General features: G+C 48.5%; 29 protein-coding genes and 6 pseudogenes. 25 read left to right on the forward strand and 10 right to left on the reverse strand.

Features of this window, described 5'->3' with window-relative positions; translation table 11 throughout:
* The first annotated feature begins 216 nt into the window (after positions 1–216).
* From K3T83_RS37590 to K3T83_RS37615, 6 genes are read left to right on the forward strand one after another with little or no spacing between them, the layout of a single operon-like run.
* The gene (locus K3T83_RS37590; RefSeq protein WP_220208029.1) at positions 217–5,523 is read left to right on the forward strand and encodes a non-ribosomal peptide synthetase; all 5,307 of its coding nucleotides are present in this window, start codon (positions 217–219) and stop codon (positions 5,521–5,523) included.
* Positions 5,524–5,541: 18 nt separating this feature from the next.
* Positions 5,542–13,416 (forward strand): non-ribosomal peptide synthetase/type I polyketide synthase, encoded by a 7,875-nt coding sequence (locus K3T83_RS37595; protein ID WP_220208030.1) that lies wholly within the window; start codon positions 5,542–5,544, stop codon positions 13,414–13,416.
* Entirely contained in the window at positions 13,416–16,838 is a 3,423-nt protein-coding gene (locus K3T83_RS37600) for a non-ribosomal peptide synthetase (protein ID WP_220208031.1), read from the forward strand. The genes K3T83_RS37595 and K3T83_RS37600 overlap by 1 nt, the downstream gene beginning before the upstream one ends.
* A complete protein-coding gene (locus K3T83_RS37605; protein WP_220208032.1) occupies positions 16,828–24,129 on the forward strand; it encodes a non-ribosomal peptide synthetase in 7,302 nt (2,433 codons plus the stop codon). The genes K3T83_RS37600 and K3T83_RS37605 overlap by 11 nt, the downstream gene beginning before the upstream one ends.
* A 21-nt stretch (positions 24,130–24,150) precedes the next feature.
* The gene (locus K3T83_RS37610) at positions 24,151–26,562 is read left to right on the forward strand and encodes a penicillin acylase family protein (RefSeq protein WP_220208033.1); all 2,412 of its coding nucleotides are present in this window, start codon (positions 24,151–24,153) and stop codon (positions 26,560–26,562) included.
* 18 nt (positions 26,563–26,580) lie between these two features.
* Positions 26,581–27,648 carry a phosphotransferase enzyme family protein gene (locus K3T83_RS37615; protein ID WP_220208034.1) on the forward strand — a complete coding sequence of 356 codons (1,068 nt, stop codon included), beginning with the start codon at positions 26,581–26,583 and terminating at the stop codon, positions 27,646–27,648.
* Positions 27,649–27,928: 280 nt separating this feature from the next.
* Here the strand turns inward: K3T83_RS37615 and nusG are convergent, their stop codons facing one another.
* The gene (nusG, locus tag K3T83_RS37620; RefSeq protein WP_220208035.1) at positions 27,929–28,516 is read right to left on the reverse strand and encodes a transcription termination/antitermination protein NusG; all 588 of its coding nucleotides are present in this window, start codon (positions 28,514–28,516) and stop codon (positions 27,929–27,931) included.
* Between the two features lie 192 nt (positions 28,517–28,708).
* Positions 28,709–29,561: pseudogene (locus K3T83_RS37625) on the reverse strand (IS982 family transposase).
* A 588-nt stretch (positions 29,562–30,149) separates the two neighbouring features.
* Here K3T83_RS37625 and K3T83_RS37630 point away from each other — a divergent pair.
* From K3T83_RS37630 to K3T83_RS37660, 7 genes and pseudogenes are all read left to right on the forward strand, one after another.
* Complete coding sequence (locus K3T83_RS37630; protein WP_220208037.1) at positions 30,150–31,133, forward strand: ABC transporter ATP-binding protein; 984 nt, start codon at positions 30,150–30,152, stop codon at positions 31,131–31,133.
* 61 nt (positions 31,134–31,194) lie between these two features.
* Positions 31,195–31,947: an ABC transporter permease gene (locus K3T83_RS37635; protein WP_220208038.1), complete on the forward strand. Its 753-nt coding sequence runs from the start codon at positions 31,195–31,197 to the stop codon at positions 31,945–31,947.
* Between the two features lie 4 nt (positions 31,948–31,951).
* The gene (locus K3T83_RS37640) at positions 31,952–32,752 is read left to right on the forward strand and encodes an ABC transporter permease (RefSeq protein WP_220208039.1); all 801 of its coding nucleotides are present in this window, start codon (positions 31,952–31,954) and stop codon (positions 32,750–32,752) included.
* A 174-nt stretch (positions 32,753–32,926) separates the two neighbouring features.
* Positions 32,927–33,022, forward strand: a pseudogene (locus K3T83_RS37645) (IS6 family transposase); the annotation flags it as partial.
* 70 nt (positions 33,023–33,092) lie between these two features.
* Positions 33,093–34,216, forward strand: a protein-coding gene (locus tag K3T83_RS37650) for an IS630 family transposase (protein WP_220208040.1) whose coding sequence is annotated in 2 segments (ribosomal slippage) — positions 33,093–33,501 and positions 33,501–34,216 — 1,125 coding nt in all. Because the reading frame shifts where the segments join, the coding sequence is not laid out codon by codon here.
* 64 nt (positions 34,217–34,280) lie between these two features.
* Positions 34,281–34,962 (forward strand): annotated as a pseudogene (locus K3T83_RS37655) (IS6 family transposase).
* A 201-nt stretch (positions 34,963–35,163) separates the two neighbouring features.
* The gene (locus tag K3T83_RS37660; RefSeq protein ID WP_220208041.1) at positions 35,164–36,078 is read left to right on the forward strand and encodes an AraC family transcriptional regulator; all 915 of its coding nucleotides are present in this window, start codon (positions 35,164–35,166) and stop codon (positions 36,076–36,078) included.
* A gap of 167 nt (positions 36,079–36,245) precedes the next feature.
* On the opposite strand, the pseudogene K3T83_RS37665 reads toward K3T83_RS37660, so the two are convergent.
* The 6 genes and pseudogenes from K3T83_RS37665 to K3T83_RS37695 form a co-directional block, all read right to left on the reverse strand.
* Positions 36,246–37,408, reverse strand: a pseudogene (locus K3T83_RS37665) (IS3 family transposase).
* Positions 37,409–37,702: 294 nt separating this feature from the next.
* Positions 37,703–38,614: an LLM class F420-dependent oxidoreductase gene (locus K3T83_RS37675; RefSeq protein WP_220208042.1), complete on the reverse strand. Its 912-nt coding sequence runs from the start codon at positions 38,612–38,614 to the stop codon at positions 37,703–37,705.
* Between the two features lie 182 nt (positions 38,615–38,796).
* Positions 38,797–39,968, reverse strand: a pseudogene (locus K3T83_RS37680) (IS3 family transposase).
* A 52-nt stretch (positions 39,969–40,020) separates the two neighbouring features.
* Positions 40,021–40,305 (reverse strand): hypothetical protein, encoded by a 285-nt coding sequence (locus tag K3T83_RS37685; RefSeq protein ID WP_220208043.1) that lies wholly within the window; start codon positions 40,303–40,305, stop codon positions 40,021–40,023.
* A gap of 314 nt (positions 40,306–40,619) precedes the next feature.
* Complete coding sequence (locus tag K3T83_RS37690) at positions 40,620–41,273, reverse strand: response regulator (RefSeq protein WP_220208044.1); 654 nt, start codon at positions 41,271–41,273, stop codon at positions 40,620–40,622.
* Complete coding sequence (locus tag K3T83_RS37695; protein ID WP_220208045.1) at positions 41,257–42,477, reverse strand: sensor histidine kinase; 1,221 nt, start codon at positions 42,475–42,477, stop codon at positions 41,257–41,259. The genes K3T83_RS37690 and K3T83_RS37695 overlap by 17 nt, the downstream gene beginning before the upstream one ends.
* A 493-nt stretch (positions 42,478–42,970) precedes the next feature.
* On the opposite strand from K3T83_RS37695, the gene K3T83_RS37700 reads away from it, so the two are divergent.
* From K3T83_RS37700 to K3T83_RS37720, 5 genes are all read left to right on the forward strand, one after another.
* The gene (locus tag K3T83_RS37700) at positions 42,971–43,480 is read left to right on the forward strand and encodes an anthrone oxygenase family protein (protein ID WP_220208046.1); all 510 of its coding nucleotides are present in this window, start codon (positions 42,971–42,973) and stop codon (positions 43,478–43,480) included.
* 90 nt (positions 43,481–43,570) lie between these two features.
* Complete coding sequence (locus K3T83_RS37705; RefSeq protein WP_220208047.1) at positions 43,571–44,428, forward strand: CPBP family glutamic-type intramembrane protease; 858 nt, start codon at positions 43,571–43,573, stop codon at positions 44,426–44,428.
* A 162-nt stretch (positions 44,429–44,590) separates the two neighbouring features.
* Complete coding sequence (locus tag K3T83_RS58140; protein ID WP_220208048.1) at positions 44,591–44,944, forward strand: helix-turn-helix domain-containing protein; 354 nt, start codon at positions 44,591–44,593, stop codon at positions 44,942–44,944.
* Between the two features lie 207 nt (positions 44,945–45,151).
* Entirely contained in the window at positions 45,152–45,832 is a 681-nt protein-coding gene (locus K3T83_RS37715; RefSeq protein ID WP_220208049.1) for a transposase, read from the forward strand.
* Positions 45,833–46,022: 190 nt separating this feature from the next.
* On the forward strand, positions 46,023–48,575 hold the full coding sequence (locus K3T83_RS37720) for a pentapeptide repeat-containing protein (protein ID WP_220208050.1): 2,553 nt from the start codon (positions 46,023–46,025) through the stop codon (positions 48,573–48,575).
* 461 nt (positions 48,576–49,036) lie between these two features.
* Here K3T83_RS37720 and K3T83_RS37725 read toward each other — a convergent pair.
* A pseudogene (locus K3T83_RS37725) lies at positions 49,037–49,856 on the reverse strand (IS6 family transposase).
* A gap of 196 nt (positions 49,857–50,052) precedes the next feature.
* Here K3T83_RS37725 and K3T83_RS37730 point away from each other — a divergent pair.
* The 7 genes from K3T83_RS37730 (at position 50,053) to K3T83_RS37760 (ending at position 55,836) form a co-directional block, all read left to right on the forward strand.
* Complete coding sequence (locus K3T83_RS37730; RefSeq protein WP_220208051.1) at positions 50,053–50,505, forward strand: transposase; 453 nt, start codon at positions 50,053–50,055, stop codon at positions 50,503–50,505.
* 587 nt (positions 50,506–51,092) lie between these two features.
* Positions 51,093–51,671, forward strand: a complete 579-nt coding sequence (locus K3T83_RS37735) for a TetR/AcrR family transcriptional regulator (protein ID WP_220208052.1) — start codon at positions 51,093–51,095, stop codon at positions 51,669–51,671.
* 232 nt (positions 51,672–51,903) lie between these two features.
* Entirely contained in the window at positions 51,904–52,617 is a 714-nt protein-coding gene (locus K3T83_RS37740; RefSeq protein WP_220208053.1) for a VC0807 family protein, read from the forward strand.
* Positions 52,618–52,705: 88 nt separating this feature from the next.
* Complete coding sequence (locus K3T83_RS37745; RefSeq protein ID WP_220208054.1) at positions 52,706–52,843, forward strand: hypothetical protein; 138 nt, start codon at positions 52,706–52,708, stop codon at positions 52,841–52,843.
* A gap of 13 nt (positions 52,844–52,856) precedes the next feature.
* Positions 52,857–53,906, forward strand: a complete 1,050-nt coding sequence (locus K3T83_RS37750; protein ID WP_220208055.1) for an NAD-dependent epimerase/dehydratase family protein — start codon at positions 52,857–52,859, stop codon at positions 53,904–53,906.
* A 157-nt stretch (positions 53,907–54,063) separates the two neighbouring features.
* A complete protein-coding gene (locus K3T83_RS37755) occupies positions 54,064–55,221 on the forward strand; it encodes a cytochrome P450 (RefSeq protein ID WP_220208056.1) in 1,158 nt (385 codons plus the stop codon).
* 336 nt (positions 55,222–55,557) lie between these two features.
* Positions 55,558–55,836 (forward strand): ArsR/SmtB family transcription factor, encoded by a 279-nt coding sequence (locus K3T83_RS37760; RefSeq protein ID WP_220208057.1) that lies wholly within the window; start codon positions 55,558–55,560, stop codon positions 55,834–55,836.
* Between the two features lie 720 nt (positions 55,837–56,556).
* Here K3T83_RS37760 and K3T83_RS37765 read toward each other — a convergent pair.
* Complete coding sequence (locus tag K3T83_RS37765; protein WP_220208058.1) at positions 56,557–57,669, reverse strand: epoxide hydrolase family protein; 1,113 nt, start codon at positions 57,667–57,669, stop codon at positions 56,557–56,559.
* Positions 57,670–57,671: the final 2 nt, after the last annotated feature.

A 57,671-nucleotide genomic window follows, 5' to 3' on the forward strand; every position in this document is an offset into this window, starting at 1 on the left:
TTATTTACGCACTACGATTAATAGGCCAGGAACGTTTAGCACCAGTCCTATCTCTTGATCTGGTCGATTATGCATCATCTTTGATGAAGATACCCCAACAAAGCTACTCCGCACGCCGCAAACGTACATATTCAAACTTGTTTTCATCCCTCGCTATCAACTGGAAAGGATGCCACTGTTGAAGCATAGTGCTTTCAGGGGCTCAGGTACAACTCTATGAACGATTTTAAGCCTCCCTTTCAGAACAATACTACGCTGATAGATATCTTCTATCAGCGCGCAGCAAGTCAGCCAGAGAAAGTTGCGTACATATTTTTACAGGATGGTGAAGCTGTAGAGCTTCGTCTAACCTATGCCGAATTAAATCGAAGGGTACGTGTATTAGCATCCCATCTGCAAAAACTTGTGAAATCTGGCAGTAGAGCCTTATTGCTCTATCCTCCTGGTCTCGACTTTATTATCGCCTTTTATGCATGTTTATCAGCAGGAATTATTGCGGTACCTACATATCCAGTATCCACTACGAAATCAACTCATATGGTAGCTCGTTTGAAGGCAATTTTACAAGATGCAACACCCTCGTTAGTTTTAACGACTTCAGTGATGCAATCACAAGTCCAGGATATCCTGGACTTTCTTGAATACACTGAAAAGGCGCATGTTATACCTACTGATACCATCAAGCAGGGTGTCTCAGGCTGGTATGCGCCTCGCCCGGAAAGGGATACGCTCGCCTTTTTGCAATATACATCTGGTTCGACTGGCACTCCACGAGGAGTTATGGTTAGCCATGTCAATCTATTGCACAATCTAGCAGAAATTCAAAGGGGATTTGTAACACATGCGGATAGCCTAGGAGTAATCTGGTTGCCCCCCTATCATGATATGGGCCTTATCGGTGGCATATTACAGCCATTATATAGCGGGTTCCCTGTTGTCCTATTTGCTCCGGCAGCTTTCCTGCAACGTCCGGTGCGATGGTTGCGAGCTATTTCACGCTATCGCGCCACGGTGAGTGGTGGCCCCAACTTCGCCTATGAGCTATGCTCACAGAAGATATCTCAAGAACAAAAAGACGGGCTGAATCTTTCTAGCTGGAGTTTAGCATTTAATGGGGCTGAGCCGGTACGAGCAAGTACATTAGAACTCTTTTCCTCACGATATGCCGCATATGGCTTTCGTCGGCAAGCTTTTTACCCTTGCTATGGATTGGCTGAAGCAACCCTTCTTGTTACAGGGAGAAAGGAAACTGATCCACCACAGCCTCGTATCTTTGATAATGCATTGCTTTCTCTTGGTTCCGTTCGTGAAGTTGCTTTTGCCACAAAGGGTTCCCGTACACTGGTTGGGTGTGGACAACCAATAGATAAACAACAAATTCTTATCGTTCATCCTGAAACAAAGACTCCTTGTACCGCTAATGAAATAGGAGAAATCTGGATTACAGGTCCAAGTGTAGCTCAGGGATACTGGCAGCGTAACGAGGAATCTCAGCAGGTCTTCGGTCAACATCAGGAAAACATACCAGAAAAAGACTTTTTATGCACAGGAGATCTAGGGTTTATCTATGCTGGTGAGCTTTTTATCACAGGAAGGATAAAGGACCTGATTATTATACGTGGTCGTAATCACTCAGCCTCCGATATCGAGGAGACTGTAGAAAAGTGCAACCCGGAATTGCAGATCGGTGCGAGTGCAGCGTTTGCTCTGGAGAGAGAGGATACAGAGCACCTGGTTCTGGCCTGTGAAATCAAGCGACAATACCGTACTACAGACATGAAAAAACTGGTTAAGTGCATTCGAGAGGGAATTGCAGAAGAGCATGGTATACATGCCTATGCCGTTCTGATACTCAAACCAGGTCGCATACCTAAAACCTCAAGTGGGAAGGTGCAACGTTATCTGTGCCATCAAGGTTTCCTTGATGGAAGCCTCCCGCTACTCTATTCCAGTATTTTGCAAGATGAGACTATTACTGAAGAGGTATTCACTTTAAACCGTGAAATGGTCTTATCCTATGACGAACAGAGCACAAGACAAACTCTCTTGGAGAGGTATCTTCAAACTCAGATTGCCAACATTGCAAGTATTGCATCACATACGATAGAGAAAGAGAAGCCTCTTACAAGCCTGGGTCTGGATTCTCTGATGGTTTTTGAACTTCTGCATCGCATCGAACACGATTTTCAAATCGAAATTCCTGTCACGAAGTTCCTTGAAGGAACCTGCATTGTCCAGCTTGCTCAGCACCTTGTAGATAGCCTTCAGCAAAAAAAAGTGGCCCTTCCTTTACAAAGATATGGAGCTATAGAGGCTCCCTTGTCCTTTGCACAAGAACGTTTTTGGTTTCTTGAACAACTTAGCTCGGAAAAAGCAGTACACTCAATACCAGTAGCGATTAAGATGCAAGGAAAGCTACAAGTGGCAGCTTTACAGCAAAGCTTGAACGAAATCATCCGTCGCCATGAAACTCTGCGATCTGTTTTTCGCATGGTAGAAGGACAATTACGTTCCTGCATTTTACCCTCACTCGAATGCACTATACAGGTACGGGACGTGCATGAGCTTGCCGCACAAGAAGAGAGCATTGCGAGGCTGCTTCAGAAAGAAGCTCGTACACCTTTTGATCTCCAGCAAGGCCCACTTTTGAGGGCAACACTCTTCGCAGTTTGGGAAGAAGAGCATATTTTGCTCTTAGTTCTGCACCATATTATTACTGATGGCTGGTCTATGGGAATCCTGTTGCAAGAGTTGAAGATTCTCTATACATGTTCTGTAACAGATACCACCCCTAAGCTGCCAGAGCTGGTTATTCAATACTCGGATTATATACGCTGGCAGCGAGAATATCTGCAAGAAACGCACTTTAAAAGCCATGCTGCATTCTGGCAAAAATATCTTTCCGATGCTCCCGGTGTACTGGAATTCCCTACTGATCGCCCTCGTTTACCGGTGCAGCGTTTTCGGGGAGCACTATATCCCTTTCTGCTTGACGCTCGCCTGTTACAACGGTGTAAAGAACTTAGCCAGAAAGAAAACTGCACACTGTTCGTAACCCTTTTATCAATATTTGCCATACTTATTTGCAACTATACTGCTCAGAATGATTTTATTATTGGTACACCAACAGTAAATCGTGCAAGAAAAGACATTGGCAACTTAATAGGGTGCTTTGTCAACACGTTGGCATTGCGTTTGAATCTGGCAGGGAAGCCACCATTGCGCGTGCTGATGCAGCGAGTGAGAGAGATTCTATTAAGAGCTTATGCGCATCAGGATCTGCCTTTTGAGCAAGTCGTAGATTTGATACGTCCTATACGCGCCCTGAGCCGAAACCCTCTTGTGCAGATTTTATTTATTTTACAAAAATCATACGAAACTGATTTTTCCCTCCCGGCGTTGAGCTTGACTCCTCTCACTGTCGACAGTGGAACGGCAAAATTTGATATTACCTTTTCGCTAGAAGAGTGTGAGCGAGGATTGAAAGGAACCGTGGAATATAATACGGATCTTTTTACACAAACGACGATTCAGCGCCTCATTACACACTTTCAGCTACTTCTTGAAAGTGCTGTTGCTGATCCAACACAGAGGCTTACTGAGTTACCATTGCTTACGCCACAAGAGCAACAACAGATTATAGGATGGAATGCAACTGCTCGCTCCTATCCTTCCACTATCTGTTTGCATCAAGCTTTTGAAGCTCAGGTTGCTCGAACGCCAGATGTTATCGCCGTTGCTTTTGAGGAGCAGCAACTAACCTATGCTGAATTGAATAGACGAGCAAACCAGTTAGCGCACTACTTGCACATGTTCGAGGCGCATGCAGAAATGCGTGTTGGGATATGTATGGAGCGTTCTCTCGCAATGGTCATTGGATTATTGGGTATTCTCAAGGCCGGTGGTGTCTATATTCCTCTTGACCCTACACTACCTGTGACACGGCTCTTCTCTATGTTGCAAGATGTTGAAATGGAACTTCTTCTGCTTCAGGAGCGTTTCATTCCTCTGTTTGAAGAGATTAAGCTTCCGCTTATTTGCCTTGATAAGAACCGGGATGCTATTGCGCAATACACGGAAGAAAATCCATCTTACAAGGTAGTAAGCGATAACCTGGCATATGTTATTTATACCTCTGGTTCAACAGGAGCGCCAAAGGGTGTAATGAATACACATAGCGGTGTATACAACCGTTTGATGTGGATGCAAGATACTTATGAACTGAAAGAAACCGACCGCGTTCTTCAAAAGACGCCCTTTGGGTTTGATGTTTCCGTCTGGGAATTCTTCTGGCCTCTACTCACTGGAGCCCAGCTGATCCTGGCTCGTCCAGAAGGTCATCGTGACAGTAGATATTTATTATCATTGATTGTGCAGCAATCTATTACAACACTTCATTTTGTTCCCTCAATGCTCTATGCCTTTTTAAAAGAGCAGGATATTAAACAATGTAGGAGTATACAGCGAATATTTTGCAGCGGGGAAATTTTACCAGTTGAGCTTCAACGGGCATGCTTAAAACTATTGAAAGCGCAGTTATACAACCTTTATGGTCCAACAGAAGCCGCCATTGATGTTACCGCCTGGCCTTGTATGGAAGAAGAGCAACAAACGATACCGATTGGGTATCCAATCTCGAACACATCAATTTATCTTTTGAACGAGCAGTTACAACAGGTACCAATTAGAGCAGTCGGAGATTTATATATTGGTGGTGCTGGGGTTGCACGAGGATATTATGGAGAAAGCACTCTAACCGCCGAGAAGTTTATCCCTGATCTTTTCAGCTCTGTTCCCGGTTCGCGTATGTATAAGACTGGCGATAAGGCTCGTTACCGAGAAGATGGCTGCATTGAGTTTATAGGACGGAGTGATTTTCAAGTAAAAATTCGTGGTTGTCGAGTCGAGCTAGGAGAAGTTGAAGCCGCATTACAAAAGCACACTATGGTTAGACAGGCAGTTGTGTTAGCAAAGGAATATGGACCAGCAGACAAACGCCTTGTTGCTTATATAATTCCGAGAAGTGAGCTGCAAGTTTCACAGCATGAGCTACGTACATTTTTACTCAGCAAGCTTCCTGACTATGCAATACCAACCTCAGTTGTTGCTCTTCAGAGCTTCCCCCAGACTCCAAACGGCAAAGTAGACAGAAAGGCGCTTTCCCGTTTGGAAATTTCTAAGGCTTCGTTGTCTTCGGCGCAGATACCACCCCACAGTGCTTTAGAACACACAATAGTAGAGATCTGGCGGGAAGTGCTGCATTGCGATACCGTCAGCATCAATGAGAACTTCTTTGATATAGGAGGTCACTCATTGCTTTTGATAGAGGTAAGGCAAAAGCTTATGGAAACTCTCGGACAAGAGATCACACTCGCCGACTTGTTTCGCTATCCAAGCATACAAGCGCTAGCAACATATTTTACAGAACGAGACAGCGCGCGCCTGTCTGAAGGGATTACCAGAGCAAAGGCCCGCAAAAGATCTCTTGCACTTTTGAAAAAAGATTCGCCTGAGCTGAAATAAAGGGAAGAGATGAGAAAAATGCTAACGTTCAATTCCTCTGATATCGCAATTGTCGGTATGGCTTGTCGTTTTCCCGGAGCACCCAATGTCACTGCATTCTGGGAAAACTTGCGCAATGGGGTTGAGTCTATCACCTTTTTCTCCAGGGACCAATTAGAGAAGGCTGGTGTACCTTCCAGTATAGTACACCAGCCAGATTATGTGGGAGCAGAAGGTCTCTTAGAGAATGCAGACTGTTTTGATGCATCATTTTTTGGCTACACGCCACGAGAAGCAGAAGTGATGGACCCTCAGCAACGTCTATTTCTGGAATGCGCGTGGGAAGCACTGGAAATGGCTGGCTATGATCCAGAACGCTACAAAGGTTCAATAGGGGTATATGCTGGAACTAATATAAATACCTACCTTTTATTTAACTTGCTTACAAATAAGAAAATAATACAATCTATAGGAGATTATCAGGCACGAATTGCCAGTGATAAAGATTTTCTTTCCTCTCGCGTCTCCTATAAACTTAACCTCAGAGGTCCTAGCCTGACGATCCAGACAGCATGTTCCACTTCCCTGGTTGCGGTGCATATGGCTTGCCAGAGTTTGTTGCGCTATGAATGTGATATGGCGTTAGCTGGGGGTGTGTCACTTTCTGTTCCCCAAAAAAGAGGATATCTTTATCAAGAAGGCATGATATTCTCTCCTGATGGTCATTGTCGCGCTTTTGATGCTAACGCTCAGGGAACGGTGCCAGGAAACGGCGCTGGTATTGTCGTCTTAAAGCGGCTTGCCGATGCCCTCAATGATAAGGATTCTATTTATGCAGTTATCAAGGGATCTGCTGTTAATAACGATGGATCTGCAAAGGTCGGATATACAGCGCCAGGTGTTCAAGGTCAGGAGGATGTTATTACAGAAGCTCTCACTTTTGCTGATATTGACCCACGAACAATTAGCTATGTGGAAGCACATGGAACAGCAACGCTTTTAGGCGATGTTGTAGAGATAACAGCTCTTACACAGGCGTTTCAAGCAGTCTCATCATCTAGAGAGAATGCTTATTGTGCTCTTGGCTCGGTCAAGACAAATATAGGTCATCTCGATGCTGCTGCCGGGATTGCCGGCCTGATTAAAACAGTATTAGCGCTGCAACATAAGCAGATCCCGCCTACTCTGCACTACAATACTCCAAATCCTACATTTGATATCGTCAATAGTCCTTTCTATGTCAATACGAAACTTGTAGACTGGTCAGCAAATGGCAGCCTTCGGCGGGCCGGAGTAAGCTCTTTTGGTATTGGAGGAACAAATGCGCATGTTATCCTTGAAGAAGCACCATCCACAATTCAACAGGAAGAGACGCCCCAATGGAGCATCTTGCCGTTTTCAGCAAAGACAGCATCGGCTCTCGCAGCAACACAATCGCAACTAAAAGATTACTTGAGTCAGCATTTAGATATTCCGCTGTCAGATATTGCATACACACTTCAAACTGGACGAAGGAGTTTTGAGCAAAGAGGCTTCGTTGTCGGCAAAAACCACGAGCATACTATTCTCGCACTAGAACAGATGGAGTCCGAACGCGATTGGCAATACGCCTCATCTCTATATGAGCGCCCTGTTGCCTTTTTATTTCCTGGTCAAAGCGTTCTTACCGCAAACATGACAGAGGAGCTTTATACTACCTGGAAAGTATTTAGTGAACACGTAGATCGCTGTTCTGAGATCCTTCAGCCATACCTGGGCATCGACTTACGCAATCTTCTCTATGCATCGCAAGAGAAGAGCCACGAACAATTGCAACGTGCTTCAATTTTACAACCAGCCCTGTTTAGTGTTGAGTATGCTCTGGCCCAACTCTGGATGCATTGGGGGGTGCGCCCGGCAGCAATGGTTGGTCACAGTTTGGGTGAATATGTAGCTGCTTGTCTCTCTGGCGTCCTTTCGCTAGAAGATGCCCTTGCTATAGTAGCAGAACGTGGGCGTTTAGTAGAGATGCTTCCACAGGGAAAGATGCTAGCTGTTTTGCTTTCAGAAGAACATATATTGCAATATACAAGCGAACACATTTCTTTGGCAGCCGTCAATAGCCCGGAAATGTGTGTAGTTTCTGGACCCTGCTTGGCTATTGAAGACTTACATGATCGTCTCCGCGTAGCAGGCATACCGTGTCAAGAACTCGCAAGTTCACATGCCTTTCATTCAGCCATGCTTGATCCGATTCTTGAAACTTTCGCGCAAGAGATAAGGAAGCGATACCAGGGGCGGCCTCAGATACCATATGTATCTGGCCTGAGCGGAACCTGGATTACAGAACATGGGACACTTGATCCAGAATACTGGGTTGGTCATTTACGGCAACCAGTGCGCTTTTATGAAGGGATGTGTCAGCTCTTATTAAAGGACCCCGAATTTATTCTGTTGGAGGTCGGACTTGGGCGCACATTAAGCCAGTTGGTGCGCCGCTATAAAGAGGTACAACCATCACATAAGATTGTACCATCACTTACATCTCTAAAGAATAACCGTTCTGGGAATGCTGCCCTGTTGGAAGCAGTAGGGCAATTGTGGCAGGCTGGCAGGCCGATATCCTGGACAAACTTCTATGAAGAGGGGCAATATCAACGTGTGCCATTGCCAACGTATCCCTTTGAGAAGCTGCGTCATTGGATCGAGCCTTCTTTACAATCAGATGTATCCACTATGCTGCCTCAGATTGCAGGCAGAAAACTATCTGATGTTACTCGCTGGTTCTATTTTTCGGCCTGGAACCAATCAATCATTCCTGTTATTGACAAAAGTGATACTGCAAGTAATAGCAAACAGTGCTGGTTACTTTTCTTAGATAATGTAGAAATAGGCTCTCAATTGACGGATTACCTTCAGCATACAGGACATACTATAGTCACGGTGTCCGCAGGTAAGGAATATAGTCGTTTAGATGAGCATGCCTATTATATCGCACCTGATGCCCTCGCGGATTACCAACTCCTATTACAAGAGCTTGAGCTTTTGCATATGGTCCCTGATGTAGTTGTACATTGTTGGAGTCTTTCGCCTGCATCTGATCGTGTAACTTCCTGTGACACCTTCCCGACAGCGCAACAACATGCATTCTATGGCCTCTTATTTCTTGTCCAGGCTATAACACAAAAAATTACAAATCCATTAAAGATGATCATTGTATCAAATGGCATCTGTAAAGTAACTGGGGATGAAATATTGCTCCCCGAAAAAGCGACGATTTTAGGACCATGTAAGGTTGTGCCACAGGAATATAGCAATATACGCTGCCACTACATTGATATTGAGCTACCAGAGCAAAACCCGCGCAAGAGAACGAGGGTTGTGCAGCAACTCATTGGAGAACTGTCGCGCAGCTCTGCTGATGAGACAATAGTAGCTTATCGTGGGGAACACAGGTGGGTACAAAATTTCATCCAAATGAAACAAGAAGATGTTCTTCAGCGAGGAAATCTATGGATACGTAGTGGTGGTGTCTACATTATAACAGGGGGGACTGGTAGAATCGGTCTAAAACTGGCAACACATGTAGCTACCCTCGCGCATATGAATATAAAACTTGTCCTCATAGGACGTTCTCCTTTCCCTCCTGAAAATGAGTGGAAAGATTTGCTCATTGAACACGAAGAAGAGGATATGCAGACGCGCAAATTGCGTGTCCTGCTAGCACTGAAACAAGCCGGAGCCGAAGTAAGTGTTTATACAACAAATGTAGCTGATGCTGCTCAAATGAAGGCGACAATTTCCTCGATACTTGAGCGCTATGGAGAAATCCACGGTGTCATTCATGCGGCTGGTCCCAACAAAGGAGATGCATTTCGCCTCATCGCTGAAACCGATCAAGTACAATTTGAAGCACTTCTGGCAACAAAAGTAGAAGCGCTCTCTGTCCTTGAATCTGTGCTGCATGGTCTTCATCTGGATTTCTGCGTGATTCTTTCCTCATTAGCCTCTGTACTTGGAGGATTGGGGCTGGCATCTTACACTGCGGTCAGTAACTTTGTGGACGTTTTTGTGCAGAGGCACAATATGTACCACGAGACACCGTGGATAACGCTCAATATGGACTACTGGCGCAGTCAGACTCGCACTCTGCCACCTGAGATTGAGGCGAGAACAGAGCAGCAAGCTATGACAACACAGGAAGGAATTGCTGTTTTTGATTACCTCTTCCATTGGCCCCAATTTCAGCACATTATCATCTCCACGGGCAATTTACAAGATCGCATTGAACAATGGTTGCTGATGAAAGTCCAGAAACAGATGCAAGAGAGCATCGTGGAGATGCACCTTCTCAGAGTGGAACAGGCAGGACAGAATGCTCTTTTTTCGGACGCTCCTCAAAGTGAACTGGAAGAGAAGATAGCAACGATCTGGCAGGAGCTTTTAGGGCTGAAGGGGATTGGCATCCATGAAAACTTTTTTGAACTAGGAGGTCATTCTCTCCTGGCGAGCCAGATAGTATTCAGGGTTCGTACTGTAACTGGCGTAAAAATTCCTTTACACGCAATATTTGAAAAACCAACAATTGCAGGGATGGCAGAGGTTATTCAGAATCAGAACCAGCAGACACTCGATGAGTCGTTGCTTTCGCTCACTATTGAACCAGAACCAGAACACCGACACGAACCGTTTCCACTTACCGAGATGCAACAAGCCTATTGGATTGGACGCAGTGGGGCACTCGCAATAAGTAATGTGTCGATCCATTTATACATAGAGCTTGAAAGTGAAGCACTGGATATAGAACGGTTTAACCAGGTCTGGCACCGGTTGATCAACTATCATGATATGCTTCGTGCTGTCCTGTTACCTGATGGCAGGCAGAAGATACTGCCAGTGACACCATATTACAAAATTAATATGGTTGATTTACGCAAAAGAGATAATGATCTTGTTCGTATGGAATTGCAGGCCATTCGTCAACGTATGTCTCATCAAAGACTCTCTATTGATATATGGCCTCCGTTTGATATATGTGCGGTGCTGCTTGACGAGAAGCGCGTTCGGCTCTGCTTCAGTATAGATGGCCTTTTTGCTGACGGGCGCAGCTACTACATTCTGTTTCATCAGCTTGTTCGCCTGTATAAAGAACCTGGCTATACACTGCAACCACTGACATTCTCGTTTCGTGATTACGTTCAGGCGTTGAGTAAACTTGAGGAACTAGAGGTATATAAACAAACGCTGGCTTACTGGCTTGCCCGTATCCCTACATTACCACCTGCGCCACAACTTCCATTGAAGGCTGTTCCTACGACCTTAAAACAGTATCAATTTATTCGTAAAAGCGCCAGACTTACAGGCGGTACATGGACCCATTTGAAGACCCAAACAACTCGTCGTGGTCTTACGCCTACCAGTTTACTACTCACTGCTTATGCAGAAATTCTCTCGCGGTGGAGCAAATCCCCACATTTTACCATTAATGTGCCTATATTCAATCGCTTACCTCTCCATCCTGAAATGGAAAGAATTGTTGGCGAATTTGCTTCCTTTACGCTATTAGAGGTCGATCATTGTGAGTTAGCCACGTTTGAAGTTCGGGTACAACGTATTCAAAAGCAATTATGGAAGGACCTGGAACATGAATATGTAAGCGGTGTACGCGTACTACGAGAAATGATGAGACAGCAGGGAAGAAGTGAGGCAATGCCAATTGTCTTTACAAGCTTTCTGAATCTGGGAGCTGCTGTAGAAGGGGGTTCTCCGTTAGAGGAACTAGGCAGTGTTGTTTATTCGATAGCGCAAACTCCACAGGTTTGGCTTGATTGTGTTGTGGAAGAAATAGGGGATACTCTCCTCGTACGTTGGGATGCTGTGGAAGCTTTATTCCCGGCAGGGATGATTGATGATATGTTCGATAGTTATATGCGCTTGCTCCATTTCTTAGCATCTGAAGAACAGAGTTGGAGTACCCTGAATAGACAGTTCGTGCCTGCCCGACATCACGCCCTATACTCCGCTATCAATGCAACAGAGAAAGACTATAGAGCGAAGGAGAGCTTACACGCCTTATTCGAGGAGCAGGTGGAAAGGACTCCTGAAGCAGTGGCGGTGGTCTATGAAGACGCGGCTCTCAGTTATGGGGAGTTGAACCGACAAGCCAATCAGCTCGCCCGCTATTTGCAGCAACAAGGTGTTGGCCCGGAAGTGCGCGTGGGCCTCTTTCTTGAACGCTCACTAGAGCTGGTGATTGCGTTGTTGGCAATCCTCAAAGCGGGAGGAGCCTATGTGCCCCTGGATCCAACCTATCCCGCTGCACGCTTGCGCTTCATGATACAAGATGCCGCAGTTCCGTTCATACTCAGCACAGAAGGGTTACGTCAGAGATTGCCCGAAGAGCAAGCAGGCATCGTGTGTGTGGAAAAGGTCAGAAGCCTGTGGAAGCATAGTGGGGAGAATCTGCATGTGGTGACAACAGGGGAGAACCTGGCCTACGTGATTTATACTTCTGGCTCGACCGGACAGCCCAAAGGCGTCATGAATACCCATGCTGGCATCTGTAACCGCTTGCTCTGGATGCAAGATGTGTATCAGCTGGAGCAGGATGATCGCGTCTTGCAGAAGACACCTTATAGTTTCGATGTTTCCGTCTGGGAATTCTTCTGGCCGCTCTTGTCAGGAGCAAGACTTGTAGTAATTCCTCCGGAAGAGCATCGTAATCCTGCTGCATTAGTAATGCACGTGATCAGGCATGGAATCACAGTTCTGCATTTCGTACCAACGATGTTGAAAGTATGGTTGGAGGAACCGGGGCTTGAACAATGCCAGGGCATACGCCGACTGATCTGTAGTGGGGAAGCTCTTTCCCCACAGGTGGCTCAGACCTTCTTTGAACGTTTGCCAGGCCAACTGCATAACTTATACGGACCGACTGAGGTGGCAGTGGATGTCACCCATTGGGAATGTTCACGCGAAGCAGCAGAGGACTCCATCCCTATAGGCCAACCCATAGCCAACACTGACATCCTGATCCTGGATCAAGAGATGGCCCTTGTACCACTGTGGGCAACGGGCGAAATCTATATCAGGGGAAAAGGGCTGGCAAGAGGCTATCATGGACGCAGTGATCTCACAGCCGCCAGCTTTGTGCCCGATCCCTTTCGTGAGGGAGAGGGAGGACGGCTCTACAAAACAGGAGATCTTGGCAGATATCGGGAAGACGGCAGCATAGAGTATCTGGGAAGAGTGGATCAGCAGGTGAAGATACGTGGCTTTCGGATCGAGCTAGGGGAAATCGAATATACCCTGTGCCAACATCCTGCCGTGCAAGATGCCGTCGTTCTCCAACGAAAAAATAACTCTGATATTGTGAGCCTCATCGCTTATATTGTATTGGATAGTTCCCTTCCTGCGCCCACTTCGTCGGAAGAACTGCATCTGTTCCTCTCTCAACGATTACCAGAATATATGCTTCCTTCAGCTTTTCTGTTCCTTGAAGCCTTACCACATACTACCAGTGGGAAAGTAGACCGCAACCAGTTACCCATGCTAGAGGGCAAAAGAAACGATTTACAATCCAACTATGTAGCACCTGAAACGCCTGTGGAAGTCGTTATCGCGGACCTATGGGCAGGTGTGTTACAACTGGACCAGGTCGGCTTACAGGATAATTTCTTTGCCATTGGGGGTCACTCGTTACATCTCATACAGATCCTGTCACATACACATAAGCTCTTCCAGGTAGATGTGCCGATGCAAAGCATCATGCAAGCTGCGACCGTTCAGAATATGGCACAATTACTGATTGAACATGAAAAGTACAAGGGGCAAGTAGAACGCATATCTCTTGTTTTATTAAAAATAATAGATATGTCAGAAAAAGATAGAGAGAATATATTGAAGTTAAAAAAGAGCAATAGGAGAGATGATTAATGAAGCAAGAAAAAAGGATCCGTATACATGAAATATCTCAGGGCCATTTTGAGTTATTTAAGTATCTCCTTGCTGATGAAGGAGTCGAACGGGAACAAGAAACTACAATTCATGCACAACTCTATGATGGCCCGTTTGTCCTCTCGTTCGCCCAAGAACAGATGTGGTTGCTACATCAACTGAACCCAGAAAGCGCAGTATACAATGTCCCCTTTGCGCTTCGTTTAAGAGGCTCACTTAAACAAGAGGTACTTGAACAGAGTTTAAATGAGATTGTACAAAGACATGCAATTCTGCGGAGTATTTTTCCTGATACAGCCGGGCGGGTACAGCAGGTGGTTCTCCCATCGGCCCCAATCTCCCTACGTTCTATAGATCTGAGTAGTAGTCCAGAAGCAGCGAGAGAAGATGAGGCATTAAAACTCATACAAAATGAAGTTGAGCATCCTTTTGACCTGGCTTCTGGTCCCCTTTTACGCGCAACCCTTCTATCCTTAGATGAGCAAAGCTTTATCCTGATCCTTGTGCTCCATCACATCATCTCTGATAGATGGTCACTCGGAAATTTTGTACGAGAAATCAGTACTCTCTATCTAGCTTTTCTACGAGGAGAGGCATCAGCATTGAAGCCTTTACCTATTCAGTTTATCGACTACGCAGAATGGCAACGTGCTTCCTGGGAAGGAGACGCACATAAGGCAGAAAGAGACTATTGGCTGCAACAATTGGCCGATGCCCCCCTCGCTTTAGAGCTTCCGACTATGAAGCCGCGACCAATGCTACAAACGTTTTGCGGCGCTACTTACGAATTTGAGATCCCTACTGAGCTTTTGAGCTCCCTTCGTCTTCTAAGCCAGCAAGAAGGGGTCACTTTATTTATGCTATTGTTAGGAGCATTTCAAACGCTATTGCTTCGCTATACAGGTCAACAGGACATTTTAGTAGGTTGCCCCATCGCAAATCGAGATATCCCAGAGTTAGAATCTCTCATCGGTGTGTTTATCAACACACTCATTATACGTACACGACTTTCTGGAGATCTTACCTTCCTAGAATTGCTAGCCAGAGTTAAAGAAGTAGCCACAAGTGCCTATCAACATCAACATATACCTTTCGGGCATCTGGTAAAACAATTTGAACATGTGCGAGATGTAAGCCGCAACCCTCTTGTACAAGTAATGTTTGTTCATCACAGCATGGCGTTGCCAACCTTTGCGCTTCCTGATTTAGAACTGAGTCCATTGGTTTTGGACACGCATACAGCAAAGGTTGATCTTACCCTCTATATTGAGGATGAAGCCGAGAAATTGAAGGGAGCAATAGAATATAATACCGATCTGTTTGATCGGGCTTTTATTGCTAGCTTCACTCTTAGTCTTCAGATGTTGTTAAAGGGAATCGCTTATGATTCCCGCCAACGCCTTTCTGCACTACCTGTTCATTCCCCACTAGATAAATATTCTATCTGTAAAGACTATAGAGCGAAGGAGAGCTTACACGCCTTATTCGAGGAGCAGGTGGAAAGGACTCCTGAAGCAGTGGCGGTGGTCTATGAAGACGCGGCTCTCAGTTATGGGGAGTTGAACCGACAAGCCAATCAGCTCGCCCGCTATTTGCAGCAACAAGGTGTTGGCCCGGAAGTGCGCGTGGGCCTCTTTCTTGAACGCTCACTAGAGCTGGTGATTGCGTTGTTGGCAATCCTCAAAGCGGGAGGAGCCTATGTGCCCCTGGATCCAACCTATCCCGCTGCACGCTTGCGCTTCATGATACAAGATGCCGCAGTTCCGTTCATACTCAGCACAGAAGGGTTACGTCAGAGATTGCCCGAAGAGCAAGCAGGCATCGTGTGTGTGGAAAAGGTCAGAAGCCTGTGGAAGCATAGTGGGGAGAATCTGCATGTGGTGACAACAGGGGAGAACCTGGCCTACGTGATTTATACTTCTGGCTCGACCGGACAGCCCAAAGGCGTCATGAATACCCATGCTGGCATTTGCAATCATATGCTCTGGATACAAACTATCTTTATGTTGGTGTCAGATGATCGGTTGTTACAGAAGACGCCTTACAGTTTTGATGCATCTATCTGGGAATTCTTCTTACCGCTCTTGTCAGGTGCTCAGCTTGTTATGGCGTATCCAGGAAGACACCAGGACCCACAGTATCTTATAGAAGCCATCAAGCGTTATCAAATAACGCATTTACAGCTAGTACCAACGATGTTGAAAGTATGGTTGGAGGAACCGGGGCTTGAACAATGCCAGGGCATACGCCGACTGATCTGTAGTGGGGAAGCTCTTTCCCCACAGGTGGCTCAGACCTTCTTTGAACGTTTGCCAGGCCAACTGCATAACTTATACGGACCGACTGAGGTGGCAGTGGATGTCACCCATTGGGAATGTTCACGCGAAGCAGCAGAGGACTCCATCCCTATAGGCCAACCCATAGCCAACACTGACATCCTGATCCTGGATCAAGAGATGGCCCTTGTACCACTGTGGGCAACGGGCGAAATCTATATCAGGGGAAAAGGGCTGGCAAGAGGCTATCATGGACGCAGTGATCTCACAGCCGCCAGCTTTGTGCCCGATCCCTTTCGTGAGGGAGAGGGAGGACGGCTCTACAAAACAGGAGATCTTGGCAGATATCGGGAAGACGGCAGCATAGAGTATCTGGGAAGAGTGGATCAGCAGGTGAAGATACGTGGCTTTCGGATCGAGCTAGGGGAAATCGAATATACCCTGTGCCAACATCCTGCCGTGCAAGATGCCGTCGTTCTCCAACGAGAAGACAATGCCGGTAATAAATCTTTGATAGCTTATATTTTGGTAGAAAAGAAGAATAGAGATTTCTCGGGAATCTCGATTAACAGCCTGCGCAGTTTTCTCAAGCAAAGGCTGCCTGAATATATGATACCTGCAAGCTTCACAATACTGGAAGAACTGCCTCTGACCCCAAGCGGTAAAATCAATCGTTCAACTCTCCCTGCACCTGATGGTTCACGACCAATATTAGAAGAGGCATTCATACAGCCGAGGACACAGGCAGAACAACGTGTAATAGCCGTCTGGAAACAGATATTGGGTCTGGAACAGATTGGGGTCTACGATGACTTCTTTGCTCTAGGTGGTGATTCGATCCTCTCAGTCCAGGTTGCCGCCATTCTTGTGCAGGAGGGTTTTGCCTGTACACCCAGACACCTCTTTCAATATGCCACAGCAGCATCTCTGGCCGCAGCAATTGAAAAGGTGCAGGAGGATGAGAATAAACAAACAGATTTAAAGACTTCAGAGCAAAAGCAATTATCATCTCAACAATTCAACACTTCTGACTTTCCTGCTGCTCGTCTTGAACAACAGGAATTAGAGCGTTTTCTACGTAAGATTACAAAAGAGATCAATCAGGAGGAGCTTTATGAAAATTGAAAATATTGAAGATATATACGAATTATCGCCGGTACAACAAGGAATCCTCTTCCACTCACTTCGCTCCTCTGGGACAGGTATTTATATAGAGCAGCTCTGCTGCACATTAGAAGGCGATCTTGATGTTGCAGCCTTTGAGGAAGCGTGGAAACGAGTAGTTTTGCAACATTCGATTTTACGCACAGCCTTTTATTGGGAAGAACTGGACAAACCTCTCCAGGTCGTTTATAAAAGCGCAAGCCCGGTGTTAGAATGCTTGGACTGGCGTGATTGCTCAGACGCAGAGCAACAAAGCCAACTAGAACTGCTTATTTCGGCAACTGCAAAACAAGGTTTTCAATTGTCCAGTGCGCCATTAATACGCTTACATTTGATACGACGAACAGAAGTTAATTACCGCTTCCTTTTTAGCTTTCATCATATTTTACTGGATGGACTCTCGCTCTCTCTTCTATTAAGAGACCTTCTACACACCTATCAGGCTCTTTGTGCGGGAGAAGACGACAATTTGCCATTGCCTCGCCCATATCGCGAGTATATTACCTGGCTTCAGGCCCAGGAGCATGCGCAAGCGGAGGACTTTTGGCGAAAACAGTTAGCCGGGTTACGCTCTCCTACGCAACTAAGTATAGAACGGAGTGTTGCAGCACAAGAAACAGATTTACAGGAATACGCACACCAATCGCTCTCGCTCTCAATGACATTATCTAAGCGCCTTCATGCCCTGGCCCGTCAGCAACGAATAACACTTAATACTATCATGCAGGCATGCTGGGCAATTGTACTAAGCCGTTACAGTGGACAGCGTGATGTGCTTTTTGGCATGGTAGTATCAGCTCGTCCAGCAGAGTTAAAAGAAACGGCTGGCCTTTTCCTGAACACGTTGCCTTTACGCGTCAAGGTAGAAAGTAATCAGCGACTCGGCCCGTGGTTGAGAGTATTACAGGCACAACAAAGTTCACTACAGCAGTTTAACTATATCCCCCTTGTGGATATCAAGCAATGGAGCGAGATTCCTGCCCACCAGCCTCTCTTTGAAAGCGTGCTTATTTTTAAGCATTTTGTTGCAGAGGCCGCATACCAAGATTTAGACGCAAAGCTGACGATCAAAGAACCACAACCAATTGAAAGAAATAACTATCCTCTCTCTCTCGGCATAGTAGCGGCCCCGGAAAGAGAGATTACAATTGTCATGGACTATCATAGCAATCGTTTCATAGAAGAAGATATTATGCTGGTGTTAAAACATATCAGTATGTTGCTAGAAGGGATGGTGGAGGAGCCAAACAGAACACTCGCCAATTTGCCAATGCTGACCCAGGAAGAGTTCCAGCAACTCACAAGAACCTGGAATGCGACTCAGCGCGCTTACCCGCTGCAAAAAAGCCTCCCCCAGTTGTTCGAGGAGCAAGTCTCTCGTACCCCGCAGGCTGTGGCCTTGCTTGCCGAGGAACAGACTCTCTGCTATGAGGAGTTGAACCGCAGAGCCAATCAACTTGCTCATTACCTCAACAAAAAAGGGGTTGAGCCAGAAACATGTATTGGGCTGTGGATGGACAAATCGGTGACGATGGTGATCGCCATGCTCGGCATTCTCAAAGCCGGCGGAGCCTATGTGCCACTGGACCCAGGCTATCCAGAAGAGCGGTTGCGACTGATGATTGAGGATGCAGGGATTACCCTGGTGGTGACGCAGGAGCATCTGAAAAACGCGGTCAGAAGAAGCGGAGTCGAGATAATCTGTGTAGATGGGCAGCCAGAGCAAATAGCAAAGGAAAGGGTGGACAATCCAGGCAAGGAGATCAGTGGAGAGCATCTGGCTTATGTTATCTATACTTCTGGTTCGACTGGCAGGCCAAAGGGGGTGATCCTCGACCATCGTGGACGCATCAACAATTTTTGTGATTTCAATGAACGCTTCAATGTTAACACCAGAGACCGCTTGCTTGCGCTGGCACCAGCAGGTTTTGATATGTCTACCTATGATATCTTTGGAATGCTGCTGGCAGGCGGAACTATTGTCCTGCCTGCTTCTGGAGCGGGCCCCGATCCAGCACAATGGATTAAGCTGCTCCATCAACACCAGATCACTATCTGGCATTCAGTACCAGCCTTGCTGGAGATGCTCATTGATTACATCGGTGACAGAGAGGAACTCTATCCTCCTGCATTACGGTTAGCACTCTTAGGGGGTGATTGGCTACCTATCCATCTTCCCAGGAGCATTAGAAGGATCAAAAAGGATTTACAAATCATTAATCTGGGAGGATTTACAGAGGTTTCAATGGACTCTACAACATACGAAGTTCCCTACGAATTTGTTGGAATGAGGAGTGTGCCAGTAGGTCGTCCAATTGCAAACACTCAGCTTTATGTCCTCGATGAAGATTTAAATCCTGTTCCTGTTGGCATCGCCGGAAACCTATATGTAGGAGGTGTGGGGTTAGCACGGGGCTATTTCAATCGTGGAGATATTTCGGCTGAACGGTTTATCCCCCACCCGTTCAGTGATGAACCGGGGTCGCGTCTCTATAAAACAGGCGATTTAGCTCGCTATTTTCCGGATGGGAACCTTGAATTCTTGGGGCGAGTTGATTTTCAGGTAAAGATACGTGGCTTTCGCATAGAATTGGGCGAAATTGAAGCCGCATTACGTCTTCATCTATCAGTGCAAGAATGTATTGTTACTGCAAGAGAAGATATACCAGGGGATAAACGCCTTGTTGCTTATATCATCCTTCAGAAAGGCCATGAACCGATAGCACCTACCACTATTCGTGAGCATCTGAAACAGGTGCTCCCAGCGCACATGGTTCCCAGCGTATTTGTTTTTCTAGATACGTTACCGCTGACCCCCAATGGGAAAGTAGACCGTCAGAGCTTACCAGTTCCACAAGATGTGCAGAACAGATTGCCGCAGGATACCAAAGGCCTACGAACTCCATTGGAAGACATACTACTAGGAATATGGGAGGACATACTAGGTGTTACGCATCTGTCTGTAGACGATGATTTCTTTGAGGCGGGTGGTCACTCTCTTCTTGCGACTCAAATTATTGCTCGTTTAAGACGAACTTTGCATGTCGAGATTCCACTGAAAAGCCTGTTTGAAGCGCCCACAATAGCAAGCTTTGCTCATATCGTGCAAACTACCTTACAACAACAGCAAGATACCCTGATCCCTTCACTCCACCCCACCCACTTCCAGGGCAATGCTCCCCTATCCTTTGCACAGCAACGATTGTGGTTCCTTGACCAAATGAATCCCAACGATCCAGCTTATAATATCTCGGTTAGGTTGCATCTATCTGGGAACTTGAATGTTTCAGCAGTAAGGCAGAGCTTGAATCAAGTTGTCGAGCGCCATGAGATTCTACGTACCACATTTGTCGTTAGGGAAGGAAAGCCAGTACAACAGGTAGTACCGGCCATGAGTATCCCTATACCGATTGTCGATCTCCGAAATATCGATAAAAAGGAGCAGGAAAAGCAAATAGAACTTGCCACGCAAAACGATGCTTTAATGCCATTTGACCTGAAGCATGGGCCACTTTTGAGAGCAACACTTTTACAGGTAGGCTCACAAGACTATATATTTCTGTTTACAATGCATCATATTATTTGTGATGGGTGGTCATACCGAGTACTTGTTGACGAGCTGGCAGTGTTATATGAACATATTGCCTTTGATACCTCAGAGCAACTGCCAGCATTACCTCTTCAGTACTCTGATTACGCAATTTGGCAAAGAAAATGGATGCAGGGGACATTACTGGATCAACGTCTTGCATATTGGCAGATGCAACTTGCAGGCGCGCCACCTCTTCTTGAGTTACCTATTGCTCGTTCCAGACCTGCAATCCAAACATTCCGAGGGAAACAACATATATTCAGACTTTCCCCTCGGATGCTGGAGCTGCTACAGCGATTAAGTCAACGTTCTGGCACCACCCTGTTTATGGTACTTCTTGCCGGCTTTCAGCTTCTTCTGGCCCGTTATAGCGGACAAACAGACATCTTAGTGGGAACTCCTATAGCAAACAGGGCCTATACAGAGTTAGAAGCTTTGATCGGCTTTTTCGTCAATACAGTAGTGCTCCGTACACGGATCTCAGGAGAACTTACCGTCTGGGAATTGTTAGCCAGAGTGCGAACGACCGCTTTAAACGCATACGCCTATCAGGATCTCCCATTTGAAAAATTGGTTGAGGTGTTACAACCAGAGCGTGATTTAAGCTACAGCCCACTCTTCCAGATTGCATTTGTGTTACAGAATGTTCCTCCTCTTACCCGTACTATATCTGATCTTACTGTCAAGCAACTGGATGACGCAGTTGTTGCAGCCAGAGCAGACCTCACCTTAAACATGTGGGAGGATCAGAACAGTCTATTAGGGGCCTTTCAGTACAACACAGACCTTTTTGAAGAAGTTGACATTATTAGAATGGCACAACACTATTGCACGCTGTTAGAAGGGATGGTGGAGGAGCCAAACAGAACACTCGCCAATTTGCCAATGCTGACCCAGGAAGAGTTCCAGCAACTCACAAGAACCTGGAATGCGACTCAGCGCGCTTACCCGCTGCAAAAAAGCCTCCCCCAGTTGTTCGAGGAGCAAGTCTCTCGTACCCCGCAGGCTGTGGCCTTGCTTGCCGAGGAACAGACTCTCTGCTATGAGGAGTTGAACCGCAGAGCCAATCAACTTGCTCATTACCTCAACAAAAAAGGGGTTGAGCCAGAAACATGTATTGGGCTGTGGATGGACAAATCGGTGACGATGGTGATCGCCATGCTCGGCATTCTCAAAGCCGGCGGAGCCTATGTGCCACTGGACCCAGGCTATCCAGAAGAGCGGTTGCGACTGATGATTGAGGATGCAGGGATTACCCTGGTGGTGACGCAGGAGCATCTGAAAAACGCGGTCAGAAGAAGCGGAGTCGAGATAATCTGTGTAGATGGGCAGCCAGAGCAAATAGCAAAGGAAAGGGTGGACAATCCAGGCAAGGAGATCAGTGGAGAGCATCTGGCTTATGTTATCTATACTTCTGGTTCGACTGGCAGGCCAAAGGGGGTTATGATTGAGCACCGGGCTCTTGTAAACCGGATTGCAGCCTTTATAGATATCTTTTCCTTAGATGCAAGTCACAGACAACTTCAACTCAGTTCAATCTCGTTTGATATCTCCGTGGAAGAAATTTTTCCGACCCTCTGTAGCGGTGCCTGTTTATTACTTCATAGGACGGCAAAAGACGAATCAACAATCGAAGTTTTGGCAGCCTGCCAACGATTCGGGATTACAAAGCTGAATACTACTCCTTCTTACTGGCACCAGTTAGCGCTAGATGCAAAACTCTTTCGTCAATCTATACCTGGCTCGCTCAAGTTTCTCGTTTCTGGGGGAGAACGCCCTTCTATCGAGAGGTTGAAGGATTGGACCAGCATGCTACAACATCCTTCAAGTTTCTTCAATGTATGGGGGGCAACTGAAGGAACCATCTTTTCTACTATGTACGAACAACCATTAAAGCTGGAAGCACTTGAAAATCGTGGTTCGTTACCGATTGGACATCCCATAGCGAACACACAAACCTACATACTGGATGAGTATTTCAATCCCGTACCAGTTCTAGTTCCAGGTGAGCTCTATATTGGAGGCGAAGGCATTGCTCGCGGCTATTTATGCCAGCCAGATTTGACCGCTGAGAAATTCATTCCAGATCCCTTTAGTAAAAAGTCAGGCTGGCGTTTATACAGAACTGGTGATAGAGGGCGTTATCTCCGAGATGGTACAATCGAATTTTTAGGGCGCATGGATCATCAGGTTAAGATTAGAGGGTTTCGTATTGAATTAGGGGAAATTGAAGCGGTTCTGGCTCAACATCCCATAGTCCAAAAGGCCGTCGTTCTTGTGAAGGATGAGATATCTGGTGATAGAAAACTCATTGCTTATATCGTTGCGAAAACACTGCAAACAGAAATTGAGAGTAACATACACAATTTCCTTACGGAGCGTCTCCCCGATTATATGATCCCAGCGCAGATAATTCCTCTAGAGGCACTACCCCTGACGCCAAATGGAAAGGTAAATTACCAGGCACTCACTGAGATTGTACTCCTGCAACGGGATGAGATAACAAAACATGCACTTCCGCAGACATGGACCGAACAAAGGGTGCTTGATATCTGTATCCAGGTTCTCGAGGTGCCGACGTTAGGCATCTACGACGACTTTTTCAATCATGGTGGTCACTCCCTACACGTGGCAAGAATTGCTGCCCAAGTCCAGCATGAGCTTCAAGTAGAGCTTTCCGTATTGAATATCCTTGAAACCCCTTGTGTCGCCGATCTTGCACGGCAAATCGATATGATGCGTAGCGAACTTCAGTCCACCCGGATCTCACCATTATCGGTGCTCTTTGAAGAGGCAACCGCTGAACATAAATGCCAGCAGAAGTATGAACATAGTCCGATTCTTGGCTTCTCCACAACTGGCTCTAGATATCCCTTTTTCTGTATCTGCCCTGTAAACGGTGGAATACTCCCCTATATGAACTTGTCTCATCAACTTGGAAGTGATCAACCTTTCTATAGTTTACAAGCGGTCGGGCTCAAGAATGAGCAAGATCTTTATTCCGATCTAAATGCACTGGTCAGTTGCTATATCCAGGCAATAGAGAAGATTCAAATAGCTGGCCCTTACTTCCTAGGAGGTTGGTCAATTGGTGGCGCTGTTGCATTTGCAATAGCGCAACAATTGGCAATGAAACAGGAGGTTGCCATGCTAGCTCTATTAGATAGCTCTGCAGAGCTATACTTTGAGCAAAAGAATCCCTTGCTAGAGGATGATACAACAGCTCTCATTTCCTTTTTACAAAACTTGAGAATGCATTTTGATGGTGAGATATCTCCAACAAGAGATGCAAAAACACCGAAGGACACTTTGCATGCCGAGATTCGGTATGCACACGAAAACAATATTCTACCGCATGAGATAGGGTTAGAACACATTCGGCGCCGCCAGGAGATGTTGAGAATCCATGCCCGAACTATCAGCCAGTATGGACCGCAGGTGTATTCAGGAAATGTAACCTTGATACGTGCGCACGAGGGAGCGCAGCAATTCTCGACTGACCCGACACTAGGCTGGGGAAAGTTGGTCTCTGGCTCAATGCAGATCATTGACGTTCCGGGCGACCATTACTCTATGTTTGCTTCACCTAATATTCAGGTCTTAGCGGACCATCTTCGTTCCTGTCTTTTAAAGAATGCAACAAAGCGCTCACTCTCATGATAGAAAGGACTCCAGATTGTTATGACAGCATCAACCAACCGTACCAGCCTTGCAAGCTCAATGAAAAAAGGTCTTGCCAAACTCATCAGTCTGGGCGCGATTGCCATTTTACGCTCTTCGCTACCAGCGCGTAAAGGGAAAAGCACTTTGCCGGGTCTGAAAGGAAATGTAGAAATTGTGTGGGACCATTGGGGTGTCCCACACATTTATGCTATTAACAACCATGATCTCTTCTTTGCACAGGGCTATGTCCATGCCCTGGATCGACTCTGGCAGATGGAGTTTCAGCGCCGCTTAGGACATGGAAAACTTTCGGAAGTTTTTGGATCGCGCACATTAACGCTTGATCGCTTTTCGCGAACATTGGGATTTGGAACAATAGCGCAGCAGGAGGTGGAAAAGCTACCCTATGAGACACGCGCGGTGATACATGCCTATGTAAATGGGATAAATGCGTATATCCGGCAAATAAGGCATCAATCCCCCATCGAATTCAAACTTTTACACTTGCGACCAGAGCCATGGAAAGAGAATGACGTGTTGGTACTGGGTAAGATTTTTGCCCTCAACCTGTCCGAAAATTGGACAAAGGAGTTTTTACGGGGAAAGATTCTTGCAGCAGTAGGGACAGAACGAGCAGAACAATTAGAACCTCGCAAGGGCAAAACACTTTCGCCTGATGATGAAAAATATTGGCTTTTCTCGAAGGGAATTTCACCTATCTCCGGTTTACCAAACCTTATAACAGAGAATGGAATCGGGAAGGGAAGCAATGCATGGGTTGTTGGCAGCGCGCACACGGCTGAGAGCAAACCTATTCTAGCCAATGACCCACATCTCCCGTTGCAAATTCCTTCCACCTGGTATGAAAATCATCTTGTGGGTGGAGACTACCATGTAACTGGTGTTAGTCTTCCTGGTGCTCCTGGAGTTATCATCGGGCATACAGACCAGATCGCATGGGGTATTACAAACAGCATGGTGGATACACAGGATATCTTCCTTGAGAAATTTGACCCTGAAGATATAGTCCGTTATCGCTTTAAGGATAACTGGAAACAAGCCGAGGTCAGGCGCGAGGAGATTCGCATAAGAGGGCAGCATACCCCTCACGTCGAAGAAGTTCGTATTACCCGGCATGGTCCGATTATGGATGCATTTCTTCCTGCTGAATTGCAGGACAATGCAGATACGGTGATATCTTTTGCTCTGCAATGGACCGCCCTCCAACCTGGCGACCTACAAAGCGCAATCCTTAAAATGAATATGGCCCATGACTGGGAGAGTTTTCTGGCAGCAGTTGCCCACTGGACTTCTCCATCTCAAAATTTTGTCTATGCCGATGTAGATGATAACATCGGTGAGGTTTTAGGTGGAGACATCCCTTTTCGCACACGAGGAGACGGGCGCTTGCCTGTACCAGGGTGGACAGGAGAATATGAGTGGGTTGGGATAATGCCCCATACGGAACTACCTCACTTGCTTAATCCAGACACAGGTTTTATCGTATCTGCAAATAACCAGCTTAACGTTCCATCTGAGATATCGGCTGAATGGGACGTTGGCTATCGTGCAAAACGCATCCACGAACTACTACAGCAGCAAACAACGCATACAATAGCGACAACAGCAACAATTCAGAGGGATCAATTAAGCTTGTCCGGTTTACTTCTGGTTCAACTGGTTGCTTCATTACCTCCGCAACTGGGAATTGCAGAGGAGGCGCGCCAAATATTGCTCTCATGGAACGGAGAAGTTAACTCAGATAGTATTGGAGCCACGATTTATGCGTATTTTATTGACAATCTTACAGAAGAGGCATATGATGAAATTGGATTTCTCCTCAAGAAGATTGTTATTGGTCCTGGTGCTGTCCCTGGAATGAGCTATCTTCAACATGCTGTGCCAGATATCTTACAGCGTGCAAGCTTACGTGAAGATAACTGGCTTCCCGAAGGGAGGCAATGGGACGACATCATCAACAAAGCATGGGATACATCAATTGTTGAAATCCAGCAGCTATACGGCGACGATATCACACAATGGCACTATGGAAGGTGGCATCAATTGACACTACGTCATCTCTTAGGAGCAGGATTCTTTCTGGATGCCGTATTTAATCGTGGAGCATTTGCTACTGGTGGTGATATTAATACCGTTTGCATGGGATATATACCACGCCAGACGGGACGTACAGCGGCTTATGTTGGGCCTTCTTATCGGCAAATCTGTAATCTCGCAAATTGGGGCCAGAGTGTCAGTATGCATGTACCTGGGCAATCGGGCCATCTGGCAAGTAAACACTACGATGACTTACTTCCGCTCTGGCTGGACTGCGAATATCATCCTATGCCCTGGGAACGTCCTCAAGTTGAAGGTATAATGAAAAGCCGCCAAATACTAACAGCAGTTTCTAGGAATTTCATTTGTTAAAGCAGGAAACGATTTAATATGACAACCAGTTCAACATCATCACAAGAAAAACACGCTGATATTTTCCCAGTCACATATTCGGTACTTTCGTCCGATATACTACAGGAAAGAGTTCTTTCCCATTATGCTTTTGAAGCTCCCATAACATGCAGATTGCTTGTTCATGGCTTTCATGATCATTACCTTGTGCAAACAGCAAATGGCAAATATATGCTGCGTGTCTATCAGGCTCCACGCTCTATAGGGCGCACCTGGCGAACCTCCTCAGATGTGCTCTATGAGATTGACCTATTATTGCATCTACATCGAAAAGGGGTTGCCGTGTCAGTTCCCGTCGCACGTAAGGATGGTACATTGCTCCAAACGTTACAAGCACCTGAAGGGCCAAGACAGGCCGTCCTTTTTACCTACGTAGAAGGCGTGGAGCTCTCTCCTGCCAGCATTGATGAAATGGGAAGCAGACTTTATGGTAGCACAGTAGCAGAGCTTCACAATGCAGCCGATGATTTTACTAGTACGCATGCGCGGTTTTCATTGGATCAGGTATTTCTGATCGAGGCATCACTGAATGCGACTCGACCTCTACTTGTTGAACAACGCCAAAAGGAATGGAAGTACCTTGTACAAACTGCACAATTAGTAAAGGAGCGTCTTGAGTGGTTCGTACAGCAGGGATTAGAAACAGGGGCATGTCATGGCGATGCTCAAGGAGGAAACGCCAGTCTGAGCGGAGAAAAGAAATTGACCTTTTTTGACTTCGACTGCTGTGGATATGGTTGGAGAGCATACGAACTGGCAGTCTTTTACTGGGCTGCGGCATTAGGGAAAAATCGACTGGGAAAAAGCGCTGAAGAGGTAGAACAGCTATGGATGGCATATCTTGCAGGCTATCAGGAACGGAGGCCACTCAAAGAAATCGATAAACAGGCCATACCACTTTTGGTGATTGCCAGACACTTTTGGTTTCTAGGAGCCAATACAGCTAACTGGGATTATTGGGGGTGGAACAGAGCAGATGAGGCATTTTTTAAAAGAGAATTAGATTTTTTGCACGAATGGGTAGAGCACAAGATTAAGCCTGTATAGTATCTGCATTAGATTGTCGTAGGCAACTGAGATAGCAAACAGGTAGAAGCACTGTCAAAGCGCTGAGCTGTAGCCCGCAAACTGTGCACAGCCGATGAGAAACGCTTGTTCGCTTTTGGTAAGTCGTACTTCTACCCTACCTCCGAGAAGAATCTTGTCTTTTTCATGGCTTTTGGTTGGAGCAGTGCTCTCGTCTGCCCAACTACGCGTGATTTGCTAGCGATCAGGCTCAGGTGGGTCAAGGAAAACAAGCCAGATTCTTACAGAAAAATCGATCGATTTATTCAGAATATTTGATATTACGTCTTTTCCCTCTAGTTCCTCTTTTTCTTTGATATACTTGCTGGATAGGATTTTTTTCTATAGAGGCGACATCTACATAGGTTTCCTTCAAGCGTCCCAGGAATGTAAGAAGAACACGCACCCGTTGGGTTGAACTCATTGGTCCAACAAATATCATTTCTAGATCTTGGAGCGCCCCATTCTGTTTAAATCTTACTAAATCTCCTGGCGCAAAATCTGTCAGCATAAGAGGATCGAGATCTAGTGATCGCTGAGCAATTGTTTCCACAATACTTGAAGGTATGGGAGAGAGATCACCGCCAAAGTTCACGAGGCGTATAACCCCAGGAGTTGTATTTATTTGTCTCAAAGAGATTTTCTGCAAGTCAATCTGAGCAAAAATATATCCAGGAAAGAAAGGAACATGTTGTATCTTTCCTGCAGATTTAATCTTATATTCTGGACAATATGCTTTAATATTATAAATACGCTGAAATAAATCTTTTGCTAAAATTTCCTTTTTTAACCTACATTGAACTAAATACCAATGATTGTGGCCATCGAAAGAAGGAAGTTGAGGATACATGTAGACAGGACATCCTTTCTTCATAGTATAACTTACAACTTGCCAGTATCCGAATGAGAGTTGAGAACTAACCCGGTGAGCATAGAGTGGACAAGGTCTTGATAAAATCTCAGTGAATTTCTGGCAAGCCTCATGATTGCGTACAAACCAATGTCAGTACCTAATCCTAGTTAACGCGATGTGCAAGTTTTCTCAAACAACCAGCCGATCAAATTGAAGCAAAGGAGCCTGCTCTTGCTGATTGAAGAAAAAGCAGATGCCACAGATCCCTGGCCCAGACCCGCTTCATCTGGCAACGGTCGGTCAACTGACCGAAGACCGTATCGATGAGATAGCGGACGCGTCCCAAAACAGGACTGTGGGAGGCAGCAGCTTTAGGCGAATGGGCTTTTCGGAACGGCGCTTGCAACAGAATGCCCTTCGTGCGCAAAAACGTCTGCAGGTCAGGAAGCCAATAGTTGCGATCTCCCAACACCACGCCGGTTACTCCTTCCAACACGAGCGGGACGATTTCCCCATCCGCTTCATTGGCAGGAGCCAAAAACAGACGCGTGAGCAGTCCAGGCCAACTGAGTTGGGCATGCAGCCGAAAGCCATAAAACGTCTGCCGATCTGCGTGGTCTTTCCCATACCTGGCTTCGCCTCGAAAGCGGACACACCAAGGCGCACGAGCAAAACGACAGACCGGAACCGGGACACTATCCACGATGGACAAGCTCGGATCGTCGCTGATCGCTTCATCACGCAGCCAACACCACACACGTTCTTTAATGCCCCACAGATTGGCTGCTTGCCGCACGAAGGTCGTGCGATGCAAGCTCACAAGTGCCGGAAAGAAGTGGCAATAATGACGTTGAAAGTAGGTCAACAGGGCCTTATCCTGACTCAGGCCCAGATAACTTCCCACGATTTCCATCGTGATCACTTCGCTATCCGACAACTTTGGGGCTGGCCCTCGTGTTCGCAGCCGATCGTCTGTGAGTATCATTGGCATCATCTCGTCAATCACACAAAAACATGTGATAATAAAATCGTCCAAGTTCATGTGGTTTCTCCTCAGAAAGTGGTTTAGGTTTTTTCTGAGAATACCCCATGAGCTTTTTCTTTGGCAAGGCAAACTTGCACATCGCGTTAGTTAAACTGCGATTGGCGCTTTCTGGAAATTTCATCTAAAAACGTGAACGACGTTTTGCTCATAACAGTAATGTTGCTCTTGTAGACAAAGCATAGCAGGAAGGGGAAAAAATTCCCAGGACGAAAGGCGGTCATCTTGGGGTCACATTTCTCTAAATTCATGTCTATCTGTTTTTACCGTTATTGATGAAATCGTATTTATATGTCATTTGAATCGCTTGCTGCCAAAGACCCCTCAACAAAGTACTGATCATCATAGTAAGTGAGATTTGATTGGGCAGCGCCACCCTCTCAACCCAGGAACAATTTATCAATTGCAACTCGCTCAACTCTCCACTAGCAACACAGTCTCCGCTACTTAACAAGAAATGTAGCGCTTGATGCGAGACCTGACTGATCTGCAATGGCTCCCTTTAGCTTTTGCTGATCTTATTGACTGGTAGAAGGCTCCCGTAACTTACACCAAACATTTAACTAGCTAGGGCAAAAGGATTTAATAATGGAAAAGCATATTATAAGAGTAGAGCATCTATCAAGAGATTATAAAACTTTTAAACGTTTTCCTGGGGCTAGAGGATTATTACATTCTTTTTTCTCCAAAGAATATGACATTAGACATGCAGTAGATGACGTTAGTTTCTCTATCAAACGCGGAGAACTTGTTGGCTATATTGGTCCAAATGGGGCTGGAAAATCAACTACTTTCAAGATGCTTACTGGGGTGCTAGTTCCTACTTCCGGCTCTATAAAAGTAGATGAGCTTAATCCTTTTAGGTATCGACAGCAACTTGCACGTCGTACGGGGATTGTATTTGGGCAGCGCTCACAACTTTGGTGGGACTTACCATTACGAGATTCAATGGAAATTTTGCGTGCAATTTATCAGATCCCAAAGGAGATATATAAGCGCAATATTGCCGAGTATATGCAAATACTTGAAATCGATAAATTGCTTAATATACCGGTTCGTCAACTTTCTTTAGGCCAACGTATGCGCGGAGAACTTATTGCTGCTTTCTTACACAATCCAACAATAGCCTTCTTAGATGAGCCTCTATTAGGGCTTGATATCATTGCAAAGGAATGTGTGCGTCAATTCATTAGTGAAAGCAATCGTAAACTTGGTACTACAATTATCCTCTCCTCGAATGATATGGTAGATGTGGAAAGATTGTGTCAAAGAATACTCATCATCGACGGAGGAAAATTGCTTTATGATGGCACAATTGAAGAAATTAAACGTCGTTTTGCACCCCATCGGAGACTCACAGTGCATATGGCAGAAGGATATTCTGATATTTGGGCTAGTGAGGCTAAAATTGAGCAACAAGAAGCAACACGAATTACATTTCGTTTCGAACGTACAGTGAATCCTCAGCAGATTATTATCGATCTCAGCAAACGGTATGTGATTAATGATCTTATCATTGAGGAACCTCCTTTGGAAGAAGTGATTCGAGAGTTATACGAACGAAAAAACTAGCAGTGAATCGAGGCCTCAAATGTTACACTGTTATCTTAAATTGATGCAGGCAGAGTTAAGGATGGTATTTGCATACCGTATTGCATCCATAGTCTGGATCGTTGGCATGCTATTACGTATTTATTTCCTTCTTGTCTTCTGGATTGCAGTTTATGAGGGTAATAAGACATATAATGGGATAACGCTAACCGCAATGATCACTTACTCTACACTCAGTATGATACAACTAAACTGTATTACTTATAGTGATATTAGACAGAGCCTTCTAGATCGTGTTCGCGAAGGCAATATTATCATCGATTTATTTCGCCCCTATAAGTTTCTCTATGCAATGTTTGCAAGAGCTATAGGAGGCTTAATATCAACTATACCAATAGCAGGGGCAACTCTTGTCATAGCTATTTTATTTAAAGGTATGCAATTACCTTCATCTCCAGAAGCAGGATTTGTCTATCTAATCAGTTTACTTCTAGGTTTTGTGTTGAACTTCCTCATCTCTATCATTATTGGACTTACAGCATTCTGGACACTTGAACTCTCTGGCATCAACTGGGCGTCTAATTTACTTGTAGGTTTCTTGTCTGGTGCGCTTATTCCTTTTTGGTTTCTGCCACCCACCGTACAACAGATCACTAACTTACTCCCCTTCCAGGGTATTATCTATATTCCAATATCTATTTATATTGGAAAAATTACTGGATCAGTAATGTGGTTTGCTATCTCTAGTCAATTACTCTGGATTGGTATTTTGTCAATAACGGTTTCATGGATCTGGAAAGCTGCGCAACATAAACTTGTCGTACAAGGAGGATGATATTATGTACTGGCTGAGTGTTATGAAATGCCTACTGATAGCCAATGGAAAAACCTGTATGGAATACAAAGTGAATTTCATTGTATATATTTTTAGCGCTATTTCCTCTAACCTGATTATTTTATTGTTTATCTGGTCAGTATTATCTCGCTTTCAAAGCTTGCAACAGTGGAGCTTTCAGGAGGTATTCTTTCTGTTCAGTTTACGTTTGGTAGCTCATGGTTTACGAGTGATGTGTTTCTCTAATGTTCAGCGCTTGTCTTTCTATGTCCGTCAAGGAGATTTCGACCGTTTCCTTTTGCGTCCTCTAAACCCTCTCTTTCAGATACTTATCTGGTACTACCACCCAGCTAGCATTGGGGATTTAGGTACAGGTATTGTTTGCCTGATATCTGCAAGTAACTTACTTGATATACATTGGACATTGTTGTCTTTAGGCTACCTGTTATTAATTGTAATTGGTGGATGCCTGATAGAGGCCTCTCTCTTTATCATTGTTCACGTGTTAGCTTTTTGGATAACGGATGCACAGCGTATTGCTCCTATCGTAATGATGTTTAATGACTACTTTTCGCTCTACCCCTTAACGATCTACAATACATTCATCAAAATTTTACTTACTTTTATAATACCTGTAGGATTTATTAGCTACTATCCTGCAACCGCTTTTTTGAGTCGGACAAATGAGATTCCTTTTACTCCCATGTTTGCCTATATAACGCCCCTTGTCGGATTAAGTCTGTTCACATTAACATGCATGTTTTGGCAAGTTGGGCAAAATCATTATCAAGGAACCGGATCTTAGCATAATGAGCGAAGTCTAATACAGCAATTTACTCAGAGAACCATGTAAAGATGATGTTGGTCATTTAGGTTTAAATGTCTCTGGAGGGTTTCTCTCTTTCTTGGCACGGGCTGTGTTGCAAAGACGAAGCTGATCTGCTACAGTGGAAAGAAAAGAGCGAAAAAGGTCCCGTCTATGAGCAAGCAGAACCCGAATCCCTTCAAATGGCGTCACTTCCAGGCTGACCTCATTCTCCTGTGTGTTCGCTGGTATCTGTGCTATGCGCTCAGTAGTCCACCACAGTAAAGTTGATGCCTGGCTGCTCCTTAAGGTATGCTGAGAAAAAAAGGAGCAGAACCGCATGGCCCTCATCCACAAAGTCTGTCTGAGCGACGAAGATCGGACAACATTGCATGACCTCCTGAAAGTGGGGGAACATTCCGCCCGAACCATCGCCAGAGGATACATCTTATTACTAGCCCATCAAGGCAAATCGGACGACGAAATTGCGCAGACGCTGGAAGTCGGTCGGGCAACGGTCCAACGGGTTCGCAAACGGTACTGTCAAAAAGGGTTAGATCATGCGCTCACTGAATTCCCTCGTCCTGGCGCAAAGCCTCGACTCGATGGGAAGCAAGAAGCCTATCTGGTCGCGCTTGCTTGCAGTGATGCTCCCGAAGGCCGCACTTGCTGGACGCTCGAATTGCTCGCGAACCGACTGGTGCAATTGCACATCGTGGACAGCATTTCTGATGAGACAGTTCGTCGCGTCTTAAAAAAAAGGAACTCAAGCCCTGGTTGAAAGAAGAGTGGTGTATTCCGAAAGTCGGGGCGGAGTTCGTCTGGCGGATGGAAGATCTCCTGGATTTGTACATGCAGCCCTACGATCCAGCGTTCCCTGTTGTGTGCATCGATGAGCGTCCTTGTCAACTGATTGGACACCTGCAACCACCCCAACCAGTGCAATCGGGTCGCCTGGCTCGCGAGGATACGGAATTTTCGCGCCATGGTGCGTGTAGCACTTTCTTGATGTTTGAGCCACAAGCGGGTTGGCGGCATGCTCTGGTCAAAGCCACCCGCACGAAGCGAGATTTCGCCGACTGTCTCAAATACCTGCTTGATGAGAAATATCCCTCTGCTTCCAAAGTGCGGCTAGTCCTCGATAATCTGAATACACATACGCCTGCTGCTCTGTATGAAACGTTTCCTTTCCCAGAAGCACTCCGTTTGGCAAAAAGGATCGAATGGCATTACACACCACTCCACGGGAGTTGGTTGAATATGGTGGAAATTGAGTTATCGGTCTTAGTCAACCAATGTTTGAAGAGGCGTATCAGCAATATCGAGCAACTCCGTCAAGAAATTGCTGCATGGGAGCACGCACGCAACGCGCAAAAAGCCATGGTGCAGTGGCGCTTTACTCCTCCCGATGCACGCATCAAACTGAAACACTTGTATCCCTCACGCGAGGAAATTCCTTCTTAAGGGAACGAGAACCAGGCATCACCTTCAGTGTGGGGGACTACTCAGTTATCGTGACCTGGAAGAGATGATGCTCGAACGGGGTCTGCACGTGGATCACACCACGATCTATCGCTGGGTTCAGCACTATGCTCCTGAATTGGAGAAACGTTGTCGACCTCACCTCAAGGCATGCAACGACTCCTGGCGCGTGGATGAGACGTACATCAAGATCAAAAAAGTCTGGTTTTACTTGTACAGAGCTGTGGATTCCGCAGGGAACACGATCGAGTTCTTCCTCAGTCCAACACGGGACGCTGAAGCAGCCAAACGCTTTTTCTGTAAAGCGCTGCACTCTTTGACATTTTCAACTTTCCAAGCATGTTCGCTCGAAGAGCATGTGACTTCGCCCACACCTCTACCTGACCCCGATTCCACCATGTCAGCCCCTCGCGTGATCAATGTTGACAAAAACGCGGCGTATCCCAAGGCAATTGCTGAGATCAAAGCTGTTGGTATCCTTCCTTCCCGAAGCAGTCGAACTCAGACAGGTGAAATACCTCAACAATCTGATCGAGCAAGATCATCGCTTCATCAAACGGTTGACGAAGCCTGGGATGGGCTTCTTTTCCTTCGAGACCGCCTGGCGAACACTGCAAGGTTTCGAGATGATGAACATGCTCCGAAAAGGACAAGTCCAAGGGGTGGACAAAGGAGATGTGAAAGGCCAGGTGACCTTGATTGCCAAACTGTTTGGGGTGGCTGCCTAGCCTGAATCAGAGACACCATTCCGAATCCTGTGTAGAGGTTTTGTCTTTCCAGAGAGGAGAAAATGATGTCCAGGTTTGGTAGAAGGGTGGCCTGTGTTACGAACGATCTAAGACTGCACCTCATGTCGTGTCGCTTGTGCTATACTCTGGAAGGTGTGTCAAAGCAGGTTCTCACCTCTGACGAAAGAGAGGATAAGCAGCATGCAGGATATTCCTCGGTCGACATCAACACATGACTTTGAACGCTATACCATCACGGTGCCAGTTCTTTCCAGTTGGAGCGCTGGTTGGCAAGGGGTCGTGGTCCGCGAGTTTCATGAGCCAATGGAGGTAGAGAGTGTGCTCTTGCCAGCTGTTCCCGATATTCATCTCGTGCTGGTCACACAAGGTGCCATGGATTTTGAAAGCAGAGCGGTCAATGGTTCCTGGGAAGCGGTTTCCGTCCACGAAGGGGACTTGTTTTTGACTCCTGGAGGGGGAGACCCATATGAACTGCGCTGGCATAGCCAGTCCCGCGAGCCTATTGAGGCACTCCATCTGCATCTGAGCGCGGACCTCTTTGTTCGCAGTGCCGAGCAGCTTGCGGATCGTGATCCGGCCCGCCTCACGCTCAAGGAGCTTTCTGGCTTCCGAGACCCACTGCTGGCACAAATGGGATTGGCGTTGCGGCGGGAGCTAGAGCAGCTCACCCCTGGCGGCCAACTCTACGCGGAGACAGCGGCGCAGATGTTGGTGGTTCATCTGCTGACCCACTACCTGACGACGGACATCACGGTCAAGCCATCTCTGCGAAGGCTTACCCCTCGGCAGTTGAAACGAGTCACCGAGTATATTCTGGTTCACCTAGCCCAGCCGATCTCACTGGAGCTACTTGCTCGACAGGTCGGCTACAGCCCCTATCATTTTGCGCAGCTCTTTCGACAAACCACGGGGAAGACTCCTCATCAGTTCGTGCTGGACAAACGCCTTGAACAGGCCCGGCAATTGCTCAAAGCGACTGATCTGCCACTAAGCCAGGTAGCATTAGATGTCGGCTTTCAGAATCAGAGCCACTTTACGCAAGCATTCAAAAGCCGTCTTGGCATGACTCCACGTCAGTATCGTCGTCAATCCTGACAACTCCCCCGCTTTTCAACAAGATTCACAAAAATACGACAGAATTCTCTCTCCTGCTGGTCTATCATAACGGCGGGACAGGGATGACTCTAGATGTTCTCCTTTTCCCGTATGATTGAAACGTACTTGGAATTCACCCAGAAAAATGTAGATGATAAACTGGGAGGTTATCTCATCTTATTTTCGGAAGTGTGCTCGAAAGCAAGCGGACTGACATACTGCAATGTCGAATGCAAACGAATGGGATTATAAAAACATTCGAGATACTCGAAAATGGCTGTACGAGCTTGCTGCCTTGTCTGGAAGCGTATTCGATTGGTACACTCTTTCGTGAGAGTAGCGAAGAACGATTCCATTGCAGCGTTATCCCAGCAATTTGCAGTGCGACTCATGCTGACTTCAATGCCTTCCTCACGCAAAGCTGCCTGATACCGCTCGGAAGTAAATTCAGTTCCTCGGTCAGAATGATGAAGCAAATCAGATCCAGGATGCCTGTGCGCTACCGCCATACGCAGAGCCAGCTCAGTCAGTTCCGAATCCTCCGATGTCCCCATCGCCCAGCCGACCACCATGCGCGAGAAGAGGTCCAGGATCACGACCAGATACAGCCACCCCTCAGCAGTCTCGACGGCTTTGGTATCCGAGACCCACTTCGTATTGGGTGCATCCGCGTGAAATTCTCGTTGGAGGAGATTAGGAGCAAAACGAGCATGAGGGTCGCTTTTCGTTGTCGGTTTGCGCGACCGTTTGGGCAGCGCTGACAAGCCCAGCTCACGCATCAAACGTGCAACTCGCTTGCGAGCTGTGCTGATCCCTCGTTCTTTGAGCAGCATATGAATGCGTGGACTCCCATAAAGCTTTCTGTGCTCCAGGAACAGTTGTTGAATTTCGGCGGCGAGACGGGCATCTTCTCGACAATGCTGGGAAGGCTCTCGATTTTTCCAGGCATAGTAGCCACTCTCCGACACCTCAAGGGTCTTACAGAGCATCGTGATGGCATAGTGTTGGCTCTGCTCTGCAATGAAAGGAAAGGTCAGAGCTGGCCGCGCGAGAAGATGCCCAGCGCTTTTTTTAAGATATCACGTTCTTGGCGCAATAATTCGTTTTCTCTCTTTAATTGTCTCATTTCTTCTTCTTGAGGTGTTTGATGCCCACTTCCAGGAAATGCTTGCACCCCATGCTCGTCAAACTCCTTACACCAATGATGCAGCGTGCTGTCAGCAATGCCCAAATCCCTTGCAATTTGGATCATCGGCTTTCCACTGGTTTTTGCGAGTTGGACTGCTTCTCTCTTGAACTCTCGTGTAAATGTCCTTTGTTTCTTTTGCATGGTCTGTTCCCTTTCTGTGGAAGTCCATTCTCTCTAGTTTACCTTCCACACTTTTCTGGGTCAAGACCAATCTTTCTCCTACAAGAAGAGAAGAAATCGTGTCCATCATTGTGCGCGTTGGGCGGAAATTGGATAGGTAAGTGGGCAGTAAAACGGGGAAAAGAGATATGTCCCCAAAGGAACAGAGCCTCCTCCGCTAGGCTTCCCGTTTCAAGCGCCCCAACCACTCACGCGTTGCATGATCCAATTGTGCCGACGCGCGCACAATGATGTCCAGCCATTTCCTAGGTGCTGTCAGCGACCTGCGACCTCGATCTTCTCTACCACTGGAATGACTTCGTTTGCCAGCAGGTCGAACGTCTCCAGATCATAATACTCTGAAAACATACAGAGAATGACTTGATCGATACCTAAAGAGGCCAGGAAGGCGCATCGCTCAATGGCTTCCGCTGGAGTGACGGTTCCAGGGCGACCATCACGACTCACATGCATGGTCTCAAGTATGCTTTTCTCAATCTCCTCGTAAGGCCGACCGATAGCCTGACAATACTCCTGCATAGTTGCCAGTTTGCGCTTCACTTGCTCATCGCCGAGCATCGGGACATTCGGGATGTTCCAGGCATCGGCGTAGCGAGCAACCAGTTGCGGCGTCTTGCGTTCACCTGTGCCTCCGATGAGTATGGGAGGGTGAGGCTTCTGAACGGCCTGTGGGGAATTCAGCGGTCGGTCAAGCTGATAGTACTTGCCACGATAGGGAGTTTCGTCGCCAGCCCACATCTGAAGAGCAATCTGCAGCGCTTCCTCTAATCGTTCAAAACGCTCGGTCATCGACGGGAAAGGCACGCCTAATCCACGATGTTCCTGCTCATGCCAGGCAGTGCCAATGCCGAAGTAGGTACGCCCATGTGAGAGGACATCCAGGGTCGTCGCTGTTTTTACCAGGATGGCGGGATGACGATAGGTGACGCCGGTAACCAGGGTGCCGAGTTTGATACGATTGGTGCAAGCGGCGGCAAAGGCAAGGGCGCTCCATCCTTCGAGCATTTCCTTCTCAGCCGGGCCGACATTTTGAAAGAAGTGATCCATGACCCAGAGGCTGGATAAGCCAGCACGTTCGGCTCGTTGGGCAAGGAGACCAAAGTTGTCACCGAGATGAGTCTGACCAGCGGGCCAGGTGAAATTCGTGACTTGAAGACCGATTTGCATGGTAGCTCTCTCTCCCTTCTTCAGTTGAGCTTGACCCCGTTTCGTAGAGTCGAGGAGTGTGGAGAACGTCTGAGCGTTCCACGTCTCATGAGTTTGCTTTCGATGAAGAAAACGTAGAGAACGTTACGTTAAACGTTTAAGATACTTTTACTCTATCAGAAAAAATACGTTACGTCAACGTTTTAAACAGTTGTTTCAAGCTCCTTTCTATTTAGCTGCTCATAGGCTACAGGGCTGAGATAGCCGAGTGCCGAATGCCGACGTTTGCGGTTGTAGAACGTTTCGATGTCGTCAAAAATGGACTGCCTGGCTTGGGTCTGAGTTTGGTAGTGGTGTCGATGAGTCCATTCTCGTTTGAGTGTGCCAAAGAAACTCTCCGTAGGGGCGTTATCCCAACAGTTGCCTTTTCGACTCATACTACAGGTGATTCCTGCACTAGCTAAAAGACCTTGATATGCTTGGCTAGTATATTGACTCCCTCGATCTGTATGATGCATCAATCCTGATTTGGGGCATCTTTGGATCAGTGCCATCTTCAAGGCTTTTTCGACCAGCTCCTCATCACGATGCAAGGACATGGACCATCCAACCACTTTCCGCGAATACAGATCCAGGATGATCGCCAGATAGAGCCAGCCTTGCCCCGTCTCAATGCCGGTAATGTCGCCTGTCCATCTGGTGTTTGGGGCAAAAGCATTGAACTCTCGATTCAAGCGATTGTCCGCTACTGGATTCTTATGTGAGCTATCGGTGGTCCGAACCCGGCGACGTTTCTGTCCTGCACTTATGCCTGCCGCTCTCATGAGACGAGCCACATGCTTACGCGAACATTTCACCCCCAGATCGTTCAGTTCCACATGAATGCGCGGACTCCCATAGATCTGCCGATTGTGCTCAAAAATTTGCTGAATGTGTTGCGTGAGTTCTTCGTTCTTCTGCTCACGCTCGCTCTTTGGTCGTTTGCGCCAAGCATAATAGCCACATTCTGAGACGGAAAGTGTTCGGCACATCGTCTTTACCGCATATTCTTGCCGGTGATCTTCGATAAACTGAAACTTCACCGCTATTGTCGTGAAAATATATGAAGCGCTTTTTTTAAAATGTCTCGTTCTTGTTTCACGACTTCCAGTTCGCGTTTGAGGTGGCGCAGTTCTTCGGCCTCGGGTGTTTGATGCCCGCTGCCTGGAAATGCCTGCTCGCCGTGCTCGGAAAACTGCTTACGCCAGTTATGAATGGTGCTGTCGCTTATCCCTAAATCACGAGCGATCTCGGTGATAGGTTTGCCACTGGTCTCGGCCAAGCGTACAGCTTCGATTTTGAACTCTTTCGTGTAGGCTTTTTGTTCTTTGGTCATCTTTCTTCCCTCGTTTGATTGAGTCTAGTATATTCCACATTTCCCGACTCTTTCAAACGGGGGGAAGCTCAATGTTCTCCCCCGGGTTGAGCAACAGGTGGCCAGGCGCAAGAACGTATTGCTTCCACGCCCCATTGACAGGCCGTTGTTCCAGATGGAGGGATCCTCGGATGACCAGGGCCAGCGAGGTATCTTTGATACCTGGAATTTGCCACTCCTCAAGCTGAGAGGGTTCGTGGAAGGCACTCACTTCTATCCCTTCCCATCCCGTCTCTCGACTGGATGCCAGCAGCTTTGGAAAAGCGTTGGCATCCCCCAATGCTTTGATAGTAGCCATCGTCATCATTCCTTTCATTGCATAAAGCCAATAGGCACACTTCTGGGAGTGCAGGAGCGGTAGCCCAAGGCCAGGGAGCGCTGGTGACCTGCTGCTTTCCTCTTTCCACCGTAGGAGGAAGGGCAGAAACGGGAAGGTCCTGTCCTCGAGTTGGGTATGCAAAACTGCAGTACCCTAATAAGAGCTCATGAGTCAAATGGATGAGGAGCGAATACACGCACTCTATTACTCCTCAAATTTCGTAGTAGTGATCCCGTGGTACGTCTGCGAGAGACGTTCGGGGTGGGTGCCTTCTTTACTGGAGGACTCGGCATCTATTCTCGATGCATCAAACCCTCACGCCAGGCATAGACAGCAGCTTGCGTCCGATCCGCCACGTGCAATTTCCCGAGAATATTGCCCACATGGCTTTTGACTGTTTTCTCACTGATACTGAGCATACCTGCAATTTCTGCATTACTCCTGCCTGTTGCCACCAAACGCAGCACCTCCAATTCACGCTCACTTAACCCGTGAAACAGATGGGGCGGGATCTCGCGTCCGTTCTGGAACTCCTGTACCACGCGGGCCGCGATGCGCGGATGGAGGATGGCTTCGCCTCTGGCGGCTTTGCGCACGGCTTCCGTCAGTTCTTCCGGCTTAACATCTTTAAGCAAGTACGAGAGGGCTCCGGCGCGAATAGCTGGAAAGATATGCTCGTCTTCGTGATAGGAGGTCAGCACTACTACTCGGCTACGCGGTGAGCACATCAGCAGTTGGCGCGTGGCTTCGATGCCATCCATCCCCGGCATCAGCAGATCGATCAGTACCACATCTGGTGCGTACTGCTCTGCCAAGCGGACCGCTTCCTGTCCCGTGCTCGCTTCGGCCACCACCAGAATCCCTGGTTGCGTTTCGAGAAATCCGCGTACCCCCTTACGCACGAGGGCGTGGTCATCGACCAAAAGGACGCTAATCGGCTCTATCATCTTCTGTTCCTCTTCCAGATAGGGGCAGCGGGCAGAGACAGGTGATGGTTGTCCCGCCGCATGGTCCGCTGGTGATGTGCAGGTCACCAGAGAGCACGGTTATGCGTTCGCGCATGTGCGAGAGGCCATAGCCCCGGCTACGTGCCTCCTCTGGGAAGAAACCACGTCCGTTGTCCTTGATACACATCTTGAGGTGTTTCTTGCTCCAATGCAGCGCGATGGTCACCTGCGAGGCCGCGCTATGCTTCTCGATATTGGTTAGTGCCTCCTGCACCACACGAAAGAGCTCCTGCTCTTTGGGGTGAGGGAGAGGTTGCTCCCCGTGCAGAGATAGAGTAGCAGTGATCTTCGTCCGCTGTGCCCAGGCGGTGCAGTGCACTTGGAGAGCTTGCGCCAGGCTCTGTCCGGCCAGAGGTATCGGACGCAACGTCTGTACAAGCGCTTTCAGATCCTGATGGAGCTGGTCAATTGTGCTTTCCGCCTCCTGCAGATGTGTCCGTGCCTCCGCACGATCCTGGTCAAGCAGGACACGCGCTGCCCCAATCTCCATCGAAGTAACAAAGACCTGCTGCTTGATCGAGTCGTGCAATTCGCGCGCCAGGTGCAGGCGCTCCTCGCTTGCCGCCAGGGTTGCAATCTGCTTGTGGGCCACGCGCAATTGCTGATTCATCTCACGGAAACGGCGGATTGCCGATGCCATAGCACTCCCGAGGATGGTGACTGTGATGAGTGCAACGGTCTGCCACCAAGGAGCCTGGGTGACAGCAGCAATCAGGATGGTCAATCCTACCATGATCGTCACGGCTGCGAGCAGGCCCCGCAGCCGCAGGGTGAAGCCTGCGAGCAGGCCTGTGTAGATGAAGAAGCCCTGCCAGGCTGCACCCTGCAGGAGCGGCAAGGCTAGCCCGAGTGTGCTCATGAGGAGAAGGACACCCCAAGGAGGTCGTGCCATGCTCTTCATAGCAATGCGCCAGAGCGTCCAGAAGTAAAGGCTGAAAAATACGAGCGTCCCAGCCAGTGCCAGCACCAGAGCTGCGAGCAGGGGAGCATGTTGAAGCAATCCGACGAACGGGTAGATGAGAAAGACCAGCCACAGGCATGCCAGTATCAGAATAGATGCGGCTGAACGATCTTCTTCCTCGTCTGAGGCGGACTGCTCGAGAACAGAGAGGAGCTTTTGTACCAGCCCAGATGGTGCATGCATATCGACTCTCTCCTGCCATGATTTCTTCGTGATGCTTCTCGTGACCATCATCTTGGTGCGAGTGAGGTGCTCACCTCTCTTCCAGACATCGGTCTGAAGATAAGTGTACACAAAAAGTATGTAGTTGTCATCGGACCGGAGACGGATGGAGAATCAGACGTGAGGTGGATGTCTTCCGGCTGCTTTTCTGCTACGCTTGGTTCGTACATATCGTCGTGGTGCAAAAAGAGGTATCGCGTGGATGCAGATACTGAATGGTAACGACCAAGTTTGGGAACAATCACTAAACACTTGCTTGTGACGTGATCGAAAGCACGAACCAGAGGATTTCTCATTCAATCAAACAAGCAGCGATGACGACGGCCAATTGAAGTTGTTACCATTCATTATCTGTACCATACCTTGCCAGAGCGCGAGTCGCACTGGCGTGTGGTCCACATGGATGCTCATGCACCCTGCTCGCCTCTGAGAAGAACAACGATGAGGAATACTTATGCTCAAAACACTGCGTTTCCTGAGCCTGATCTGCGCGGCCCTGGTACTGGGGCTAACGCTCACGCATGATCTGGAGATTGCTGGCAAGCACATGCTCAGCGGGGCAAACTGGCTCACCGTACAACATACCTTTTATGGAGGCTTTGCGATCGTGGGAGGAAGTGCCGAAGTCCTCGGTCTGCTCTCGACAGGGCTGTTGGCCTTTCTGCTGCGTGGACAGGGCACGACCCTGAGAGTGACACTTATCGCAGCACTTTGCTTTGCTGGGATGCTTGTCCTATTTACCTTTGGTAATCACCCGCTCAATCAACAGATCGCCTCCTGGACGCCTGAGACCCTGCCGAGGGACTGGCGCGTCGTCCGTGATGCTTGGGACAGGTTCCACGCCGCTAGCTCCGTGTTGTCCGTGCTAAGTTTCGTTTGTCTGCTCATCGCTCTCCTGCGCGATATCCCATCTGTCTTACCAGATGAGCAAGCCGATGCCGCCAATGTCCTATCCAGGTGCTAGTGGAGCGGGATCGACCGATGTTCGATGCTGGCCTTCATGTGAGAGCGCAAGCCTCTCTTTTGAACATGTGGATGAGGAGACAAAGTACTTATGCATATACAACCTTCAAAGCGGCAGAACGTAAACTGGGATGGTGTCGTCTGGTATCTGATTGGGGCATTTCTCATCAGTTGGCTGCTGCTCATTGGCCTGTATCCCTTCACTTCACAGGCCGAGACGATCAGCATGTTTGGCCCGGGGCTTGCAAGTGTTCTGGTGCGTCTGTTGCGCCGTGAAGGGTTCGCTGACGCTGGCTTCTGCCTCTTTACTCTTGGAACACGGTGGCCATGGCGCTGGTATGTGGCGGCCTATGGGATTCCTCTCGTGCTCTTAGGAAGTGGCATGGCTGCCTCTTTCTTGCTCGGCATTCAGCGGTGGATTCTGCCTGAAACAGTGCGGCAGTTGCATCTGTCACCTCCACAGCTGGCTGGCGTGCTGATCGCATTGCCAATCGTGATTGTCGGGCTGGTCACGATCACCACGTTTGGCGAGGAAGTAGGATGGCGTGGCTATTTGTTACTGCGTCTGCTTCCCCTGGGTAGCATCCAGGCCACGCTGCTCACAGGCTTGCTGTGGGGACTGTGGCATATTCCGACCATCCTGCTGAACAATCACGGCTTTGGGGCGGCTTTTCCCTGGGTAAGCATTCCAGCATTTACGCTGGTGATCATGCTCTATGGCATCTTCCTGGCGTGGCTCCGTCTTGGCAGCGGATGTATCTGGCCCGCAGCCCTTGGGCACGCAGTGCTGAACACCTGCGTCTCGTTTCTCTTCGCAAGCTTCTCGACGCAGAATCGCTATCTGGAAGCTCCTCTCGGTCTCTTTACACTCGTTCCTTTTCTTCTCTTCGCACTCTGGTTGATCTTAACAGGGGGGATACGACTCCCGCCGAAGTCGCAGATGCAATGATCAACCAGTTAGAGGATGGTGTTGGAGATGAGGCTGCTGCCTGGATCAGTAGCTGCTTCAGCACCACAGGGCTTTCTCATTCTAAGTACTGAGTATCACAATTCATTCCGAGATTGACGATAGTCAGAAAGCGAGGTAGTTTCGGCTTGGGAGGAAAAGACTGTGAGGGGACCCAAACCAAGCCATCCGATAGAATTGACAAGCGAGGAACAGGAGCATCTGCGCAGCCTGATCCGTGCTCATACCACCGGGCAAAGTCTGGCGGTTCGCGCACGGATTGTCCTGTTCGTCAACGAGCATCCTGAGTGGAGCAATCAACAGATTGCCCAAACCGTTGGTATCAGCGATCGACTGGTGTGCAAATGGCGCCAAAGGTGGACTGCCGCCCATTCGCTGGCCGACGCGCCCCGTTCGGGAGCGCCGAGGCTGAAGTCCGTGCGCAAGCGACCGCCGTGGCTTGTAGCTTGCCACAGACGCAAGAAGTTCCGCTGGCACGATGGAGCTGGAGCGAGTTAGCGCGCGTCGTAGCAGCATCTCCTCAGTTGCCGACGATCTCGGCTAGCACTATTGGCCACTGGCTGAAAGCCAAGCGCATTCGGCCATGGTGCTACCATGCGTGGCAACACATCCAGAATCCAGAGGCGTTTCTGGAACGTGCTCGCCCGGTACTGCAATGGTACGAACGAGGCGGAGTCTGTTGCAAGAAGGATGCTGTTGGTGTGCGTGGATGAGAAAACATCCATTCAAACTCGCGAGGCAGAGCAGCCTCCTCGTCCTGCGTGTTCCGACAAGCCCGCCTTGTACGAAGCACGCTACCATCGTTGTGGGGCACGACATTTGTTTGCTGGCCTCTCGGTGGCCGATGGACACGTCTATGGACAATGCCTGACTCGTAAGCGCTTTGTGGATTTTCGGGCCTTCTTGGAGGAGGTGATCATTCCCGAAGCGCTGCGCAGAAAAGTTCTGCGTGTGATCTTGATCATAGACAATGGACCGACTCGCGCGTCCAAACAGTTGGCGCGCTTTCTGGAAGAACAGACGAGTGTGTTGGATGGTCAGTTGAGCATTCAAGTCGCCTGGTTGCCTGTGAACACTTCCTGGCTCGATCAGATTGAGATTTGGTTGAGCATTTTGCAACGCAAACTTCTGCAACCCAACCATTTTCTCAGCGTCGGCGCCTTGGAGCAGGCAATCTCAGATTTCATCGGGTATTACAATCAGGATGCGAAGCCGATCAAGTGGTCCTATACCATCGAGAAGCTGCAATGCAAACTCACGACGAGCACATACCTGCTGGTTTCTTGCTCAAAAGAGGATGGAGAAAACGAATGGAGAAGAACAGCAAAAGGAATGAAACAGTTGAAATTGAGCGAAGGACCTTTCAAAGTCGTTTTGCGTCTGTGAAGATGGCAAAACACCTCTCAATGGGAGAACGTCGCCTCTTTCTTCAAGAGGTTCTGCAACATCCATTTCACGAAGTCAGCGAACAAGCGAGGTTCGAACTCGAACGCTTGTTTGTCGACGACCCTCTGGACCAATAAAGGTCGGAACGAATTTATGATTGGCTGTACTCTCTATAAGTAAGGAGCTTATTATGTTCTGGTATGATGACGCAATTGAGGTCAGAAAGCAGCAAGCCACCAGTCTCATAGCACAGGGGGAGGCGGCCCTGCCACAGCTACAGGGTGCTCTACGACAGAGCACCGAGCAGGAGCAGCGGAACGTCTATCTCCTGGCCCTGGCCCTCATGGGAACAACGCCAGCCCTGGAGATCCTGCACCAGGAAGCCCTCTTCGAAGACAGAGAGACTCTTTGGGAGAACTGGCGGCTGGCGACTAATCGAGAGACCTACGCCCAATATGTGCTGGCTCCTCTCCTCGACGGACAGGAGACCCTAGACTTGCAGGAGCAGATGCGAGGCAGCTGGTATGTGACGTCGTTGGCAGGGATTGAGCACTTCTCTGGACTGCGTCACCTCGATCTGACGGGCTGCAGCAACCTACAAGACATCTCCCCTCTGGCTGGCCTCTCTCAACTGGAGACACTGATCTGTGATGATTGCCAGAACCTGACGGATCTCTCCCCTCTGGCTTCCCTCTCTCAGTTAAGAAAGTTGATCCTGAACCAATGTTGGCATCTGACGGATCTCACACCTTTAGCTCATCATCCTCAACTGCAAGAGCTGGTCATCTCATGTTCGTACCTGAATGATCTCGCTCCTTTAGCCACCCTTCCCCGGTTACACGATTTGTGTCTATCTGCCAGCGTAGAACTCTCCCCTCTGGCAGATCTTACCCAATTGCAGGAGTTGTCTATTCAAAGAGGTGTCGTGGATCTCTCCCTTTTAGCCACCCTTTCCCGGTTACAGAGACTGTATATAGAGTCTTCTCGTGACAAAGATCTCTCTCCTCTGGCCAATCTCTCCCAACTCCAGAAACTGCACCTACGGTATCCTGATGAGTGCAGAGATCCCTCCCTGCCATCGCGCCAGTTGACGGATCTCTCCCCTCTGGCCAACCTTTCTCAACTCCAAGAGATGCACTTATGGAACTGCAACGTTGAGGATTTCTCGCCCTTGAGCCAGTTGACTCAGTTGCAGCTCCTGCAACTGCATACTTGCCAGGCCACACAGGGAGGACGGGGCCTGGATCTGTCTCATACACGTTTGCACTCCTTGCGCTTATATAGTACCGACCTGCCTGGGGTGGACCTGCATGGCCTCAAACTTACCACTGAGGGTACCTTCTATAAATCCGACCTCTCAGGAGCCAACCTCAGCGATACTCAGCTCGATCATATCAAGCTGGACAACACAAACCTGAGCCACGCAACCTTCACCAACGCCTCCCTGATCGAAGTTGATCTGCGTAATGCCAATCTTACCGAAGCCAACCTCAGGGGAGCCAATCTGCGCGGAGCCATCCTGCACGACATTCAGCTCGCCGGGGCCGATTTCACCGGAGCCATCCTGCACGACCATCCTCAGGAACAGCTCCTGGAACTAGTTCGCAATGAGAAGACAGTCCAACACCAGGAGCGTGAGGAGAATCAGCCAGAGGTCACACAAGAGGAGGAAGCTCAAGACTCTGCCCAACAGGAGGAAGCTTCCTCCAGCCAACTCAAGGGTATGCAGTTGAAAGGAGAGGCATTAGCAGGGATAGAGTACTATTCCGAGCTGCTGTTCCTCGAACTGTGTTCCTATCCTCACTTAGCAGACCTCTCTCCCCTGGCCAACCTCTCTCAACTCCGAACACTGAGTCTGACAAGCTGCTGGCAAGTCAAGGATCTCTCTCCCCTGGCCAACCTCTCTCAACTCCAGAAATTGTATATAAGGAGTTCTGACGTTGCGGATCTCTCCCCTTTAGCCAACCTCTCTGAACTTCAGCAGATAACGCTCTATAATTGCCAGAACCTGACGGATCTTTCCCCTCTGGCAGGTCTCACCCAACTCCAGGAGGTGCACATAAGCGTGTGCGGAGTCACGGATCTTTCCCCTCTGGCAGGTCTCACCCAACTCCAGAGGCTACACTTATGGCATTTTGACGCCCTGGATCTCTCTCTCTTAGCCAGCTTCCCTCACCTCCAGGAGGTCCAACTGGGTCACTGCAACGTTGAGGATTTCTCGCCTTTGAGCCAGTTGACCCAATTGCAGAATTTGGGACTGTATAATTGCCAGTCCACACGGGGAGGGCTTGGCCTCGATCTGTCGGGTTCCCGCTTGCAGAGCTTAGAGCTGTCCAGCACGGGCCTGCATGGGGTAGACCTGCATGGGCTTAAGCTCACCACGAATAATGCTTTGTATGAAGTCAATCTTTCAGGAGCCAACCTCAGCAATGCTCATTTACACTACCTCGACCTGCACCAAACAGACCTCAGCCAGGCCATCCTGACCAACGCCTCCCTGCGGGGAGCTGTACTCAAAGAGGCTATCCTGGCCGAAGCCAATCTGCGCAAGGCCGATCTAAGGGCTGTCAACCTGCGCGGGGCCAACCTGCGCGGGGCCAACCTGCGCGGGGCCAACCTGCGCGGGGCGCAGTTCGCCCGTGCTGATCTCACCAATGCCGATCTACGCGACCAAGCTCAGACGCTACGTCAGGAGCTGGCAGCGCACCCCGGCATCATTCTGACAGGAGTTCGCTGGGACTAGTGATTTCACGCCAGCCAGACAAAGCGCCGGACAATTAATGCGGAGATTGCCCGGCGCTTTGTCTTCTCTCATCGCGCCGTATTGTGGGGGTCAACCCAAAAGGCGGGGTTGGATTAAGGAAAGGAGCGCAACCGTGGAGGAGTGACCCAATCCTGATTGAGCAGATTGTCAATTTCTGTCCACAACCTATCTCTTTCCGCTTCTTGAGCCTTGCGATAGTCTACGCCTTGGCATGGGCTGCACCAAGATTCTCGCGGCTGAGTTTAGATGAAAGGAAACGTTTCTTTTTCGCAAGAGGTCATCGATATTTTGTAGAGGGAACTGAGTTTGTTCCATGCGATTTGCGGTATAGCCGAGTCCGTTTACTGTCAATTCGGGGCTCTTGACGGATGTGTCAGAACTGGGAACACAGGGATCAATCAGGGGGCGCTTCGCCCATCCTTGCCACTACTGTCCTGAGATTACGCGCTCAAAATCAGCGTCGTGAAGGCATTCAACCGCTCACGGAAGAGGTCACGTTGTCGCGCCAGGGAAACAAATTGTCTCACGGTGCTACGACATCGAAAGAACTGGCGAACCTCATCCCGCGGCGCGACAGAAGCGAGCTGCCGACGTGAAGTTTCCAAAACCACGCATGGGATAATAACGCTGTTTGATGCCACGATGATCTTGTTCCAAAAGATTGTTCAAATAGTGATTACACTGATGGAGAACTTCACCACCAAGCGTCTCGCGAATGGCACGTGGATAGGAGTCATGTCCATCCGTTATGACGCGCTTTGGTGCATGACCCACTGTCCGGGCAGCTTGCTGAAAAAAGCGCTTGGCTGCATCCATATTTCGCTTTTGGCTGAGCATGGAAGCCACGAGGTTGCTATCACGATCAATGGCACGAGAGAGGTAACACCATTTCCCTTGTACTTTAATGTACGTTTCATCAACGTACCACGATCGTCCTGCTTGACCACGTCGTTTGCTTCGCAACTGATCCGCCATCAGTGGGGCAAAACGAGCTTCCCAGTCTCGAACTGCTTCATGTGTAAACACCCAACCACGCTGTAAAAATATCTCAGCCAGATCCCGTAGGCTCAACTTCTAGCGCAGCCTCCAGAAAACGACGAGCAGGACGATATCAGTAGGATATTCCAGAAAATTGAAGGGCGTCCGGCTGCGTTCATTGAAAACACGCTGGCAGCACAAGCAGCGGAACGTTCGATAGCCCGGTGTCGTTTTCTGGCTGCGTTCCTTGGTCACTGTTGACTGGCAGTGTGGACAGGTCATGGAATGTGCCTCCTGAAGGGGTTCTGGATGACTTTTAGCTTACCACAAGAACCAGACAGTATTCTCAGTTCTGACACTTCCCATTGGTAAGCATCTGGTAGAACACTGCCGCGAAGGCCAGATTTTAACCTCTATTCCAGAGGTTGGTCCGCTCCAAGCCGCCATCTTATTGCTCTGATTGGCAATATTGCTAACTTTGAAAAACCTGGCCAAACTCAAATCGTATTGTGGATGGGTTCCCGCCATCGCTCAGTCTGGAACCAGCCTGGACCAGGCGCGACTCTCTCCGCGCGGCTCGCGCTTGCTCAAGCCCACCATCTACCTGGCGGTCTGGAAAGCGATTCGTCTGGACTGTGAATGGGCCAAACTCTACGAGCGGCTGGTGCCAATCAAATGCTACTGTGATGAGAGAAGAAGAGCCTACGTTGGCCGAGGGCGTGTCATTGGCCGCATTGCCGGACAGATGCTCTCGGTGATCTATGCTTTACTGAAATCGGATCAGGAAATCATGGCGAAATTGGTTCCTGGGACTCCGCTGCCTCCCCCAGTGCTCTATGATCCAGAAATTCATCATCAGCATCGCACTGGACAATACCGATCTCCATCTCTGGAGAGGCTACCCAAGCTGACTGAACTGCCTCACCATTAGCTCATCATTTGATTGTTTCTACACGAGTCTTCTATAGAAATCTTTTTATTCTTGTAGAGCGATCTGTCGATTTATTTGTAGCTAATGAGCATCACCAAAAGTGAGACAGAACCCACGGAGGTTCATACACGCTTTTGGTGAAGGATGAGCTTACAAGACCTCCTTTGAAGAAAGAGAGATTACAAAGCCCGCAGGACGTGCTGACGTAATAACGGAAATTTAGCCCGGCCATACATCATCCGCTTGATAAGCTTGAGTGTAAATGTGATTACTTGATGCCTCATGACCACTTTTGGTGCTAGATGAGCTTATCAAGGAGAAAGCCTTTTTCTCAATCCGCCTGGAGAGGCAGCGCAATTTTTGTCTTCCCTCTCATTGAAGAGCTTACCACCAAAAGTGGTCATGAGGCAATAGGAATCTGCCTTGCTTCTTTTCTCCTGAAAATACTCTATTATCGGGAAATAAGGAAGATAAGTGAAAGTTGTGTCGAAGATTGAGCCCATGTACCACTTTCGCCTCTTGACAAATTCATCGCTGTTCATGTATTCTCTAAATGAACATTCATTTAGAGAAAGGGACGAAGCCTCATGCCAACGGGAGAGAAACGAGAAGCCATTCTTCAAGCTGCGCTGACTTTGTTTGCTGAGCGTGGCTTTCACAATGCTCCGATGTCACTCCTGGCCAAGCAAGCGGAGGTGAGCGCCGGAACGATCTATCTTTACTTTGCCGACAAAGATGATTTGATTCATGCACTCTACCGTCATGTGAAGAAGTCGTTTTACCGAGCGATGGTGGCAGGAGACACGCTCACACTGCCGCGTCGGGACTCTTTTCGGCAGATGTGGTTGAACACCTATCGTTTCTACCTGACGCACCAGGTAGAGGCTCGTTTTCTGGATCTCTATGAACACTCGCCATATTATCGTCCAACGCCATCAGTCGGAGAAGCAACCAAAGCGGAAGAAAACCTTCCCGCCCTGTCCCGCCTGATGGTCAATGATGAGGGGCATCCGGTGACAAAAGCGTTGCCCGTTGATGCGCTGTTTGAACTAACAATAGGGGTCGCAATTCGCATCGCAAGACACCGGAGCGCCGGCCTCCCGGCACTTGATGAACCTACCTTGGAAGCCATTGCTGACGCCTGTTATCAGGCTGTTATGCCCTAAATTTTTTTCTGGTTTACAAAATGAATGTTCATTTTGTAAACGATGAGCAATCAGTGGAACACGCTTTGTGTTGACAATTGCCTTTGCGAAGGAGACAGTCGAAAAAGTTGTGGTCACCAATTATGTCCTGAGGACATGACCAGTATCACGTTTCTGAATAACGCATTTCAGCTCTTCTTTCAACAAGAGCTACGGTTACCGCTTCAACAAAACGTTTGGAAAGAAGGATCTCATGGTAAATAGACAGACACATTCATCAAATAACATCCATTCATTTATCCGCACAATGATAAGGATGCTTATTGTTAATGCGGCAATTCCCTATGCCTGCTATACCATTCTCACGGCCAACCACGTGCCTGTAACAACCGCACTCCTTGTGGCTGCCGTTGCCCCCGCGCTTGAGTCGATTGGAAGCATCATCAGAGGACGACGGCTTCATGTTCCCTCTCTGTTCGTCATGGGTAGCCTTCTCGTCGGTATCGTACTCACATTGATGAGTGGCGATCCACACGTACTCCTGCTTCGTGAGTCGATCATCTTTGGTCTCTTTGGCGTTGTCAACTTTCTCTCGTTGCTCTTCCCTCAACCACTTATGTTTTTAATTGGACGCTCTTTCATCGCAAGCAGTAACCAGGAGCAAATTGAGGGTTACAATACCCTCTGGAGTAACCCGCATGTCCACCGAACGAGCCGTATCGTCACCATTGTCTGGGGCTTTGTTTGTATCGGAGAATTCCTGCTGCGCGTGTTTATGGTCTCTACCCTTCCTCTTGCTACTGTAGTCGCATTTGGCTCACTGATCAGTCATGGTGTGATCGTACTTGCAATCATCTGGACCTTTGCTTACGGACGCCGCGTTCGTGCTCATATACGCGACGAGAACCCAATAACGCAGCAGAAGAATAATCAGACCTCAATCAACCAGGCAGCAAATAGACAGTAAGAACCCCATAGAGCACAAACTGGAGTATCCCTAAATTTTTTTCTGGTTCACAAAATGAACATCCATTTCGTCACAGAGGAGCAAAATCATGACTTTGATCGTACTTGCAATCATCTGGATCTTTGCTTACGGACGCCGCGTTCGTGCTCATATACGCGACGAGAACCTAATAACGCAGCAGAAGAATAATCAGACCTCAATCAACCAGGCAGCAAATAGACAGTAAGAGGAGCAAAATCATGAAGAATCAACGCATGCGCCCTGGAGATCTGTGCTTGGTCACAGGGATCACCGGATATGTCGCCTCCTGGATTGGTAAGAAACTGCTTGAGCAAGGATATCGCGTTCGGGGAACCGTCAGAAGCGTGACCGATCGAGAGAAAATCCACACGATGTCTACGCTCCTTCCTGGAGTGGAGTTCGTCGAGGCTGATTTGCGAAGCGGCGCAGGGTGGAAAGAGGCGATCGAGGGATGTCAATGGGTGTTCCATGTCGCCAGTCCTCAGGCAGTTCCCTCCGAAAAGGATCGCACAAGCGGGGCAATCAGTGGAACCCGCTTTGTATTGACGACTGCCTTTGCAACGCAGACAGTCGAAAAAGTGGTGGTCACCAGTTCCGAAGCGGCTGTGTCCTACAACCATCCGGCCTCCCAAACGCGTTTTACCGAGGACGACTGGACGAATGCAGAGGGGGCGACAGATTACATGCGCAGTAAGACGCTTGCAGAGAAGCTGGCCTGGGAACTGGCTCGCGATAGGACCCAGAATCCTCGGCAGGTGCCTCTCTCGACGATCAACCCCGGCATGATCTTGGGACCATCGCTGGTTCCCTGGGTCCGCTACAGTCACGCAACCGTGAAGAACATCGCGGAGGGGAAAGCACGGATGTCGCCCGATATGTCGGTTCCGTTTGTCGATGTCCGTGATTGTGCGTCAATGCATATTGCCATTATGAATGACCCTGGCACGGACGGACATCGCCATCTGTGCTTCAGCAGGAACGGGAGGTACGTGGATCTGCCCATCGCCATCCGAAACAACTATGCCGCGCAGGGCTTCTCTCCTGGTGCGAGAACCTACCCACGCTTCCTGATGTGGATGCTGAAGCACTTCATCGCGAGCGTCGCCTCAGTGTATCCTCTCCTGGGCCGGGAGACAGTACGCGAAACGAACTCTCCAGAGGTCTATCACTACCACTATACTGACGTTGCTCAGATGGTTCGAGACACCATGGATGATCTTCTTGAGAAAAAGGCCATTCAAGTGAATGGAAAGGAACAAGGAGTGTAAATCGGGGTCCCAACAGCGTGAAGTCCGCCTCCATTGTTTCCATTCCTCTCTTGCCTGGTGGGAATTGTGCTGAAAAAAATGTTGGGACCCCTAACAAGGAAAAACAGACAACTCGTCCAGAGAAAAAGAGAACCTACATGATGAGGAGAAATACAGTATGCAATCGTCACCTCTTGAACAGGCGCTCAATCCTTTTCCCTTCTATCGCCGCATGCGCGAGTCGCGCCCTCTCTTCTATCGTCCAGAAGATGAGACATGGCAGGTGTTTCGTTATGCAGAGGCTGAGCAAGTTCTCAACAACTCTGCGTTGTTTTCTTCCGTCAGAAACAGAGAGCGAGGTCAGGAGCGACCTCTACAAAACAGTATCCTCAACATGGACCCTCCCCAACACCGTCAGTTTCGGAGCTTGGTGACACAAGCCTTCACACCCAGAGCAGTAGCGCAGCTTGCAAACCGCATTACGAGTATTGTGACCCACCTGCTCGATGAGGTCACAGGGTCGGGAACAATGGATATCATTGATCACCTGGCATATCCCTTACCAGTGATCGTGATTGCTGAACTATTGGGCATTCCGCGCGAAGACCGTGCGCTTTTTAAAACCTGGTCGGATGCTGTGGTCAATGGCGTCGATGGCCGAGGCCAGAACCGTCCTCAGCCAGCAATGAGCGACTACTTTTTACAGGTGATCGAAGAGCGGCACAAGGAGCCACAAGACGATCTGATGAGCGCTCTGCTCAATGCTCAGGTTGATGGGCACCATCTCAGCCGACAAGAGCTGCTTGGCTTCTGCATTCTCTTACTTGTTGCGGGAAATGAAACGACGACCAATCTGATTGGAAACGCGCTCCTCTGCCTGGATGAGCAGCCTGATAGCATGGAGCAACTGTACGCAGCGCCAGATCTCATCCCGGGAGCCGTTGAGGAGGTGCTGCGCTATCGTTCCCCGGTCCAGCTCACCGGACGCATCGCTCTGGCAGATACAGTACTTGGTAACCAGCACATACAGGCGGGGCAGCGTGTCGTCGCGAATATCGGTTCCGCCAACCGCGACGAGGCTCAGTTTCCCGATCCTGATCGCTTTGACATCAGACGTTCGCCCAATCACCATCTGGCCTTTGGACATGGTATTCATTTTTGTCTTGGTGCGCCTCTTGCACGCCTGGAGACAAAGATCGCGCTCACCCTGCTGCTGGAACGATTTCAAGACATTCGTCGCGTTCCCCAGGTGCCATTGGAACCGGGGGAAAGTATCTTGATGCACGGCGTCAAGCATCTTCCTGTGACGTTTCGACAACGCCCGCGATCAGCATGATCCGAGGGTGATGTTTCTTGCTAGGCTGACAAGGGGTCCCACCATGTTTCCCCAGCACAATCCCCACCAGGCAAGAGAGGAATGGAGACAATGGAGGCGGACTTTACAAAGAAATACGATCAAAAATGAGCATTGGTATCTCTCTGAGATGATCAAAAACAACCTTTGAAATGTACGATCCTTAATAACCTCGGTCTTTTCAAAAGATGCCGCCTCATGACCACTTTTGGTGCTAGATGAGCTTATCAAGGAGAAAGCCTTTTTCTCAATCCGCCTGGAGAGGCAGCACAATTTTTGTCTTCCCTCTCATTGAAGAGCTTACCACCAAAAGTGGTCATGAGACATGTAGTAATCATATTTACACCACATGGTCTCACCGAAAAGCGATCCGGTGAAATTGCTGAGCTGATCGGTCTTTCCCCTGCGACCACCTCCGAGTATCTGAGCCAGCTCTTTGCTCTCGGACTCGTCAGTTCGCGTCGAGAAGGAACGAGTATCTATTATCGTATCGCAGATCACCTCATCGCTCGCACGTTTCATGATCTGCTTGCCGCTCTCGATATCCACTGTGCTTCCTGGTCTGCCCACAACGAGAAATCATCGTGCTCAGAATGAATGGGAACGGAGGCACAGGCGCGTGCCTCGTGCCAGCCTGTTCCCTTGTTCCTCTCGCCATGACCGCAACGATGCTACGCTGTTCCCCATCATCATTGATGAGAAGTGATCAGCGAATCAGAACGGAGGAACAGGCCATTCCAGGAGACGTTTGACTGCGAAAGTTTGGTGACAACACACGCAGGAGTTGGCAAGTCGTTCCTTGTACGTTGGCTGATCATTGCCAGGCCAACGTACAAATATGAGTAAGGAGCCCGAAGATCTCTCTTTGATTGTACTCCCCTCTGCCAAATGCTTGTCGCGCCTTCCAAAACGTCAGCTCATTTACAAGATGCACGGTGAAAGAAGCCAGATGGGAAGCTGTTTTACCTAAAAACATGTGCCTTATGTTCCGCAATTGAGGGCAATATTCCACATTTATGGGCCAGATTGTCTCACTTCGTAGGACATTTACCACGATTGATCTCTAATAGTTAAACACCTTGCTCTTTTTGCTCAAAAAAGGATAAGGGCCCTGAGAAAATCTCAACTGTTTATGCCAAAATCGTTTGTTTGGTGAGAAATCTGCGATCAGCAGACACCAGCACGCGTACCCAGATCCAAACGGACATCTGACCGACGCTCGGCACATCATCTTCGGATCTGGGAGAGAGCAGCAGTCAGGCGTGCCGCCTGAGAGGGGAGTGCCTCCCCTCTCAATCAGCGTCGAGCTTCTCGTTCTCAGTGCAGCTTCTCAAAAAAGGTCCGAAGGTCGTTGATGAGCAGGTCGGGAGCTGTCTGAGTGGCAAAATGGTTGCCTCGGGGATAGAAATGCCAGGAGACGATGTTCTTGTGATCGCGCTCTGCAAAGCGTCGGATGGACTGAAGGACATCAGCAAAATTGCACAATCCGAGCGGAATCGTGGTTGGTTCAGTTGGGGCATGCTTCGCGTGAGCGTCCTCGTAGTATAAGCGGGCTGAGGAGGCCGCCGTGTCCGTGAACCAGTAGATCATCACGTTGGTGAGGATGTAGTCGTCACTTAGCTCGTCTCCGTACATCTGGTAGTTCCAGGCAAGCTGACCCACTGGCGAGTCGGCCAGGGCATGAGCCAGGGTCTGGGGGACGCTGGACTGCAAGGGAGCGTAAGCCCCCTTCTTTTCCACCCACTCCTGCAACGCTTGCCACTGTTCTTTTTCCCTCGAAGATAAAGCCGCCATCTCAGCTGGATCGCCAGACGGAGCAGGGAAAATTTCCGTGACATGGACCCCAACGACGTGCTCAGGATCGCAACGACCCACCTCTGGGGAAATCACCGAACCCCAATCCATGCCGTGGGCACCATAGCGGTCATAGCCCAGGCGGCGCATCAACTCCGCCCACGCACGAGCGACGCGGTAGCGATCCCAGCCCCGCTGCCGTGTGGGTCCAGAGAACCCAAAGCCGGGAAGCGAGGGGATAACCAGATGGAAAGCCTGGGCCTGCTTGCCTCCATGAGAGTGAGGATCGGTAAGTGGGCCAATCAGATCAAGGTAATCAAACACCGAGGTGGGCCAGCCGTGGGTCAGGATCAATGGCAAAGCGTCATCGACGTTGGAGCGTACATGCAGAAAGTGGATGTTTTCTCCATCAATGGTGGTGGTGAACTGCGGATAGGCATTGAGCTTCGCTTCCCATCTCCGCCAGTCGTAACCCTCCTGCCAGTACGTGACCAGGCGCTTGACAGAGTCGAGAGGCACACCGTAGTCGGTGCCCACACCGGGGAGTTCATTGGTCCAGCGAGCACGAGCGAGTCGCGCTTTGAGATCATCGAGGTCTGCTTGTGGAATAATGACGGTATATGGAGTAATCGCCATCT

This window comes from Reticulibacter mediterranei (assembly GCF_016587455.1).

What these genes read in the sequence shown, in the direction of transcription:
- K3T83_RS37685 (WP_220208043.1), bottom strand. Translation starts at nt 40,305, where the DNA reads ATGGCTACTATCAAAGCATTGGGGGATGCCAACGCTTTTCCAAAGCTG.
- K3T83_RS37690 (WP_220208044.1), bottom strand. Translation starts at nt 41,273, where the DNA reads ATGATAGAGCCGATTAGCGTCCTTTTGGTCGATGACCACGCCCTCGTG.
- K3T83_RS37610 (WP_220208033.1), top strand. Translation starts at nt 24,151, where the DNA reads ATGACAGCATCAACCAACCGTACCAGCCTTGCAAGCTCAATGAAAAAA.
- K3T83_RS37600 (WP_220208031.1), top strand. Translation starts at nt 13,416, where the DNA reads ATGAAGCAAGAAAAAAGGATCCGTATACATGAAATATCTCAGGGCCAT.
- K3T83_RS37590 (WP_220208029.1), top strand. Translation starts at nt 217, where the DNA reads ATGAACGATTTTAAGCCTCCCTTTCAGAACAATACTACGCTGATAGAT.
- K3T83_RS37635 (WP_220208038.1), top strand. Translation starts at nt 31,195, where the DNA reads ATGGTATTTGCATACCGTATTGCATCCATAGTCTGGATCGTTGGCATG.
- K3T83_RS37605 (WP_220208032.1), top strand. Translation starts at nt 16,828, where the DNA reads ATGAAAATTGAAAATATTGAAGATATATACGAATTATCGCCGGTACAA.
- K3T83_RS37755 (WP_220208056.1), top strand. Translation starts at nt 54,064, where the DNA reads ATGCAATCGTCACCTCTTGAACAGGCGCTCAATCCTTTTCCCTTCTAT.
- K3T83_RS37695 (WP_220208045.1), bottom strand. Translation starts at nt 42,477, where the DNA reads ATGCATGCACCATCTGGGCTGGTACAAAAGCTCCTCTCTGTTCTCGAG.
- nusG (WP_220208035.1), bottom strand. Translation starts at nt 28,516, where the DNA reads ATGTATCCTCAACTTCCTTCTTTCGATGGCCACAATCATTGGTATTTA.
- K3T83_RS37675 (WP_220208042.1), bottom strand. Translation starts at nt 38,614, where the DNA reads ATGCAAATCGGTCTTCAAGTCACGAATTTCACCTGGCCCGCTGGTCAG.
- K3T83_RS37735 (WP_220208052.1), top strand. Translation starts at nt 51,093, where the DNA reads ATGCCAACGGGAGAGAAACGAGAAGCCATTCTTCAAGCTGCGCTGACT.
- K3T83_RS37750 (WP_220208055.1), top strand. Translation starts at nt 52,857, where the DNA reads ATGAAGAATCAACGCATGCGCCCTGGAGATCTGTGCTTGGTCACAGGG.
- K3T83_RS37745 (WP_220208054.1), top strand. Translation starts at nt 52,706, where the DNA reads ATGACTTTGATCGTACTTGCAATCATCTGGATCTTTGCTTACGGACGC.
- K3T83_RS37760 (WP_220208057.1), top strand. Translation starts at nt 55,558, where the DNA reads ATGAGACATGTAGTAATCATATTTACACCACATGGTCTCACCGAAAAG.
- K3T83_RS37595 (WP_220208030.1), top strand. Translation starts at nt 5,542, where the DNA reads ATGCTAACGTTCAATTCCTCTGATATCGCAATTGTCGGTATGGCTTGT.
- K3T83_RS37615 (WP_220208034.1), top strand. Translation starts at nt 26,581, where the DNA reads ATGACAACCAGTTCAACATCATCACAAGAAAAACACGCTGATATTTTC.
- K3T83_RS37740 (WP_220208053.1), top strand. Translation starts at nt 51,904, where the DNA reads ATGGTAAATAGACAGACACATTCATCAAATAACATCCATTCATTTATC.
- K3T83_RS37720 (WP_220208050.1), top strand. Translation starts at nt 46,023, where the DNA reads ATGTTCTGGTATGATGACGCAATTGAGGTCAGAAAGCAGCAAGCCACC.
- K3T83_RS37660 (WP_220208041.1), top strand. Translation starts at nt 35,164, where the DNA reads ATGCAGGATATTCCTCGGTCGACATCAACACATGACTTTGAACGCTAT.
- K3T83_RS37700 (WP_220208046.1), top strand. Translation starts at nt 42,971, where the DNA reads ATGCTCAAAACACTGCGTTTCCTGAGCCTGATCTGCGCGGCCCTGGTA.
- K3T83_RS37705 (WP_220208047.1), top strand. Translation starts at nt 43,571, where the DNA reads ATGCATATACAACCTTCAAAGCGGCAGAACGTAAACTGGGATGGTGTC.
- K3T83_RS37640 (WP_220208039.1), top strand. Translation starts at nt 31,952, where the DNA reads ATGTACTGGCTGAGTGTTATGAAATGCCTACTGATAGCCAATGGAAAA.
- K3T83_RS37630 (WP_220208037.1), top strand. Translation starts at nt 30,150, where the DNA reads ATGGAAAAGCATATTATAAGAGTAGAGCATCTATCAAGAGATTATAAA.
- K3T83_RS37765 (WP_220208058.1), bottom strand. Translation starts at nt 57,669, where the DNA reads ATGGCGATTACTCCATATACCGTCATTATTCCACAAGCAGACCTCGAT.